Below are 57,671 nucleotides of genomic sequence, written 5' to 3' on the forward strand. Positions count from 1 at the left end.
AGCTCGACCGCCTTTTGACGCTCTGCCTGCTGGATTTGACGCACGGTGACAACTTCTTCTTCTGCTTTTACCGCCTGCGCACGGGCGTGGTCGGCCTGGGCTTTGGCTTCAGATTCGGCACGGGATTTTTCCGCAATGGCAATGGCACGATCCTGTTCAGCCAGTTCAATGGTTTTCTTTTGTTCGACTTGGGCTTTTTGAATCAGCTGTGCTTTTTGAATGTTTTCATTCTCTACATCACGGGCGGCCAAAATACGCTTGAGTTCGACCTCGCGTTCAGCCGCAATTTGGGCTTCCTCTGCTTCGCGTTTTTTGCCAGCTTCCTGAGCGGCAATTTCAGCCAGCTGTTCAGCACGTCGAATGGCAATTTCACGTTCCTGCTGTAGCTTGGCATATTCTTCTTCACGAATAATTTGCAGGCGAGCCTGTTCAGCTTCCAGATTCTTGGTTTTAATTGCCAGATCTGTATCTTGTTCAATATGGTTACGCTTGCGACGACGATCCTCAATAGTTTCAGTAAGCTTGGTCAGGCCTTCTGCATCAAAAGCATTTTGTGGATTGAAATATTTAAATCCGGTCTGATCCAGACCAGTTAGTGAAACAGTTTCAAGCTCCAGACCATTTTTATGTAAATCTTCAGACACCACCTGCTGAACTTTCTGTACGAAATCCACCCGCTTTTCATGTAGTTCTTCCATAGCCATTTCTGCGGCTACTGCGCGTAGTGAATCGACAAACTTGCCTTCCACCAGATTTTTTAGTTCATTTGGTGACATGGTTTTTTGACCGAGTGTTTGTGCTGCGGTGGCAATTGAATCAGCGGTAGGTTTGACCCGTACATAGAATTCGGCCATGACATCGACACGCATCCGGTCACGGGTGATTAGTGCCTGATCATCTGCACGACGCACCTCAAGGCGCAAGGTATTCATGTTTACCGGAATAATTTCATGCAGGACTGGAAGCACAATGGCACCTCCGCCTAAAATCACTTTTTCTCCACCCCAGCCGGTACGTACAAAGGAAATTTCCTTGCTTGAACGACGGTATAAGCGTGCAATGATGAGACCGAAGGTCACCAGTGCTACAAAAATAATTCCCGCAATAATTAAAATATTATATAAATCAAATTTTAACATTGTTATAAAGTCTCAATTGAGTTTTGGCTAAATAAAATTAAAGTTCAATGGCTTGAAAGCCATTTTTAGTTTTTTGGGTCAGAACCACATCCTGGCCTTGATTTAAAGTCTGATTACTTTCAGGTTCAACCAGCACATAATGGGTCTGCCCATACTGGTCCTGAACTCTGGCCTGTGCCGGAGAATTCACTCTAGCGTCTCCCAGGATAATGGTCGCGGTACGTCCGATCAGTTCATCGCTATGAATGGCGGAAGTTTCATCTTCAGGCAGAAGCTTGCTTGCCGCCTTGGCAAGAAAGCGTACTACGGGCATACACAGAAACAGGCAGGCTGGAGAAATCAGCCAGACACTGAAAAGTTGGCTGGTCAGGCGTTCAAATATGCCCTGAATCAATAAACCACTCAAACCATAACTGGTCAGAAAAATAATCAGCCAGATAAATAAAGGCAGACGTCCCAAATATAACCAGTCAAATACTTTGCTGAAAACACCGGGAGGGTGATCCGGACTTATTTCCGGATGCAGGGGGTCGTCAGGTAAAAACTGTTCAAACATATGCTGTGATCCGCCACCGAGCAACAGCAGAATGCACTCAAGTGCAGCAAACATCAGCATTAGGCTTAAACTGATGCTAAATACGATATTGGATGGATGTGTAAACAGTTCCCACATTTTTTATCTCTATAATTATGTTTTTAGGAAAAGTATCTGAAATTTTTTATCAGGCTTACGATAGCAGTAATTGTAGTTTTTGTATGCAAAAAAATAACAAAAAACCTGATAAACAGGGATTGAATATATAGATTATTTAATAATCAGTGAACTATTAAAATTAATAATAAACTATAAGCGAATCAGATTCTTGATAGAGAAATGGAATAATTCCATAGAAATTATGGCAAGTAACGCCTGTTGTCTGTATGTTTCTGGGAAAAATATAAAGATACTTCAACCAGAGTATCTTTATATTTTCTATTTAAATCTGCTAGAGCAGGGCGGTCTGAATTCGCACTTTCATATCGAGGGTCTGTTGCAGAATATACTGCTGCATCCATTTAACCTGTTCACCCATAGGATTGACCTTGACTGCGGTATTCAGGAAGTTCAGATCAGGCTGACTGAAAAGCTGTTGTTGCAGGGTTTGCTCCAGCATTTGACTACTACTCGTCAAAGGTAATGCCACCAGATAGAAGGCTTTAGGATAATTATAAAAGGCATATAGCAAGTTAAAGGCTTTTTGATCTCCTTTGAGATGGCTGACACCAATTTCGTAAGCTGCATTCTGGTTGCTATAGGTGATGCCCACTAGAAATTCCCAATGACCTTCATGTAAACGTAAAGCAAACTGCAATCCGATTTGGTCTGCGGTCAGTTCATGTTGCAGATAGATATTCAAGGGCTTGCCATCATCACTAAAAGGTTCTTGCAGAACTAAAATATGCTGCTGGTGCTGATAAATGTAGCCGGCAAGCTGAGCCTGTTCCAGGCGGTGTTTTACTGTGCTGAGATCAAAAGCGCTATAGGGCATAAATAACATATATGAAAGGGCAGAGTTGAGCTTACTCTAGTAATTTTTCAACTGTTTGAGAACCACTACTTTAGATTATTTTTCTATGATTTTATTGGTTTGTTGACAGAGTGCCCCTGGATAAATACTACAAAATATCCAAGCCTGCGTTATGCAAAACCTTGATTCATAAAAACTGATATTCATTATTGATGAATTTTTATATGAGCTTTTGATATATCAATATCATAAAACAAGCAATGGATAGGATAGGTAAATCACTATAATGAATATAAATTTTCAAAAGTGTCATAAGTACACGTTTTTCTAAGCTGGTGTTGTCCATGTCGTTAAATGAGGAAAGACTTACTCATCTCAAACAGCTCGAAGCTGAGAGTATTCATATCATCCGCGAAGTTGCTGCCGAGTTTGAAAATCCGGTCATGCTGTATTCAATCGGTAAAGATTCAGCAGTAATGCTGCATTTGGCACTGAAAGCGTTTTATCCTGCAAAACTTCCATTTCCATTGCTGCATGTAGATACAGGCTGGAAATTCAAAGACATGATCACGTTCCGTGACAACATGGCAAAAGAACATGGCTTTGATCTGATCGTGCATCAGAACAAGGAAGGCCGTGATGCGGGCGTAAATCCATTTGACTATGGTAGCTCAAAATATACCGACATCATGAAAACTCAAGGTCTGAAACAGGCGCTGGACAAATATCAGTTTGATGCAGCTTTCGGTGGGGCACGTCGTGATGAAGAAAAGTCACGCGCGAAGGAACGCGTGTATTCATTCCGTGATTCTAAACACCGTTGGGACCCGAAAAACCAGCGTCCAGAACTATGGAACCTTTACAACGGTAAAGTGAATAAAGGTGAAAGTATCCGTGTATTCCCCCTGTCTAACTGGACTGAACTAGACATCTGGCAATACATCTATCTTGAAAATATCAAACTTGTGCCACTGTATCTGGCGGCTGAACGCCCAGTGGTCGAGCGTAATGGCACGCTGATCATGGTGGATGATGAGCGTATGCGCCTGAATCCAGGCGAAGTACCACAAATGAAATCGGTTCGTTTCCGTACTCTAGGCTGTTACCCGCTTACGGGTGCTGTGGAATCTACAGCCAACACCTTGCCGGAAATTATCCAGGAAATGCTTTTAGCGACCACATCTGAACGTCAGGGCCGTATGATCGACCATGATGAAGCAGGTTCGATGGAAAAGAAAAAGCAGGAAGGTTATTTCTAGAGTCTCGTAATCTCCCCCTAACCCCTTCTTTAGAAAAGAGGGGGGAACTCCAGAAATTGATTGGAGGAAAGTCCTCCTTTATTAAAGGAGGATTTAGGTGGATTTAAAGATTAGCAACCGATTTCAACGTATTTGTGGAGCTTTGAGCAATGTCTCATCAATCTGATTTAATCAGCCAAGATATCTTGGGTTATTTGAAACAACATGAAAATAAAGACTTATTGCGTTTCCTGACGTGCGGTAACGTAGATGATGGTAAATCAACTTTAATTGGTCGTCTGCTTTACGATTCAAAACTGATTTATGAAGATCAGCTGCAGGCAGTTACCCGTGACTCGAAAAAAGTCGGTACCACTGGCGATGCACCTGATCTGGCGCTTCTTGTAGATGGTTTACAGGCCGAACGTGAGCAGGGCATTACTATTGATGTGGCTTACCGTTATTTCTCGACTGAAAAACGTAAGTTCATTATTGCTGATACACCGGGACACGAACAGTACACCCGTAACATGGCGACAGGTGCGTCGACAGCAGATCTTGCGATCATCCTGATTGATGCGCGTTACGGCGTGCAGACTCAAACCCGCCGTCACTCATTTATTGCGAGTCTTTTAGGAATTCATAATATCGTAGTGGCCGTGAACAAGATGGACTTGGTTGAATTTTCTGAAGCACGCTTCAATGAAATTCAGGCAGAGTACAACAAGTTCATTGAACAGTTGGGTGAACGTAAGCCTGAAAATATTATTTTCACGCCAATTTCTGCACTCAACGGTGATAACGTCGTTAACAAATCACCAAATACGCCGTGGTACCAAGGTCAAACCTTAATGGAGACTTTGGAGACTGTTGAAATTACGCGTAATACCAGCAAAGATGAATTCCGTTTTCCGGTTCAGTATGTGAACCGTCCGAACCTCGACTTCCGTGGTTTCTGCGGTACGATCGCTCTGGGCGAAATAAAAGTTGGTGATGAGATTGTTGCCCTGCCATCTGGCAAGAAATCAACAGTCAAAGAAATCGTCACTTTTGATGGTAATCTGGATCACGCTGTTGCGGGGCAAGCCATTACTTTAACTTTGAATGATGAAATTGATATTTCACGTGGTAACATTCTCGTTAAAGCGGGTGAGCAGCCTTTAATTTCACGTTCTGCGCGAGCCTCAGTGGTTTGGATGAATGATCAGCCGCTAGTCATTGGCAAACTTTATAACGTGAAGTTCGGTACTCAGACCATTCCAGCAAAAGTTGCGAAAATTCACTACCGTACCAATGTCAACACATTGGAAAAAATGGAAGTTGAGCAGCTGGAGTTGAATGCAATTGCTGATGTCACCATCGAATTTGATGCGCCAGTGGTATTCGACCGTTATCAGGATAGCCGTTACACCGGCTCATTCATCTTTATTGACCGTCTAAGCAACGTGACTGTTGGTGCGGGAATGGTTGAAGCGACAGTGGAGTGGACTGCGCACAACGAGCCTGTAACGGCTGAAACGCGTGCTGCGCGTTTAGGTCAGAAACCTGCTGCGGTAACTGTGTCTGCTAAAGCGCTTGAAAATGCTCAAGCTCTTGAAAGCCTGCTGATCCAGCAAGGTGTAGTTGCGATTGCGAAAGCAGGTCTTTCAGCTGATCAAGTTACGCTAGTGCGTGAAACCGGTGTAGTTGTAGTAACTGATGCAACTGAAGGTACAGATGTTACTTTTGCTCAGGAGTCTGCTGAAGAACTTGCTGAAAAGATTGTTGAATTGGTTCGTCTATAAGACTGGACTGGTTTTAGAGAAACCCGCTGTAAAGCGGGTTTTTTATTGCCTAAATTTTGTTTGCATGAAAATCATTCGATTAGTCAAAATGTGATCTTTCAATTTACTAGTCAATTAATACAATGCTCCATAAATGGGGGTATTTATGAAAAAATTATTATTACTGGTTGGTGTGTGTAGCTTTTGGAGCTGAAGCCAAACAGAGTAGTCAAAGTGTTGAAGCGATCAAGCAGAAAATTATTAAAGAGTCGATTGAGAGTTATCCGGGCAATTGTCCATGCCCTTACAATACTGCACGTAATGGCAGCCGTTGTGGGAAACGCAGTGCTTATAACCGCGCTGGTGGATATGCACCACTTTGTTATCCGGAAGATGTAAGTGAAAAGATGATAAAAAATTTTTTGAGTCGGAAATAATTAAGAGTTAATCTGTTAAAAAAGAGAAATTGAAATGTTGTACTTTAATTTAAATGGGGTAAAAGGTGAACAAAATAATAATCAACCATTTTTATAAGAATGGGATGGAAGAATATCACTCTCCATTGATGGATTATGCATATCAATTTGAAAGAAAATTAATTTATAACACTTTCTTCTTATCAAAAGCTTGAATGTTATAAACATGATATTAAACATGGTAAAAGAAAACTATTGAGGTTGAATGAATTAAGTGGAAGTTTATTTGAGTCCGAATCATCAAGTTTGACTTTTCTAAAAGAAATGAGAAATAAAATTATTCATGATGGTTTTCTAGATGCTTAAGTTGATCAAATAAAAGTTGAATTAGAACTAGAATTTTAATTAAATTCTCAATAAGATATATCTTAATTAAATTTAAGATATATCTTAACCATGCCTGTAAGTCCTCACTCTGTTATTTCAGAAGAACAAGAAAACTCTCCAAAACTTCGCAAACGTCTGTTTGAAGCAGGTGAAATGAAATTGCTGGTGCTGCATTTTATTGCCCAGGCACCCAGGTTTAGCTATGACATTATTAAAGAAGTGGCTGCTTTGGTCGGCGGAAACTACAAGCCGAGCACCGGCACGATCTGTCCAACCATTAGTTATTTGGAAGAGCAGCAATATACACAAGTGACTATGAGCGCTGATGAGCGCAAGCAATATCACATTACTGACGAAGGTCTTAAGCATCTGGAAAGCTATCAGGAAATCCTGCAAAAAGTTCTTCGCCGGTTTGAAACCCGTCGCCGGATTAAAGATGATGAGCGTTATATCGACATTAATACTGCGATGGAAAGTCTGAAAGCTGCATTGCGATACAAACTGTTTGATGATGAATTAAGCACTGAAGATATTCAAAAGATTGCAAAACAGATCGACCAAGCAGCAATAAACATCACACGTCTGTAATTCGATTCACGATTTAAAAATTAGGTAAAATGATGAAAAATATAGTTCCCAAATTTCATGCCAAACATCTGAACTGGCTCATGCCGCTGATTCTATCTGGCATTATGAGTGGCGCAATTTCCTGCTTTAATCTGCTACTGAATAAAGGCTGGAGTAATCAGTTTATCTCAGTGTGGCTGCATGCCTGGAGCATGTCATGGCTGATGGCATTTCCCTTAATTTTGGTGGTGCTGCCACTGGTGCGTAAATTCCTGATGCGGTTTGTGCAAATGCCGAATCAATCTGCCAAATAGGGGATTGATCTGCTTGCATCAGTTGGATAATTCATCCATTACTTGGGTCAGAATGGCTTTCATTTCAGTCAGACTTTTTACACCGGCTATACGGTGAATAATCTGGCCATTTTTAAAAATCAAGGTGGAAGGTAGGCCATAGACGTTATAGCGTAAAGTCAGAATCGGTGACTGGTCAACATTGATCTTGCCGAACTTGATGGTTGGTTTGTGCTCAGCATAATACGCTGCCAGTTGTTCAAATACAGGAAAGTTTTGAACACAGGGTTTGCACCAGTCTGCATAGAAGCGGATCACCGCAAGGCCTTCATACCATTCAAAATCGCTATAATTATCTTCGTTATAAAGGATGACTGCTGACATAAGTTGCCCTTATATGTTCCAGATCAAGGCCTGCACCAACTCATACCTAGTTCTGCATGGCCGGTATTTTGGTCAATCCCTGGACTGGTCATTTTAAAACCTTGTTTCTGGTAGAACTGAACTGCTGAGGTATTTTCAGCATACACATTTAAATGCAGTTGCTCACATTGCTGTTTCAGGAAATTCAGCAGACGTACGCCATAACCTTTGCCCTGCTGGGCGGGATCAATGAAAAGTGCGGCCAATACCTGCTCTGATCTTAGCAATGAGGCAAAACCCAGAACTGTATGATTTTCTTTGATTATATAATTTTCAGAAAGAGGCAGATATAGATCACGCATGGCAATCAGCTGTTGTTGCCAATATGGTGCGGGAATAAAGGCATGCGCCTGTAGGGAGGCATTTAGCCAGATGTCTAGAACTGGATTTATATCCTCTGTTTCAACTTTTTGAATAATAATAGTCATGGGCTGCTTAATATCAATTTATAAAATACCCCAAAGATTATACATAAGTCCATTAGCCTTCAATCCATAAGCGTTCTATGTTCAAATAAGTTTAAGAGAGATAAAACATCAACGTTAGGGAAACAATCCATGTCGCAACAAAACATGCAACACGTCATTATTACAGAACCGGGTGGGGTGGATAAACTCGCTTATGAAACAGTTGCTATTCCTGAACCCAAAGCTGACGAGGTGATGGTCAAGGTTCATGCTTTTGGAATTAACCGTCCGGATATCTTGCAGCGTCAGGGTTTGTACCCGATGCCAAAAGGCGTAACTCCTGTTCCAGGTCTGGAAGTGGCAGGTGAAGTGGTTGCGGTCGGAACTGATGTAAGCCAGTTTAAAGCCGGTGACAAGGTTTGTGGCCTGACCAATGGTGGTGGCTATGCAGAATATTGCATCGTACCTGAAAGTCAGACTTTAAATATTCCTGAAGGCGTGAGCTTTGTGCAGGCCGCCGCGATTCCTGAAACCTTCTTTACGGTGTGGGCAAATCTGTTCCAGATGGGTAAAGCCAAGGCAGGGGAGACGGTACTGGTGCATGGCGGAACCAGTGGGATTGGAACCACGGCACTCATGCTATGTAAATCCTTGGGTATTAAAACCTTTGCCACAGCAGGTAATGACGAGAAAATCCAGGCGATTTCACATCTGACCACAGGAATCAATTACAAGACTCAGGACTTTGAGCAGGTCATTAATGAAGCAACGGATAATGCAGGTGTAGATATGATTCTGGATATGGTCGGTGCGCCATATTTAGAGCGTAATTTGAATTTGCTCCGCCGTGATGGCCGTCTGGTATATATCGCATTTTTGGGTGGTGCCAAGGCTAAGGAATTGAAACTGGGTCAGATCATGATGAAACGTCTGACTATTACTGGTTCAACCATGCGTGCACGTAGCACGGCTGAAAAAGCTGAAATTGCACAAGGTTTGAAAACGCATGTGGCACCCTTATGGGCAAAAGGCGAATGTCTGCCAATGATTTATCAGACCTTTAAGTTTGACCAGATTCAGGAGGCGCATGCAGCCATGGATACCGGTGAACATATTGGAAAAATTGTGGTGGAAATCATCTAATTATTCTTGTGATTAGAATACTAAAAACAATAAAAGCCAACTTGTGTTGGCTTTTATTTTACATAAAAAATGACAACTAATTTAAATTAATTGATTGATATGGGGGTTTAAATTTTAAAAAATGGTAAAAATGTTAATTGTTCGACACAACCTGTCGAAACTGGGGAGTAAATTAACAATTAAAATTAACCTGACTAAATTGTTTGGTATTGAATGAAATATCACATAACAAGAGGAAGTATATGATGAAAATAGTGTCAGCTCCCTATACGCGTGAACATGGCTTTCGGGCATTAAAGCGGTTGCATAAAGTCATTATTCTTAATCAGTTCATCCGTTCAGATTTACATAAGCTGTATCAGGCTATGCTGCATCTGGAACGCTATATGGAACGGCTGAACCGGAAAAGTTCTAAATCTGCTTTTAAACGCCGTAAAAAAGCTTAAAAAGACTGTTCCTATTAGCCTTAAGTTGAAGTAATTAACTCTAATCTCATTTTTATTAAGCTGTATAATTTTCCCATAATTTAAAAATTCTAAGCAGAGTATGCATTGCGCTAAAAATAGCGAAAAGAGGGGATTTATGAAGGGCAATGCGTCAACGCATGAGCGCCTCGCAGAACGTTTGGCCAGTATTTTAACCAAACTTAATATAGGGCATCAGTTAAATGTGCAGGAGTTGGCACGAGAATTTCAGGTGAGCACCCGAACGATTGAGCGTGATTTTGATCGCCTTAATTCTTATTTGCCGCTGATACAGGATGAACATACAAAACGCTATTATCTTGAACCTTCCTATTTAGGACGTTTCAAGTTACAGGATATCCAGAATTTTGCCCAATTGTCCGGGATCAGTGATCTGTACCCGACGCTGGACATGTCTTTTATACGTGAACTGCTGGATGAGCGGGCAAATCAGGTGTTTTCGGCAAAAGGCTACTATTTTGAAGATGCCAAACAGTTTGCCGAACATTTCAAGCTGCTTGCAGGTGCGATCTATAAACGTCAGCAGATTGAGTTGCTCTATTCAGATCAAGTGCGAATTATCCAGCCTTATCGCTTGATTCATCATCATGGTATCTGGTACTTGGCTGGTGTGATTCAGGGCGAGTTGAAAACCTATCGCCTAAGCCAGTTGCAGCAGGTAAAACTGGTTTTCAAGGCTGAAAGTTTTGAGCATGATTCTGAAGTACTGAAAATGCTAACAGATGAAGACAGTATCTGGTTTGGACGGCAAAAACAGCAGGTTTTGGTCAAGGTACAGCCTGCAGTCACAGTATTTTTTAAAGAGCGCCGTTTATTTCCGGAACAGCAGATTGAGCAGGAGTTGGAGTCTGGAGAATTATTGATTAGTTGCCAGATTCGTCATGAAATGCAGTTACTGCCTTTGGTGCGTTACTGGTTACCTTATGTGAAAATCATTGAACCGATTCATTTTCAGCAAAAACTGGAACAGGATCTGCAAGGATATTTACGCTCTGCCGGATGATATTTTAAATGAAAGCAGGGCGCTGCATAATAGGTAATGAAACTTAAACAGGAAATTTAGACTTACTCATTTTTAGAATAACTAAATTACAGGCATAAAAAAACCAGCTTTCGCTGGGTTCTTTTATTTGCACCATTTTCTATAGTAGAAGAATGGTGCCCGAGGCCAGACTCGAACTGGCACGCTTTGTGGGCGGGGGATTTTAAATCCCCTGTGTCTACCGATTTCACCACTCGGGCTTTAACAAGATGGAGGCGGAGGTCGGAATCGAACCGGCGTCCACGGAGTTGCAGTCCGCTGCATGACCACTCTGCCACCCCGCCGCGTCTTGTTGATGCGTATATTATCAAGCTCAGAAAAAAAAACAATAGTGTATTCATTCGTATGCGCATAAAAACAGCATCTGGCGGAAAATATTTAGCATTATCATGTAGAATGTGCAAAATTGATTCATATCAACACTTGGGAGAAATGCTGTGGCATTAGTTCTAGACGGTCGTGCATTGGCGAAGCAAATAGAAGCTGACTTGTTTACTCGCGTAGAAGCGCTGAAAGCAAAATCAGGTCGTACTCCAATTCTTGCGACGATTTTGGTAGGTGACGATGGTGCATCTGCTACTTATGTTCGCATGAAAGGCAATGCTTGCCGCCGTGTTGGTATGGATTCACTTAAAGTGGAACTTCCTAAGGAGACCACTACTGAAGAATTACTTGCTGAAATTGAAAAACTAAATGCAAACCCAGATGTACATGGTATTTTGCTCCAACACCCGGTTCCTGCGCAAATTGATGAGCGTGCATGTTTTGATGCAATTTCGCTTGAAAAAGACGTAGATGGTGTCACTTGTCTGGGCTACGGCCGTATGGCAATGGGTGAAGCAGCTTATGGTTCTGCAACGCCTGCAGGCATCATGACCATCCTGAAAGAAAACAACATTGAAATTGCTGGTAAACATGCGGTAGTGGTTGGTCGCTCTGCAATTTTGGGTAAACCAATGGCAGCAATGCTGCTTGAAGCCAATGCAACTGTGACCATTTGCCACTCACGTACTCAAGATCTTGCAAGCTTCGTGAAGCAAGCAGATATCATTGTTGGTGCGGTAGGTAAGGCTGAGCTGATTCAGAAAGACTGGATCAAACCCGGTGCAGTAGTTGTAGATGCCGGTTTCCATCCACGTGATGGCGGTGGTGTGGGGGATATCCAGTTACAAGGTATTGAAGAAATAGCTTCTGCTTACACGCCAGTTCCAGGTGGTGTAGGTCCTATGACCATTACCACCTTGATTCGTCAAACGGTTGAAGCTGCTGAAAAAGCGCTAGGTTAATTTTAAATCCTCCCTAACCCTCCTTTTTCAAAGGAGGGAACTCTGATCACTATTTTTGGATGGAGTTTCCCCTCTTTTTTAAAGAGGGGTTAGGGGAGATTATTTAAAGATATAAATACCAATTAAAAAGAAATCCAATGAGCTGTACTTTCCAATTCCCCAAAGCCCCCGAGCATTTACTTCAAGTCTTACATGAGGTAATCCCTGGTTGTGAGTTGCTGGCACAGCAATTGCCTGAAACGCCAATTTCACTTTGGCTGATTCCACCAGTATTTCCGGCAGATAAGCTGGATGATGAAGTGATTCGTCGCATCTGGAATGATACGCCGTACTGGATCTTCTGCTGGGCATCAGGATTGGCGATGGCTCAATGGCTATTGGCAGAGCCGCATCATGTCAAAGATAAGGTGGTGCTGGATTTTGGTGCAGGGTCGGGTGTAGTAGCAATTGCCGCAAAAATGGCGGGCGCGAAACGTGTGATTTGTTGTGACATCGATCAGGTCAGTCTGGAGGCATGTCGGGCCAATGCTGAGCTGAATGATATCGAGCTTGAATATCTGGATGATCTATATAAAGCCGAGCAGGTGGATATTCTGTTAGCTGCAGATGTGCTTTATGATCAGTGCAACCGTTTCTTCTTGGACGAGTTTTTAAAATTTGCCCCTGAGGTATGGGTTGCAGATAGTCGGGTCAAAAACTTTAGCCATCCCCTATACGAAAAACTGGAGGAACGCAGCGCAACGACCTGGCCAGATTTAGATGAATCACCCGAGTTTCGTAATGTCAGTTTTTATAAAACCCTTTAAAGTTTAAAAATAAAAGGGCTGTTAGCCCTTTTATTGCCTCATTTTAAATAAGTATCAGTGATTAAGAGCAAGTATAACGAATTACACGCATGATCGTCGGACGGGCATCTAAGGCTTCGCGTGCACCGGGGTTATCGCTATTATATAAATCAGGTGTATTACTTAAGCTGATTTGCGTACGGCTGTTCCCTAATTGTCGGCCATATTGTTCTTGTTCCGCAGTGGGATTGGGAATTTCATTTATGCTTAGAATCTGGATATTGTAAGTTTTAGAGTTGCCTAAAACCTGTCTGCAAGCGGCTTGCAGGCGGTTTCCATCTTGGCTTGGTCGCCCTGCGAGTGTATAGCTCAGGGTCGCAGCATTTTCTGAACGCTCCAGGACTTCATAACCTGTCTGGCCATTAAATTGTTGTGGTGCTGTCTGGCATGCGCTGATGAGTAGACTGCTGAGACCTAATCCTAAAAAAATTGTGGTTTTATTCATAGTTATATTCCCTGATGTATTGTCCCGAGTATGCCATAGTTTGCCAGATCTGTTGATCTGGCGAATTGTGATCAATTGTTTAGACACCTAATAAAAAAGGCCGCTTACGCGACCTTCTTAAATTAAATCAGCACTTAAGCAGATTTAACAGCTTCAAGTAATTCAGCTTGACGTTTTTTCAACGCTTCAGGTAAACGATCACCTAATTTGTTAAATAATTCAGTGTGGCTTTCAAGCTCTTTGATCCATTGATCTTTGTCTTGAGAAGTTACCAGGTCAAACTGTTCTTTAGAGAAATCAGTACCGTTCCAGTTCAACTGTTCGTAAGTTGGAACACGGCCAATTGGAGTCTCAACAGCAGTTGCACGACCTTCACAACGGTCAATGATCCACTCAAGAACACGCATGTTTTGACCGAAACCAGGCCATACGAAGTTGCCTTCAGCATCACGACGGAACCAGTTCACGTTGTAGATACCTGGAAGCTTGTTGCCTGCAGCAGCAGCTTTCTCGCCCACTTTCTCACCCATTTCTAACCAATGCGTGAAGTAGTCAGCCATGTTGTAGCCAGCAAATGGCAGCATCGCGAATGGGTCACGACGAACAACACCTTGTTGACCAACAGCAGCGGCAGTGGTTTCAGAACCCATGGTTGCAGCTTTATACACGCCATCAACCCAATCAATAGCTTCTGAAATTAGCGGTACTGTGTCTGCACGGCGACCACCGAAGATGAACGCAGAAATTGGAACACCCGCTGGATTTTCCCAATCAGCATCGATAGAAGGGCATTGACCAGCAGCAACGGTGAAACGAGCGTTTGGATGCGCTGCTTTTTCTTCGCCAGTGTGTGGTTGACCTTTCCAGTTGGTCAGGTTAGCAGGTGCTTCTTTAGTCAGACCTTCCCACCAAACTTCGCCGTTGTCAGTCACAGCAACGTTGGTATAGATCACGTCTTTGTGCAGTGTAGCCATACAGTTCGGGTTGGTCTTGGTATTAGTACCAGGCGCTACACCGAAGAAACCAGCTTCAGGGTTGATTGCGTATAGACGACCGTCTTCACCTGGTTTGATCCAGGCAATATCGTCACCTACAGTTTCAATCTTCCAGCCTTCGTAGCCTGCTGGTGGAATCAGCATCGCGAAGTTTGTTTTACCACAAGCAGATGGGAATGCAGCTGCGATGTAGTGTTTTTCGCCTTGTGGATTTGTCACGCCAAGGATCAGCATGTGTTCAGCTAACCAGCCTTGTTGACGACCCATATAAGATGCAATACGTAAAGCTAGGCATTTTTTACCAAGCAATGCATTACCGCCGTAACCAGAACCGTAAGACCAGATTTCACGCGTTTCTGGATAATGCACGATCCATTTTTCAGGGTTGCAAGGCCAGGCAACGTCTTTTTGACCTTCTTCTAAAGGTGCACCAACTGTGTGTACACATGGAACAAATTCGCCATCAGTACCCAAAACGTCATAAACAGCTTTACCCATACGAGCCATTTTAGACATGCTGACTGCTACATAAGGAGAGTCAGTCAGTTCGATACCGATATGTGCAATATGAGAACCTAAAGGACCCATAGAGAAAGGTACAACGTACAAAGTACGGCCTTTCATAGAACCGTCGAACAAACCGTTCAGGCGAGCACGCATTTCAGCAGGCGCTTCCCAGTTATTGGTCGCACCAGCGTCTTCTTTGTTTTCTGAACAGATATAAGTACGACCTTCAACACGAGCAACGTCAGAAGGATCAGAATTTGCAAGATAAGAACCCGGATGTTTCTCCTGGTTAAGCGCTTGCATTGTGCCGTTAGCGATCATCAAGTCGATATAACGTTGATATTCTTCTGCGCTACCGTCACACCATTCAATTTTTGCTGGTTTTGTCAATTTAGCAATTTCTTCCACCCACGCAATAAGCTTAGGGTGACGAACGAATTCTGGTGCGTTCACTTGGGTCATGGTGAGGCCTATCTCAAATGTGTACAAAATGTTGTACAAAGTACAATCTGGTCAATAAAATACTGGCCAGATGAAATATGAAAAAAAAGTGGCTGTATTAAAGCATAAAATCGTAAAAAAAATAAGACCAAAGAAGTGTTGGATTTTATTTGGAATATTATGCTATTTTCGATTTAAATATAGAAAAAACAGTTAGATATAAATAAATTCAAAGACTTAATATTGTATTTATTAATTTTATGTATAGTATTTATTTTAATTATTTTATTTAAAATCAATAATATAAATAAAATGGTTTAATCTGGTTTGTCATTGATTAAATAAATGGTCACTATTTGAATTTTACATAAAGCCACTATTAATTGTGTATGAATTGGACAAAATGCCAATAGGTCTACATTAATCTGAACAAAAAATGTCTAATCAATCTAAACCCTTATCGATTATTTATAACCATAATTCTGGTTTTCGTTTACTCGATCAGCAAGAAAATTATAAGCAATTGATGGAAATTTTTTCAACGCATGGTTATCAGATTAAAAGCTATGAAATCAATGATTCACAGCAATTTAAAACAATTATGGCCGAAGTTTTGCTGCGCCATCAGCAGTCTGTCGAACCTGGGGTAGTGGTCGCAGCTGGTGGAGATGGAACATTGAACTCTGTCGCAAAACATTTACTTGAAACGCAGATTCCGGTAGGTATTTTGCCCTTAGGTACTTTTAATTATGTAGCAAGGTTGCTGGGTATTCCTTTGGACTTGGTTGAAGCCGCACAAGTCATTGCCACAGGTCAGATTAAATCTATTCATGTCGCTCGTATTAATCAGGAAATTTATCTGAATAATGCCAGTTTGGGACTCTATCCTTTATTTATAAAAAAGCGTGAAGATTACAACCGGATCTTTGGGCGGCTACCTATACATGCCTATACCTCTGCGCTAGATGTGCTGATTCGCGATCGCAAAGAATTAAAACTCAAAATCTGGGTAGATCAAAAAAAATACCCGGTTAAAACTCCCCTGATTTTTTTTGGTAATAATCCACTACAACTGGCCGAAATGAAAATGCGGATTGCTCAGGCTGCGGAACAGGGGAAGGTTGCCGGTGTCGTGGTCGCTAAAAGTGACAAAATGACGTTGTTTAAGCTGGTATATCAGCTCATCCGGGGCAAGATTGATGAAGCATCGGATGTGTATAGTTTTGCTGCGGATCAGGTACGGATTGAATCTAGACGTAACAAGCTGATGATTGCTATAGATGGAGAGACTGTAGAAATGACACCTCCTCTAAATATTTCAGTTTTAAAAAATGCTTTAAATGTAATGGTGCCGCATGATTCTACATCTTTCTGATCTGCATTTTGGTACAGAAAGACCGGAGTGTTTAAAAGCGATTCAACAATTTTGCCAGTCTCACCCATTGGAGGCGGTAGTGGTGAGTGGTGATCTGACGCAACGTGCGCGTTTTGGTCAGTTCTTTGACTGTAAGAAATTTCTGGATCAGCTCAATACACCTTATATGGTAATTCCAGGTAATCATGATATTCCGCTTTATCATTTGTGGAACCGGTTTTTCAATCCATTCACCCGCTACCAGATTTTTTTTGGCGAACTGGAGCCGGTGTTTGAAACAGAAAACTTTTACCTGATTGGCGTGAATTCAATCCGGCGCCGGTATCATACCAAAGGACATTTATCGCTTGAGCAGATTCAACGTATTGATATGAAGCTGGCCCAAGCACCGGTTTCCAAACTAAAAATCATTGTCAGCCATCAACCTTTTTATGTGCCTTCTCAAAACAAGCGCGGTTTCAAGGACAGCCCACTGATGGCTAAAATTGCGTTACAAGCCTGGGCGGAGCATGGCCTGTTTGGTGTGTTGCATGGACATCTGCATCAACCGGCGACTTATGATCTGAACCAGATATTTGAGCTAGGATTGGATCATCCGGTTTACGATGTACATGCGGGGACTTCTGCCTCAAATCGTCTGCATCAAAATGAACCTAATAGCTTTAACCTGATTGATGCCACAGGAAACATTTCTCAATATCTGTTCGATGAAATGACACAATCTTTTGTGTTTAAAGCTGATCTGCCCAAGAAATAGACGAAAATTAAGAATTCTTTAAAAAAAACCAATTTTTTTTCATTTTTGCCCTTGAAGCGTTTTATTCCATCTCCATAAAAGTGACATCAAAAATTTTTGATGATGACCCATGGAATAATTAAGTCGTCATCAGTGACCTTAAAAAAGACTTAGTCTGATGGAGTTATTTATGAGCAACATTCGTCCATTACATGATCGCGTTGTTATTCGTCGTGTTGAAGAAGAAACTAAAACAGCGGGAGGGATTTTACTTCCTGGTTCGGCTGCTGAAAAACCTGCTCAAGGGGAAGTTATTGCAGTTGGTAATGGTCAAATCACCGACAATGGTGTACGTGCACTAGATGTAAAAGTTGGCGACAAAGTATTGTTCGGTACGTATGCAGGTACTACTGTAAAAGTAGACGGTGAAGAGCTTTTAATCATGAAAGAATCTGACATTTTAGCAGTATTAGAAGCTTAATCTACGCTAAAAAGTTTTATTCGTTCCAAATCAGATTTTGTAAAGATACAATAATATTCGGAGTCAAATATGTCAGCTAAAGACGTAAAATTTGGTGATTCAGCTCGTTCAAAAATGATTGCTGGTGTAAACACCCTTGCAGATGCAGTAAAAGTTACGCTTGGTCCTAAAGGCCGTAATGTTGTCATCGACCGTTCTTTTGGTTCGCCGCACATCACTAAAGATGGTGTTACTGTAGCCAAAGAAATTACTTTAAAAGACAAGTTCGAGAACATGGGTGCTCAACTTGTTCGCGAAGTATCTTCTAAGACCAATGACATCGCAGGTGACGGTACAACGACTGCGACTGTTCTTGCTCAAGCAATCTTGAACGAAGGTATCAAGTCAGTAACTGCGGGTATGAACCCAATGGACTTGAAACGCGGTATCGATATTGCAGTACGTTCTGTTGTTGAAAACATCAAGGCAACTGCAAAACCAGCATCAGACTCTAAAGCTATTGAACAAGTAGGTTCGATCTCTGCTAACTCTGATACGACTGTAGGCCAGCTGATTGCGCAAGCGATGGAAAAAGTAGGTAAAGAAGGCGTGATCACGGTTGAAGAAGGTTCAGGCTTCGAGGATTCGCTGGATGTAGTTGAAGGGATGCAGTTCGATCGCGGTTATATCTCTCCGTACTTTGCAAACAAACAAGATACTTTGACAGCAGAACTTGAAAATCCGTTCATTCTTCTTGTTGATAAGAAAATCGGTAATATCCGTGAACTGATCACTGTACTTGAAGCTGTTGCAAAAACTGGCAAACCGCTGCTGATCATTGCTGAAGATGTTGAAGGTGAGGCACTGGCTACACTTGTGGTAAACAACATGCGCGGCATCATCAAGGTATGTGCAGTGAAAGCGCCTGGTTTTGGGGATCGCCGTAAAGCAATGCTTCAAGATATCGCGATCTTGACTGGCGGTACTGTAATTTCTGAAGAAATCGGCATGCAGCTTGATCAAACAACACTTGATCACTTGGGTACTGCACATAAAGTAACTGTATCTAAAGAAAATACTGTAATTGTTGATGGCGCTGGTGATGCAACTCAGATTTCTGAGCGTGTACAGCAAATCCGTGCACAGATTGAAGAGTCGACTTCAGAATATGACAAAGAAAAACTTCAAGAGCGTGTAGCGAAACTTGCTGGCGGGGTTGCTGTCATCAAAATCGGTGCTGCAACTGAAGTTGCAATGAAAGAGAAGAAAGATCGCGTAGACGATGCGCTTCACGCGACTCGTGCTGCAGTTGAAGAAGGTGTTGTTGCTGGTGGTGGTGTTGCTCTGGTACGTGCAGCTAAAGCACTTGAAGGTGTAACAGGCGCGAACGATGACCAGAATGTAGGTATCAACATTCTTCGCCGCGCGATCGAAGCACCGCTTCGTCAAATTGTATCTAACGCGGGTGATGAGCCTTCTGTAGTGATCAACGCTGTTAAAAATGGCGAAGGTAACTTTGGTTACAACGCTGCAACTGGCGAATACGGTGACATGCTAGAGATGGGTATTCTTGACCCAGCGAAAGTAACTCGTTCTGCACTTGAGCACGCTGCATCTGTAGCTGGCCTCATGTTAACAACTGAATGCATGATCACTGATATTCCAGAAGACAAACCTGCGATGCCTGATATGGGTGGTATGGGTGGTATGGGCGGTATGATGTAATTCATCAGCTGATCATTTCATAAAAAAATCCCCGCAATTGCGGGGATTTTTTGATTAAAAAATATGGTTTCCTTTAATAAGTAAAATTAAGTGATTGATTGAAATTGTTTTTTGCTTATGAACCAGGTCACAGTTTTATAGACAAAAGTATATTTTGCGGCTTTTTTATTGGTTTTTTATTGTAGATGGTTTATGATTTAATCAAATATTGATTTATTATTTTAAGTATGGAACAGAAAAAAAGGCATGTTTAGGAACTTGTTATGATCCTATAGATTCAGTGGTCATTAAAAAAAATGAGCTGAAAAGATTATATGCAAAAATAAGAGAATATGAAGATTTGCTTGAGATCTACAGGAAGGAGAAGCAACATTATATGAAGCTTCTACATAATAAATTATCTTAGAATTTCATCTATCAATGAAGTAACCAGTTTCTTTTGAGAATTACTTAATCTTCTGAATTTCAATAGAAAATCTAAATCCATTGACTCTAATGAATTACTATTAGGTGTATTTATTTGATCAATGTCTCCAAAACGTAACCATTGATTAGATACATTTAACCATAAGGCTAATATGGCTAACTTATCCTGATTAGGAATTGCTTTACCTAATAACCAGTTATTGGCTGACTGTACACTGATAGGTTGACCATTGTAACGGTTGTTAAATTCATTCGCCAAGTAAGTGGGACTAATAGGATGCTTTGCTTCCAGCAAAGCTTTATTTAAGCGTTCAGCAAATAGCTTTTTTTCTTGTTGATTACTCATAATCCAAAATAAATCATATACCTTTTTGTATTTTATGCTTTTTGTACAATTATTTGTTTATTAAATTGTAGCTTTAAAGTTAAATTAATCAAAAAACAAAAAATATATTAAATAAAAAACAAACTTGTGATCTCTATCCAAGGTATCACCTCCTTTTTGTAGCGGCCTCCTAAGATGAAAAGGACTATTGAGATACGAAAAGTTATTTATTAGATTAACTTAATTAGTAAAATTTCCACAAATTTATATCAACTTTCACTTTATATATATTTTTTTGCGTATCGTATTTTATAATTAACTAATTGAAATTAATAAATATTTATATTTTGTTAATACCTCTAGGTAATTATTGCTTTAAAATTAAATCAAATATTGATTGATATTATTGTTTCTTTTTGTTTATTATTGCTGCAGAACCGCTATGACAGCGGTTTGTAGTGGATGGCAGTCTCCAGAACAACCAGACATTCAAATCAGTTTTGCTGGTTTACATCAATCCTAGGGTAGACCAGTCTTTTTATAAAAATTGAAGGAAATTTATATGAAATTTCAAAAGACATTATTGGCAGCAACTTTAGCATTTGCAGCTTTCACTTCTACAAATGCAGCACTTAATAATTTACCTGATCCAGTGAAAGCAGATGCTTGGGTTTATCAGAATGCTGAAGGTGATGTGGTACTTAAGTTAGCCAATGGTAATGAGGGATATGAGTACTGGAACCTTGAATTTAATGAAGATACAAATAAATACGAATTTGGTTCGGTTGTAGCAAATGGTCAATTACCTGCAGGTTATGAATTAGCGTTAGGGGGTCAAGTAGACTCTCAAACCGATTCTGATGCTGGTGGTGTAGTTGATCATGGTATTACGCCTAACAATAATGATGAAGGTGTTCTGCATGTTTGGTCTCAATCTCAAAACCAAACAGGTACTGCTGCATATGAAGAGAAATTTGTAGAAGGTACATTCATTAGTGCTGATGGTAATGTTGTTATCGAAGTGGAAGCATATAATGCAGAAGGTGGCAACCAAGTAAATACTGGTACTGTTAATACTTTAGTAGCTGGCGCTTTACCAAATGAATTAACTGGTAAATCTAATACGCAGTTGGAAACTCACGGAGTTTTAGCCTATAACCTTGACTTTGCTGCTAATGGTAAAGTTACAGGTACTGGTGCTGCATTAACACATAATGGCTTGGGTCTAGCTTCTGTATCAGATTTTGATGGGCAGGCTTACGATAATATAGAGATTGATGCTACTAAAGGTACTGTGACAGCTTCCATCACAAAACCAAATGCTGATGTAGAAAAGTTCGAAACACGTTCATACCGAGATGACAAAGATAATACCTATTTTGAACTTGTAGGTAAGGGGCTGTATCAAGTAAATCAAGATGGGACTGTTTCTGCATCAAATGCAAAAATTAGCACACTTACACAATATGCGACAGGTGTAGCAGACGTTGCTACTGGTACAACTGAAAGTACGACGGTAACTAAGAGTGTTAATTCTAACGCAGTTGTTTATGGCGAATCTAAAAGTACTCAAGCAAGCGCAACAAATGTGCTTATAAGTAGCGCAGTTGCAGGTGGCATTTTTGAAGAAGGCGACCGTTTCGGTTTAGGTGATGTAGGTACAACTACAGAAGTATCTTCCCAATCAGTAACTACTGGTATTGTAAAATCTGAAGATGGTAAAAATACTTATGGTGTAGTTGTTTCTCAAAAAGAAACTGGTAAAGCAGATAAGTTCACAGAAGTAAATGCAGATGGTATCAACACTACAGGCGTAATTAATGCTGCTGACTTCCAGATCGGTGGTGTAAGTATCGTTCAAAATATTCAAACTTCTGTAGGTGAAGCAACTCAGGAAGTTGTGGCACAAGTTGAAACTCAATTAGCTGCAAATCAAACATTCGTAACCGAAGCTGTAGCTGCAGTTGATGCAGGTTTAACAGCAGCGGCAACAGACCGCCAGGCGATTCGTGCTGCAGCTGTAGAGGGGGATGCAGCAACTTTAGCCTCTGCAAATGCTTATACTGATAATGCAGTTGCAGGATTCAATAGCCGTGTTGGTCAATTGAACAGCCGTATTGATGATGTAGAGAAGACTTCTTACCGTGGTATCGCTATCGCGTTAGCGACTCAACAACAAATTCCTAACATCGGTGCTGGTCAGTACGCAGTGTTTGGCGGTGTAGGTCACTATGAAGGTGAATCTGCTGCTGCTCTAGGTGTTGCAAGTGTTCTTGCTGATGGTCGTACTTCTCTAAGCGCTGCACTTGGTTTCGGTGGTAGCGAAGTTGGTGGTCGTGTAGGTGTTTCATATGTGTTTGGCGGTAAATAATTTAAGCTTAGCCTGATTGAAACTAAAAAATCCCCGCAATTGCGGGGATTTTTTTATATGTTTACAAAATTAAGATGCAGATTTTTTAACTAATTTATAATTTAAATTACTGTCAATTTTTTTACCTGATTCTACATCACGTGCTTCAATAAAATTTTCACCCACAAAAAACTTACGATTGTCAGCATGGTTATCTAGAGTAATGATTGACGGATCTTGAGGGTCAAAACTGAAACTTCCTTTAGTCTCAAACTCATTCTTTCCAGTTTTACCCAAATATTCTTCATTGAGCTCATAGGTTTTATCCGGATGTAGGTCTAATTCAACTTTAATTCCTTCGCAGTCAGCACAAGGGAAAACACCTCCGTATTCACCCGCCCAGTCTAGTGAGGTTTGTGCGCTATCAGCACGAGCCATGTTGGTATCTGCAGTGTTTTTTTCCATGGTTGCCGGGCTTGATTCAGCATTATTATTCATCGGTTCATTATTATTTGGCTTTGAACATGCGCTTAAGGCTACTGCAAGCGTGACTGCTGTCGCTGCAATAAGTGGTAGTTTTTTCATTGTTCGGACCTTATTGATTTAGTTGCTATCACTTAGCTTAAAAGTAGTCTGTACAGATAACTAGGGCAATCCTGTTAATGTTTGATTCATTAGGTGAATGAGGCTGAAGTTACTCCTAGTTGAATAGAATTAAATAATTTTTATCAAAGTTCAAAGTAACTTTATGCTGTTTCGTTCTGGGATTCTGAACGCTATTATTAAGAAAATAATGATAATGATAATGATAAAGAGCAGAGGATAATGAAGTTAGAACGAGAAAATAATCTGATCGCAAAAATTTATGATGCTGCTTTATTGCCGAATCTATGGCTGGATGTAATCAAAGATATTGTGAACCATACTAAAAGCAAGAGCGCAATTTTTACCGGTCTGGATCAGCTTAATCCAGGTTATGATTTTGTGTATACGCATAATATCCCAAATGAAACTCTGGCCGCTTATCAAGATGACCGAATCAGAGTAGTTGATATGAAACTGCATATGCCATTATGGAATGGAAGCGAGATAGGAGAGGCATTAAGTCAAAGCTGTCAGCATTATGCCCAGCATCCGGGAACCGATCACTATGTATTCTATGAAAAATGTTTAAAACCGAGTGGTATCTGTCATCTGGCAGGAGTACTGCTGGATCGGGGGAATTATCGTTGGGCAGTATTGGGTATTCATCGTACACGTGAAGTGCAGCCTTTTGCACAGGTTGAGCTGGATTTTTTAAGGCGTATCAGTCTCCATTTACGTCGGGCTTTGCAAATTCATCGGCAAATCAATGTCATCCAGCAAGATAATTTAAGCTTGTATACGGTACTGGATAATTTCAAGACAGGAATTTTACTGCTGGACCAAAATTTGTGTTTAAGCTATTCCAATCCGGTTGCACAAAAGATGCTAGATCAAAGTTCATGTCTTGATTTAGATATGCATAATCGTCTGAAAGCCGCTTCTGGGCAGCAGACACGTCTCGATCAATTGCTGGAAAGTGCTTTACTCGAAGATGCGGCTATTCACACAGAAGCAGGCGGGGTTCTGGCGCTAAGTGATACTATGGGCGCGCAACTCATGCTTACAGTGGTGCCCTTTAAGAAATTAAGGAATATGCAACATCTACAGTCTGCCCAACATCAGGTTGCATTATTTATGACCCATAAAAGCCAGCATTATTCACTTTCAAGAGCTTATCTACAACAGTGCTATCAACTTTCTAAACGGGAATTTGATTTATGTGAGTTGTTGATTAATGGATATAAAATAGAAGATATTGCAGAGCAGTGTGGCATTACCCTTAGTTCGGTTCGGACTTATTTTAAAAATATCTATGAAAAAACCCATTGTTGTTCGCAAATCGAGCTGATGCATTTATTGATGGGCTGTACGATTCATTTTGAACATGTTGATTAAAATAGTTAAATTTAACTTTAAAATTTAATCGAGTTTAGCCAAATTATTTGGCCTACTCTGAGTAAAATGAGTGCTTATATCTACAGTTGAAAATATGATGATTATCATAATATTTGAGAGACATACTTGATTTTTGCCAGCCTGTTGCAGGGCTTTCAAGGTCTGAATCTTCCTTTATTTCGTACCATTTTAAAGCTAAGAGCATAAATCGTTTTATGATTTATTTATCAGTGGGGAATTAAATATTAGAACTATAAATTAATCTTTCATTTGAAAAATCTAATTATACAAATATAGATTAATTGGTTGTTTATTGATCTTTTTGCACTATCTATATTTGCTTAGGTTGTTAAAATTCGCGCAATTTTGAATAGAATTGGTGCGTGACGTGTTTGAGAAGTTAGCAGAACAAAGCCTGAATATACTGGGTTGGAAAATTGACAATCACTGGCCATTAGATTTAGATCAATGTGTCATGATTGCTGCGCCACATACCAGTAATTGGGATGCACTTTATGCGCGTCTGGCTTTGAAAGCATTAGGTGTGAATGTTCGCTTAACCATTAAAGACAGTTATATGAAGTTTCCATTGGGGCCTTTTGTTCGGGCTATGGGTGGAATCGGTATTGATCGCCGACCTAAACAGCCGGGGGAGCCTCGTCCGAGTATGGTTCAGGTGATGTCGGAATTATTCAAGACCCATCCGAAACTGGTCATGCTGGTCACGCCAGAAGCGACCCGAGCCAAGCAGGAACAGTGGAAGACGGGTTTTTATCATGTCGCCATCAATGCCGGTGTGCCAATTGCATTGGCCTATATGGACTATGCCAAGAAAAAAACTGGTGTAGGAAAAATTGTCTATCCGACGGGGGATTATGAAAAGGATATGGCAGAAATCATGGCATTTTATGCAGATATTGAACCAAAATTCCCTGAATGCTTCAGTGTAGATCAGCGCTATTATCAGAGTTAAAATTAGGTTGGAAAAAAGCAGGAAAATATTTCCTGCTTTTTTTTCGTCTAATCTTAAAATTGACAGGCTTAAGATGCATTTTCAGAAGCGGGTAAAATTCCTCCCAGGTTTTGGCAGGCATCTTTATACAAAGCATATTGTTGTTCCACTACCTCATGTAGCGGTAGATCAAACAGCTTTTCACCCTGATGATACTGTTTGATATAAGACTCGACTTTGGATTTGCTGCTGTACAACATCTGCTGATAATAGTCATTCATACTGCTATGTGGCATTTGTGCGGTATCTACCTTGGCACAGTGGAAATTTCGCAGTAATTGTTCGGATTTTTTCAAATCGCTGGACATACAACCTGCCAGCAGCAAGGTACTGAGCAATGTCGTGATAAATTTCATGAAAGTAGGCAAAAGGTTTTATGAGAACGCTCTATTGTAGAAGTAAAAACTGTTCCAAAAACCTTTTTAATCTACCAAATGGTTAAAAAATAGAATAATAGAATTTTAAAATCAATTGCATGCACTAACCGCCTAACCTTTGACCAGACCGCCATCTACAATCAGGTTTTGTCCTGTGACTGCACGTGAATAAGGTGACAGAAACATCAGAATTGCAGCGGCAAATTCTTCGGGAGTAATCACACGGCGTAAAGGGGTCGATTGAGCAATCAGGTCAAAGACAAAGTCAGGTGTGGCCTTACTGGCATCTGTGGTTTGTAACAGGCCGCCAGAAAGCATATTTACATTAATACCATACTGTCCCAAATCCTGTGCCGTAGTACGGGTAAACGCCAATAATGCGGCTTTGGCAGCAGTATAGTCATGATAAGGAACTACCGGATTTTGCACGAGGTTTGTACCAATATTCACAATCCGGCCAAATCCTGCCTGTTTCATATCATCCAGTGCGGCTTGGGTGGTATTTAAAGCTGCCTGTACTGCACCGCTGAACTGCTGTTGCAACATTTCCCAAGTGAGTGTTTCAACTTTAGGCCGTGCATCGCCATTAAATTGAAATTGAATCAACGCATTATTAACTATCGTATGAATTGCTTCCCCGAAATGATTTTTTGCCGCGGCAAATAAAGCGCATACCTGATCAGCTTGGGTAACATCTGCCTGATAAATAAATACCTGTGCAGGATATTGTTGGGCCAGCTGTTCAGCTTGCTGCCGACTGCTATGATAGTTGACGACCACGCGCGCACCCTCAGCGAGTAAAGCTCGGGTAATGGCTAAACCCAAACCACGTGCACCGCCAGTAACAAGAACGATCTGATCACGAATCTGCATAATGATGATCTGTATTGCGAAAGAATGGCCTTAAAATAGCATTTATCTTGATAGATTCAAGCTTTAGAGGGGAAACAGGGCGTGGCTTTTTCTTATGCCTAAATGAATTGAGATGCTAATAGAAAACAGCCAGTGCTAAAAAGTAAACTTAAGATAATACGTTTAAATAGTAATTCTGAAATTTTATAAAATAATTTTGCGCCTAGAATCGCCGGAAAGCTCACAAAAACAATCAGCAAGGCCATATAAGGTAAATGGCTTTGATTAATCAGGCCTTGCCATAGATACGTACCCAACGTGAAAAGCTGAATGGCAAAATTGAAATGCCGCAAAATATAGCGCTGCTGCGCTTTGGGTAATTGCTTTAGCATGACCCAGGCTGAAGGAATAGCGCCGCAAAAACCACCCAGTCCGCCTAAGATGCCACCCATGAAGCCTATACCACTATCCGCTAATTTTCCTGAATGCTGAATCATTTTAAGTTGTGGGCTAAGCAGCATCACCGGGCACCACAGCACCAGAAAAAATCCCAGAACCGTTTTGAAGGTATCTGCTTGAATGATCTGCAATAGATAAGTACCAAGCGGTACTCCGATCAGGCCGGCAATCAGATAAGGCAGTACCAACTGTCTGGATAAAAGGGGTTGCGTCTGTTCCTGACTCAGTGAAATCACATGACTCCAGACCGAAGCAAATACCAGCAGGGGCGCGGCCAGTTGCGGAGCTAATACCCAAACCCAGAAAGACATGGCAATCAGGGCAAAGGCAAAACCAGTCAGTCCCTGAACAAAACCTGCGACCATCGCACCAAAAATAAATAACAACCAGGTCATAAGGATCGGTACGAAATTAAAGTCAGTAGTATTAAAAAGATAACTGGAAAAACCAAGTACTTGCTTAGTGGTATTTATGCAAATCTCAGTGCAAATTGATATAAACGCCAGGGAATTTAGTTCTTGTCTGCATCGGAAATCAAGAAATCAGAGCATAAAATAAAACAAGAATCCAACAGGGAGTTTCTGAATTGTCAATTAAATTGCCCGATACTGAAAACTGTACAGCATAGAGGTAATAAACATGATGAAAATAGCAATATTGCTTTCTGTATTGGCAGTCTCATTAACCGGTTGTGTTTCGGATCCTCACGATGATTATCGTGGTCATAAAGATCGGGATAGGCATCATGATCGACCACATGGTGACCGGGACTGGAATAACAACAAAGATCGTCCTGACTGGAATAACAACAAAGACCGTCCTAACTGGAATAATCCCGGCCAAAACAATCGGAATCCGCCACCTCCATCTCCGACCCGTTAATTGCTCTGTTATCCGCTCATTAATTTTTAAACCCTATGATTTGACCAAAAGGATTTCTTATTACAGGAATCCTTTTAAATTTTGGTCTTACAGATGCGTTTTTTGATAGAGTCCTGCACGGACCATTCCGGCTTTGGTATTTTTAATTAAACGCCATGAGGCGGGTAATTTAAGAGATTGCAGATCGCGGTCCGCTTCTACATAAATATAAGCATTATCCTTGATCAGATGATTTGCCTGTTCAGACAAGGTTTCCCATAAATTCAGGCTATACGGCGGATCTAGAAAAACCAGATCAAATTGTGTCTGCAGCGTGGGCAAAACTTGTTGCGCAGTAGCTACTTTCAATTGGGCACGTGTCTTGGTGACTTTCAATAGTTCCAGATTCTGAGTTAAAAATTGAGCCTGAGTACGATCAGGTTCAATCATCACCACTGAGGCAGCGCCACGAGATAATGCCTCAAAAGCCAATGCCCCTGAACCGGCACACATATCCAGAACCTGGGCATTTTGCACCTCCCACATCAGCCAGTTAAATAGAGTTTCCCGGACACGGTCAGGCGTCGGGCGCAAACCCTCAATACTGGCAAAAGGTAGTTGACGACGTTTCCAGTCACCACCAATAATTCGAAGCTGGTTTTTCATCTTTAATCTCGTTCTACCGGTATCGGAGCATGAGGCGCTGCGGGAGATGCAGCAGTATTTGTAGAAGCCGGAGCAGGAGGAGCGGACTGGGTACTGGCTGGAGCTGCACTAGAGGCTGCATCCTGACTTAGCATACCTGCACCACTTGGTAATTCAGCTGGCTTGATTCCGGCTGTCATCAGGCCGCCACTTAATTGGTGTCCCTGTGGGCGTATTGGATTTTTATCTTTATGCAGTAACCAGTAATCGAAAATTGGCCGGGCCAAGGCAGTGGCCGCACTACCACCACGACCATTTTCCAGAATGACTGCGATTGCAATTTCGGGCTGTTCAGCAGGGGCAAAACCGACAAAAAGACCGTGATCCAACTGACGGTCGGTCAACAGGGATTCATTGTAGCGTTTGCCCTGAGCAATACTTTTAACCTGTGCTGTCCCGGTTTTACCCGCAATAGAGTATTGCAGGCCGCTTTTGATGCCTCGACCTGTACCCGACTGAATGACATCTACCATCGCCTCACGCATCTTGATCCAGTCTTCTTCCTGACCGTTAAAATCGATCTTGCCATGAGTACCATTATGTACCTTGAATGGTTTGGCACCGCGACTTTCACGCAGCACATGAGGAATAACTTTATTACCCTGGTTGGCGGTAATCGCAGTGGCCATAGCCAGCTGTAACGGTGTGGAGGTAAAAGCGCCCTGACCAATACTGACAGAAATGGTTTCACCACGTGACCATTTGGCATTACGGGTACGCATCTTCCATTCCGGGCTAGGATAAAGTCCGGAACTTTCACTTGGTAAATCGACCCCGGTTTTTTCGCCAAAGCCAAACTGACGCATCCAGGTGTTCATTTTTTCAATGCCCATGCGGTAGGACATGACATAGAAATAGGTATCACAGGACACAATTTGTGCTTTATGCATATTTACTGAGCCATGCCCGGTTTTTTTATGGTCACGGAAGCGGTGACTGTCACCAGGCAAGGTGAAATAGCCTGGATCCGAGATAGCGGTATTCCAGTCCACCAGGCCATAATGTAGTCCGCCCAGACCAAACATCGGCTTGATGGTAGAACCGGGTGGATAGGTACCCTGTACAGCACGATTATAGAGAGGCTGATCGAGGTTATCACGTAAACCGCTGTAGTCCTTGGTACTGATTCCGGTTACAAACAGATTCGGATTAAAACTTGGGCTGGATACTAGCGCCAGAATTTCTCCAGTCTTGGGATTCATCGCTACAATTGCGCCACGACGCCCAGCCAGCTGTTCTGAAGCTACTACCTGTAAGCCGTAATCGAGTGACAGGAACAGGTCATTACCGCGCACCGGATCCTTGCGGCCCAGATGACGTAGCACATTACCAAAGGCATCGGCCTCTACCGATTCATTTCCTGGCACACCATGCAGAAGCTCTTCATAGGATTTTTCCACCCCGATCTTTCCGATCAGGTTGGTTCCGGCGTACAGGTCCTTATCAATAGCCTTAAGTTCTTTGTCATTAATTCGACCTACATAACCAATCACATGCGCGAACAGATCACCATGCGGGTAGTAGCGGGTCATCTGGGTTTCAATATTCACGCCCGGAAACTGATATTTCACTTCACTAAAACGGGCAATATCATTTTCATTCAGATTGAGCTTGATCGAAACCCGTTCGGTCTTACGTGCTGTTTTAATACGGGTTTGAAAGCGTTCCAGGTCTTCTTCGGTCAGTTCCAGAATTGGTTTCAGGCGTTCGAGTGTCTGGTCAATGTCTTGTACATCGGCACGACTTAAAGTGGCAGTAAAGACTGGATAGTTGTCGGCCAACAATACGCCGTTACGGTCATAAATATAACCGCGTGCTGGGGGTAGGGGCTGCAAGCGAATCCGGTTCTCGTCCGAAGCCGTACTAAAGCTTTCAAAGTTGAACAGTTGCAAATAGGCATAGCGGCTGACCAGCAGCAGCATAAAGAAAATCACAATTCCCATGGAAATCAAGACTCGATTGCGATAGATGCGCTTTTCTTGTTGTGCATTTTTTAAAGGAAAGTGCTGCTTCATACGCGATCGACTTAAGACCTGAGAGTGATTGAAAAGAATCAAAGTGGAATATTCTAACGCAAGTACACTTGATTTGATAATGAAAAACTGACCTTGTCATCAGTTCTATAAGCTTTGACTTTGCAGACATTAAAATTGTAAAGTGCTGTATACAAGAGTTGTGATAATTCTGCTAGAGTAAAATCCAATAAAAATAGGACTATACCAAAAACTATAATTAAGGAAGATGGTGAAGGAATGAACAAGGTTTACCCTTTGTTAGCGTTTGCATTTTGGGCGAATGGGGCTTATGCACATGATCAAATCAATACTACTGCTGCTAAAATAGAACCTGAGCCGGCAAAAGCCTTTAATGTTGGCGTTGGTATTACCCAGGAATTGATACACTTAAATACTGAATGGGTTAATCCTTACGGGATTGCTTATGTGAAAGGTGGGGTTTTTCTGAATGATGACCATAAGATAGGAGCACAGGCTGGCTTTCGTTATCCGGCCTATCTCACTGGTAAAGACAATAATGGTTATTATGTCGGGGCTTATGCAGGGCATATTGATAGCAGGCGGATTGACAATGAGTACAAGACCCGCTTAGGTGCCGGTATTGACTTGGCTTATGTTTTGCTTAGTTCTGAACGGATCAGCAGTTTTAGTGTGGGGATCGGTGTGGGGGAGAAACTCGAAGACCGAACTGGTTTTGTTGTGGCTGAAACAGAACCCCGACTACAATTTTCCTATACTTTAAGTATCGGTTTATAGACAAAATATTCGACCTTATTAATATGTGTATTCTGTGAACAAAAAATTAAATATGGAAATTATGCATGCTTGAGTACATCAACGAGTTGTGGCAAGCCTTTGTAAATCGCCCAGATTTTTGGGCCGTGCTCAGCATTATTCCGGTGACTGCATTTGTAACCTGGGCTCACGTCTGGATGGCACTGAAAATGGTCTTTTATCCGATCAATTTTTGGGGTTTTCATTTAGGGCCCATTCCTATCGGCTGGCAGGGAATTGTGCCACGCAAAGCTGGGCGTATTTCAGGCATTATTACCGATAATACACTCTCAAAACTAGGTTCCATCCGTGAGTTCTTACAGGCGATGGATCCCGATGACATGGCACGGATCATTGGGGAGCAGGTTGGCTTTGAACTGGAACACCTGATTGATGAAGTCATGATGGATCGCAATGCGGTCCTTTGGGAAAACCTACCTTTTGCCATCAAGCGCAGAATTTATGCACAAGCACAGAAACAAATGCCGGCAATTTTACGTGAATTAGTGACTGAGCTGACCATGAACGTCGAGTCACTTGTGGATATGCGTGAAATGGTGGTCAGCCAGATGGAAGGTGACCGCCGACTTATGGTACGCATGTTCCTGAAAGTGGGTCAAAAAGAGATCAATTTCATCTGGCATATCAGTGCGCTCATCGGGATGTTCTTTGGTATTTTCCAGATGATTGTCTGGTTTGTGGTGCCTTGGCACTGGACCGTACCGTTCTGGGCTGCCATCTGGGGCTTTTTGACCAACTGGATTGCCATCTGGATGGTCTTCAACCCACTAGAACCACATCCGGTAAAATACCTGCAATTCTTTAGCCGTACCGCAGATCGCAAGTTTCCATGGATCAAACCGGTGATTCCTCGTATCGGCACCTATAACATACAAGGCGCATTTATGAAACGTCAGGATGAAGTCTCTGACGTCTTCGCAAGTGTAGTCACAGAAGATCTGATTACGTTAAAATCGATCATGACCGAGATGATGTATGGCGGCAGAAAAGATAAAACCCGCCGCATTATCAAACGTCATATTAATGAAATTATGGAAACACCCCTGGTCAGAACCTCTTTACAGCTGTCTTTAGGACCAAAAGAGTATGCAAAACTCAAGACGGACTTGATCGATCGCTCGATTGAAATTACGATGGTACCTGTATGCGACCCAGCATTTAATGCGAGCCGTGCACAGAAAATCTATCAAATGTTTAGAGACCGCATACGTGAGTTGACTCCGAAGGAGTTTCAGAATCTTTTACGTCCTGCATTTCAGGAAGATGAATGGATTCTGATTTTATTGGGTGGGGTAACCGGTTTTGTCGCGGGTTTAATCCATTTGTTTGTGGCTTTCTTATAATGAGATGCCGGGGGACACAATCGGGTGATTGTGGTCGTGGCGTCATACATATTGTTTAAATGAGGATGTTTATATATGCGCATTATCTTACTCGGACCACCTGGAGCAGGTAAAGGTACACAAGCTCAGTTGATCTGTAAGCGCTACAATATCCCACAAATTTCAACCGGTGATATGCTCCGTGCTGCAATTCGTGAAGGAACTGAATTAGGTCTACAAGCTAAAAGTGTCATGGACAATGGCGGTTTGGTTTCTGATGAGTTGATCATTGGTCTGGTCAAGGAACGTATTGCGCAACCTGACTGTGTAAACGGCTGCATCTTTGATGGTTTCCCGCGTACCATTCCTCAAGCAGAAGCCTTGGAAAAAGAAGGCATTGCAATTGATCACGTGATTGAAATTGATGTGCCAGATGAAGAAATCGTTCAACGTCTGTCAGGCCGTCGTCAGCATCCGGCGTCTGGTCGTGTTTATCACACCGTTTACAACCCGCCAAAAGTGGAAGGTAAAGATGATGAAACAGGTGAAGATCTGGTTCAGCGTCCTGATGACCAGGAAGAAACAATTCGTAAGCGTCTAGGTTCTTACCACACTGAAACTGAACAGCTGGTGGGTTTCTACCAAGGCCGTGCAGCATCTGGGGAAAATGCACCGACTTATGACAAGCTGAATGGCTTGCGTCCAATCGACGAAGTTCAAAAAGATCTTTTCGCGATTTTAGATCAATCAAAATAATCATTAACCGATTATTTTGACAATCGAAGAGCCCTAAGCCATATTAGGGCTCTTTTTTGTTGTGTATTTAAACAGGGTGCTTGCTGCTATGAAATTTGGCATATTGGTATTAATGGTTATATTGCTGGCAGTAGTGGTGGGTTTGTTCTATATCAGTTTTAAAATACTTAACAAGGTACGCCAGGAAGAACGGGCAGAAAATGCCGGAAAAGTACCGGCACGTCAGTTACATCCCAAATTACAGGCAGAACTTCAACAGAAGCACGAACAAGAGCAGGCTGAGCAAAATAATAAATAAATGCTTTGAGGTACTCTAAACGAAAAAAGCTGAGCTTAAGTTTCAGCTTCAATATTTTTCACCGGAATTGCACGATCTGCACCAAACTCAAACCGGTCCGGCCAGTTACATACATCTGCAACTACACATTCATGGCATTTCGGTTTACGTGCAACACAGCAATAACGGCCATGTAAAATCAGCCAGTGATGTGAATCAATAATAAATTCTTTTGGAATGACCTTCACTAAACGATGCTCGACCTCAAGCACATTTTTACCAACTGCCAGTCCAGTACGGTTACCGACCCGGAAAATATGTGTATCGACCGCCATGGTCGGCTGACCAAAGGCCGTATTCAGTACCACATTCGCCGTTTTACGACCTACACCCGGCAGGGCTTCCAGATCCGCACGATTATCCGGTACCACGCTGTTGTGCTTCTGAATCAGCATTTCACAGGCTTTAATCACATTGACTGCTTTTGAGTTATATAAACCAATGGTCTTGATATATTCCTTCAAACCATCGACACCTAGCGCATAAATTGCTTCCGGTGTATTGGCGACTGGAAACAGTTTGTCTGTGGCTTTGTTGACACTGACATCTGTGGCTTGGGCTGACAGCGTGACTGCGACCAGCAATTCAAAGGGATTAGCATAATTCAGCTCGGTTTTTGGATTGGGTCGCTGTTCACGCAGGCGTTCAAAAAAGGTCTGAATCTGTTTTTTGGTCATGTTTTTAACGGGCTTGGCCTTGGCAATTGTCATGTTATCCCTGTAAAGCCTGTAATTGCTGTGTCAATTCTTCTAACTGGGCGCGCTTTCGGGCATCTTCACGAACTGAGAGTTGTTTTTCCAGTTTTTTAATTTGGGTACGTAGTTTTGCCAGTTCAATCGTGGTCTTGGAATCAAGTGATACGGGGGCATTCTCTGGCTTGCTCGCGACTTCAATCACGGGGAGTTGCTCATTTAAAGCTGAGAAACGGGCAAACAGGGCAGTATCGATTTCTGCACGGACCACAGGTCCTTTACGATCGGTACGCCGTTTTTCTTCACGCTGGATGTGCGCATAGTAACGCTGACGCAGATCATCCTGTTCTGCAATGCGCTGTGCTTCAGTCGGTAAGGGTTGTTGATCTTCAACCAGATCGATGCAGTCTACTGGACAAGGCGGGATACAAAGCTCACAACCGGTACACAGGTCAGTAAGCACTGTATGCATCAGTTTACCTGAGCCAATAATTGCATCGACCGGGCAGGCACTAATACATTTGGTACAGCCAATACATTCATCTTCACGAATAACCGCTTTCATGCGCTGGGGACGACCATCGGCTTGAACTGGCCAGACGCTTTCTTCAGCCGGTAGTTTAGAGCGATTTAATAATACGGCCAGAGCATCGGCAACAGGCTGCCCGCCAGGTACACATTTGTTGGCATCTTCACCCTCAGCAATCGACTGGGCATAAGGTAAACATCCGTCACGGTGACCGCAGAGTCCACATTGGGTTTGAGGGAGTAAAGTATCAATCGATTGGACCAGAGAAATAGGCGAATTCATGTATAACCAGCATTACTCATGGCAAGCATGAGAGAGTAAGTGAAACAAAATATGTCGATTTATTAATTTTAACATGTTTTTTGGATACTGAGTGGTGCACGAATTGAGGTCATTTTATGCCTTATTTTTAGGCATAAAATGACAATTAGGTATTGATTCAATTGGTATTTAATAACCTAGAAAAAATATTCATAATCAATATAAATATTTGTTATCAAATTAATTTTAAAGTATTTTCAAAAAAAGTATTGTAGATTGGTTACAAAAGATATTTAATATTTTGCGCCAAAATTTAACATTGATTGTAAATTTGACCAATTTTGATCCATTTTCTGCTGAGGATTAAGCGTTGAAATACAACACACTTAATGAGTTCCTAGATTACGTAAAATCACGTGATGCACATCAACCAGAATTTCTTCAAGCTGTAGAAGAAGTGATGACCAGTTTGTGGCCGTTCATTGAAAAGAATCCACAATACGCAGCACATGGTTTGCTAGAGCGTCTAGTTGAGCCAGAACGTGCGATCCAGTTCCGAGTTTCTTGGGTAGATGACCAAGGTCAAACTCAGGTAAACCGTGCGTTCCGCGTACAGTACAACTCAGCGATCGGTCCATTCAAAGGTGGTATGCGTTTCCACCCTTCAGTGAATCTTTCAATCCTAAAATTTTTAGGCTTTGAGCAAACATTTAAAAATGCTTTAACCACACTTCCTATGGGTGGTGGTAAAGGCGGTTCTGATTTTGACCCTAAAGGCAAATCAGAAGGCGAAATCATGCGTTTCTGCCAAGCTTTAATGATCGAGCTGTATCGTCACCTTGGTGCGAACACAGATATCCCTGCAGGTGATATTGGTGTAGGCGGTCGTGAAGTGGGCTACATGGCCGGCATGATGAAAAAATTAAGTAACGACACTGCATGTGTATTCACTGGTAAAGGCTTAACTTTCGGTGGTTCATTGGCACGTCCGGAAGCAACGGGTTACGGTACTGTGTATTTCGCTGAGGAAATGCTCAAGTCTCGTGGCGAAAGCTTCAAGGATAAAGTCGTTGCGATTTCAGGTTCTGGTAACGTTGCGCAATATGCTGCTGAAAAAGCAATGTACCTTGGTGCGAAAGTAGTTTCACTTTCGGATTCTGCGGGTACAGTTTACGTTAAAGACGGTTTCACTGAGGCGCTTCTTGCTGAAGTTATGGAACTTAAGAATGTAAAACGTGGCCGTATTTCAGAGTTTGCCTCTAAACATGGTTTCGAATATCTTGAAGGCCAACGTCCTTGGGGTATTAAGTGTGATATCGCACTGCCATGTGCAACGCAAAATGAACTGGATGCAGACGATGCTGCTGCACTTCTTGCCAATGGCGTAATCTGTGTAGCTGAAGGTGCAAACATGCCTTCTACGCTTGAAGCGGTTGAGAAATTCGTTGAAGCGAAAATTCTTTATGCGCCAGGTAAAGCATCAAATGCAGGTGGTGTAGCAACTTCTGGTCTGGAAATGTCTCAAAACGCATTGCGTTTAGGTTGGACTTTCGAAGAAGTTGACGAGCGCTTACACGCGATCATGAAAGAAATTCACCGTAACTGCGTAAAATTCGGTACTAAGGAAGACGGTACTGTGAACTATGTGGACGGTGCAAACATTGCGGGCTTCGTAAAAGTTGCTGATGCTATGCTTGCTCAAGGCGTATTCTAAGTCTGACTTAGTCTAAGCTGAAAAAACCGAGGTATTTACCTCGGTTTTTTTATTTTTATTTTTTGCTTTAGAGGGTGGTTTTTACCACTTCACGCTCTACTGCCATATCAAATACATAGGCGTATTTAGACTGGTCTGCAGCCGGATTCTTAATTTCATAACGCTTTACCCGGATAATCTGACGCTCATCTGGTGAGTGCTGAAAGCCTTCAATCTGGTCATAGAATAAAGTCCAGTCTTTATCGACCTGAGTCTTTAAACCTTTATCATCATATTTAATTTCTTTCACCTGTAAACAGGTTTGTAGAGCTACCCCGGTACAGGTTTTGGTTTGTGGAGAAATTTCCAGAAAAATAGTTTCTGCCTGCCCTTGGTATTTGGTTTCCGGGGTCATTTTTCCAGTAAAAATATATTTTTTCCCATCGGCTGCAGTAATGCTTAATTTTGGCTGATTAGAATCACTGAGATCTAAGCTGAAAAGAATATCACGCTTTTGCAAAAGCTGGCTGACAAAACGTTCCTGCTCCATCAGTGCTGCATCACAAGCCATTTCGGTGCCTACGACTTCGCTGGTCGTGATGATATTGTTTTTGACTGACCATGTCGTTGCGAGTCCATTACAGCTCGTAACGGCGTTCAGCCGGCCTTGAGCATCAAAATGGAGTACGATGGGTCGTTCTAGTCCACGATCCAGTTCCCAGGTATAAGCAGACAGGATTTGCGCTGGTGTTTTTAATGTAGTCGATGGAGTGGAAATAGCTGTATCTCCTGAAGTCGCAGGAAGATGAGAGGATTGACACGCAATTAAAGCTAAAGGGAGCAGAGCAAGTGCAAAAATTCTTGATTTCATCAGTGTAATTCTATGTGCTAAATTTCAACGTGATTATAATCAGGAGATTAGCGAAAAATATTGATACAAATCGTAGCTTTTGCTAACAAAATGTATCCAAATCAGAAGCTAAACTTAAAAGCTCGGTATTATCGGCTAGTCGAAGCGGTAAATATCCATTCCTAATGCACCCATGCTAAAGCTGCTATGCACGACACTGAAGCGGTTTCCAGTACCCATAGCAAAGAATAAGGGCGCAAAGTGTTCCAAGGTTGGATGATTACGCTTGATATGGGGTAACGTTTGCCAGTCCAGTACGGCATCAAAATCACTATGAACCAGTTTATTCACTACGTAATTACGGAAAGTTGAGGCCCATTCAGGAACCTCATCGGTATTTCCCTGCCAAGACAGTTCCCGCAAATTATGAGTAATACTGCCTGATCCAATCAGAAATACCTGCTGTTCACGCAAAGGTGCCAAGGTCTGACCAATTCTGTAAATATCTTCAGCACTCATCGTGATTGGTAAAGAAATTTCAACCACTGGAATATCTGCTTCTGGATACATATGCAATAGAGGCATCCAGACACCATGATCTCGCGGGCGGGTACTATTGGCATGTGCAGAAAAACCGGCATTGGCCAATAAGCCTAGCACTTGCTCAGCCAGTTCGGGATTTCCAGGAGCCGGGTAGCGTAATTCATACAACTCAGGTGGAAAACCGCGGAAGTCATGCCAGGTTTCAGGACGGATGCCGGTATTCACCTCAAGCGCTTCGCTTTCCCAGTGTGCCGACATGACAATAATCGCAGTTGGACGTGGCAGATTCAGGCTTAAGCGACGCAATGCTGGGCCTACCTGCTCGGGATTGAGTGCTAGCATGGGCGAGCCATGAGAAATAAATAAGCCCGGCAAGGTCTGTAAGTTCATAAGTCAAACCACATTAGTTGAATGTTTTAATCATGCAATAAAAACAGGGATAAAGGCAGGGGTAATAATTCAACAAAACGTTGCATATACAGAACGCATTATTAAATTATCCCGCTCGATGATAGGGATGGTTATGATTGATGCTCATGGCACGATAGAGCTGCTCAATCAGCATGACACGTACCAGAGGATGCGGCAGGGTTAACTTCGACAAGGACCAGTGCCATGCCGCAGCTTTACGCACGGCTTCCGAGTGACCATCCGGTCCACCGATCGCAAGTGCCACATCATTGCCTTCCAGCATCCAGCTTTTCATGGTTTCAGCCAGTTTTTCAGTACTGAATTCACGTCCGCCTACTTCTAGCGCGATCAGGATTTCATTCTGCTTCAGTGCATTTAAAATGCTATCACCCTCAATATTGCGGTATTTCAGAATATCTGCTTCAGAATCATTTTTCCCGCGCTTGGCCATCGGCAGTTCAATAATCTGGGTCTGTACAAAAGGCTGAATACGTTTGAAATAATCTTCAAAACCAGTCAACACCCAAGCTGGCATTTTTTGACCAATGGTCAGAATACGGATTTTCATACAGGCAGATCAATAATTGGATACTTCATTATAACGATCAAACAACATGAATTTGAACCAGGAAACAAATTGAAATTGAAAGGGGGGATTTAGTGTTGCTTTAATGTCCGTAGTTCAAGTATCCGCTTGATAAAGGAATGGAATAATAATAAATGCGGAACAGTGTCATGATAAAAGGATGTTGTACTGTGCTCCTGTTACTGCTTGGTCTCATGGGTTCAAGCCTATGTATGGCCAGCTCAAGCAAAAGTGCTCAAGTCCCCCATCTGGAATTGTTTTTTAGCCAGATTATGAATGTGGATGAATACCGGAATTATAAAAATATTAAGGAGCTGAATCGGGTGTCTGCCTGGATCAAAGGGCAGATGCAGCGTCTGGGTGTCCCATGTCAGTATCAGGTTTATGTGGTCAATAACTTGAGTTACCGGAATGTCGTCTGTCAAATCAATACTCAAGCCAAAACCAAGATGGTAATGGGAGCACATTATGATGTTTTCAGTGCCCGATATGGGGCTGACAATAATGCATCAGGTGTAGCGGGTCTGCTGGAAACGGCAAGACTACTTGCTTTGCAAAAATCCAGACTCAAGCATGATATTGAATTTGCTTTCTATACCTTGGAAGAGCCACCCTTTTTTAAGACAGAACACATGGGCAGTTATATACATGCCAAATCATTAAAAGTGCAAAAACAGAAAATTAAAGGCGTGGTGATTCTGGATTCGATTGGCTATTTTGATGAACATCAGGTACAGAGTTATCCAGTCGGATTAAAATGGATTTATCCACGAAATGGCAACTTTATTGCATCAATTGGACATTTGGCCTCAACCGGCCTGACCGGCGATTATTGTGATGCTATGCAACGGCTTAACAGGTTGGATTGTCAGCGTTTTGTCAGTCCAAGTTTTGCTCAGGATATGAGTTTCTCGGGCTATCTGAATTATACCAAATTCAATTATTCAACTATGCTGATCACCGATACTGCGAATTATCGCAATCCTTATTACAACACCGAACTGGACACCTTAGACAAGCTGGACTTGAACAAGATGACGTATGTGATTGATGGGCTGGTTGCTATGGCGCTACAGCCATAATTGAGTTAAGTGGCTTTTTACCCAATAAAAAAACCCTGCCGGAGCAGGGTTTTTAGGAATCAGCAGGTCTTAATGACGTGCTGCTTTCGCTTCTTCTTTGGTTTTCACAATTGGCGGTTTAACCAATGCTTTTGGCAAGGAGGTCAATGCCAGCGGTAAAATCTCATCAATTGATTTTACTGCTTTGATCTCTAAACCTTCTTTGACATTTTCTGGGATTTCCGCCAGGTCACGTACGTTTTCCTGTGGAATGAATACCAGCTTGATGCCACCACGATGGGCTGCCAGAAGTTTCTCTTTCAAGCCACCGATACGTAGTGCACGACCGCCCAGACTGGTTTCACCTGTCATCGCGATATCCGGACGAATCGGAATACCGGTGAAGGCAGATACCAGTGCAGTGGTGAGTGCCAAACCTGCCGATGGACCATCTTTTGGTGTCGCACCTTCAGGTAAATGCACATGCACATCAGTTTCTTCAAAGCGAGAGGCTTCGATGCCGAGTTCATCTGCACGGGTACGCACAACAGTCATGGCAGTGGTAATCGATTCTTTCATGACATCGCCAAGAGAACCGGTAGTAATAAACTTACCTTTACCCGGAACTGCAGCAACCTCAATAGTCAGTAACTCACCACCGACAGAAGTCCAAGCCAGACCGTTCACACGACCGATTTGTGCTTCTTCTTCCGCCATACCATAGTCAAATTTGTGTGGACCCAGGTATTCTGGAAGATTAACTGCTGTTACATCTACCTCAAGATTTTTAGCTTTCTTGCTGACTGCTTCTTTTACCACTTTACGTGCAATTTTTGACACTTCACGTTCAAGATTACGAACCCCGGCTTCACGGGTGTAATGGCGCACGATATCACGAATGGCTTCTTCGTGAACTGTAAGCTCTTTAGAACGTAAGCCATTGTTCTTGATTGCTTTAGGAACCAGATAGCGCTCAGCAATATTCACTTTTTCTTCTTCGGTATAACCCGGAAGACGAATCACTTCCATACGGTCCAGCAGCGCCTCAGGAATGTTCATGCTGTTCGCAGTACAGATAAACATCACTTCTGACAGGTCAAGATCGAGATCAAGGTAATGATCACTGAACTTGCTGTTTTGTGATGGATCTAGTACTTCAAGCATCGCAGAAGCAGGATCACCACGGTAGTCTTGTGCCATCTTGTCGATTTCATCAAGCAGGAACAACGGGTTCTTCACACCTACTTTAATTAAAGACTGCACGATTTTACCTGGCATCGCACCGATATAGGTACGACGGTGACCACGAATCTCGGCTTCATCACGTACACCACCCAACGCCATACGGACAAACTCACGACCGGTCGCCTTGGCAATGGATTCGCCCAGTGATGTTTTACCGACACCTGGAGGACCAACCAGACATAGAATCGGACCGCGCAATTTTTTCACACGTGACTGAACAGCAAGATATTCCACAATACGATCTTTGACATCGTCCAGACCATAATGGTCTGCATCCAGAATTTCCTGCGCCTTGTTCAGGTTAATGCTGACTTTGCTGGCCTTATTCCATGGTGTATCCAGAATGACTTCAAGATAGTTGCGTACCACGGCAGCTTCACTTGAAGCAGGCTGCATTGCTTTCAGCTTGCGGAACTCGTTTTCTGCTTTCTTGCGTACATGCTCAGGCAAATCTGCTTCAGCAAGACGTTTTTCAATTTCGGCGACATCATCTTCTGCACCGCCGTTCATATCAGAAAGCTCGCGCTGAATGACTTTCATTTTTTCATTCAGGAAGTATTCGCGCTGGTTCTTTTCCATCTGACGTTTAACAGAGTCATGCAAGGTTTGCTCGATCTGCTGTTCTTCAGACTGTTGCAATAGATAAGTCATTAATTCAGTTAAATGCGCTTCGAACTCGTCCTGTTCCAGGAACTTTTGTTTCACTTCAATATTCAATGGAACACGGGTTGCAACGAAGAACAATAACTGTAATAAATCTTCAATTTTGTTGGCTGCAGTGATCAGTTCACGTGCATTACGTAACTTCGCTTCTGCATATTGAGCGAAAAGCGCACGTAATTCTTGCAAGCGCACAGCTTGCGTGTCTTTATCCATCGTAACTGTCATTGGGCTGAGTTCATGCTCTGCTGTCAGATACTCGTTTTCGTCAATGATCGTTTTCAGCTTGGCACGATGCAGTCCTTCAATCAGGACTTTAATACAGTTTTCATCATTTTCGTGATTCACAACTTGCACAATCTTCGCGACAGTACCGTATTGATATAAATTGTCGTGATCAATTTCTTCTGTAAGCGAATCTTTTTGTGCAACCACAAATACTAGATTGTCACTGTTACGAGCCACATCAACTGCATTGATCGATTTTTCACGACCGACAAACAGCGCAATTTGCATGTGCGGATAAACCACCACATCACGCAGCGCCAAAAGGGGTAGTACACTTGGAACCTGCGGCTCTAAGGTTTCTGGATTCATGATAATTTCAGACATGGGCACTCCTAATGAGTGACAACGGTGTTGCCATGCTTTTAATAGTGATGGGTAATTTTAAAAATACAAGGGCAGTTGAGATTAAATTGTATGAAAAATGACTAATTATGTGATTTTGAAGTAGTTATCAAGAGCAAAATTGAAAAATTAACGTTTGAACTTGATAGAAACTGTCGGAGTGATTAAAGCATCTAGGGGCTGATCCCATTTTTCCCGTTTTAAAGGTTGGCTAACCAGTTGAAAGTCATACGCAAGTCCCAGACGGAAAGGGTGTTTGGGTGCAGAAGCTAGGGTGCGATCATAAAAACCGCCGCCCATACCAATCCGGGTGCCTGAAGTATCACAGGCCAATAATGGCATGAGCAACAGATCCAGTTTGGAAACATGCACACCATGGGTGCTCATGGGCTCTCGCATACCCAGCCGATGGTGGGCAAAGCGCCTGTTATGGTATTGATGCAGGCTGATCCGGATCCAGACTAGATGCTGATTCATGTCACAAATTGCAGGGAGATAAACCTGCTTGCCCAGCTGAAAGCAGCGTTCAATAATCGCCTGAGTCTGAATTTCCCCAAACGCATGCAGATACAGCCCAATACGTTGGGCATGAATAAATTGTGGACTACGGATCAGACGGTTCAAGACTTTTTGTGCGGCCTGCCTTTGCTCAAATTTAGAGAGATGACGACGCGTTTTACGAAGGTATCTTCTTAATTCCTGAATGGTCATAGGGCGCAAAAGCATATGCAACAAAATTGTGCTCTAGTCTAAGTGGGAATTCTGGAAAAGTAAAAAATAATTCTGAATTGTAATGTCCTATTGCATTTTATCTCCCGATATAAATCGTGCCAGGTTTAAAGTCTAATTAAAGAAATTTTATGACCTGTTTTTAAAAGGTGATGAGGCGAGTAGTATACGCTCTTTGATTCTCATCGCTTTTTATGTAATTAACAGGGTGATAGCAAGCTGCAGCAGTGAATAATTAGAAAAATGTTGAAAAGCTTTAGATCAATAAACATACAGCTTCAGAATAGATTTGTCCCGTTTTTGGTGAAATAGTATAGATACGGAATCATATGACTATTCTCGGCTGAGAAATGATACACATTGGACATTGGACTTAGGTAGGCACGTAAGACCTAACTCAATGGAGAACATGATGAATATTGTGAAGAACACTATCTGCCTCTGGTACGATAACGATGCTGAAACTGCTGCGCGATTTTATGCGGACACCTTTCCAGATTCCTCGATTGACGCGATCAACCTTGCTCCTGGAGATTATCCCTCTGGGAAAGAAGGTGATGTCATTACGGTCGAATTTACAGTAATGGGCGTTGCCTGCATCGGGTTGAACGGTGGTCCTGGTTTTCAGCATAATGAAACATTTTCATTTCAGGTGGCGACTGAAGACCAGGAGGAAACAGATCGCTACTGGAATGCCATTGTGGGCAATGGCGGTCAGGAAAGTGAGTGTGGCTGGTGCAAGGACAAGTGGGGCATTTCCTGGCAGATTACGCCAGCGGTCCTGATCAATGCCTGTAACAGTTCTGACCGTGCTGCAGCCAAACGTGCATTTGAGGCCATGATGGACATGAAGAAAATTGATGTTGCCGTGATTGAAGCCGCTTTTCGTGGTTGAGTGACAGAGATTATCCGCAATTTCAGTGAATACTACTGGGCAGCCTTATTTACTTCAATATTTGAAACCTCTCCTTTTATATTTCCTTTTGATCATCTCCTGTTTGCCTATAATGCATCTTGGGTTAAAACCCCCTTAAGTCCGGCATGGAGTACCTCCAATTTTATTACTAGTCCAAGATATAAGCTGAATGGTTCCCTTAAAGGTTTATTAATAGATAGGTTTTATATATCAATTGTAAAAGTTGAAGGGATGCAGATCATGCAATATGAGTTACAGAATAATTTTTGCACTGAATTGAAAACAGACTGAACCAAAAACAGTCATCTAATCAAATTTCCCTCTCATTGGGACATCTTAAATAATATTAAAATATTGAAATTAATATAAAAATAAAACTGGCATAAGTTCTGCATATCTGTATTTAAACTTGGATACAAGATTGGATACAGAATGCTTCCTCACAAAATGATCGACTGGACAGTCCTGAAATGGCGTGCGGCCGATCAGCCAAAACAGTTCTCACCGAAAAATCCCACTCAACTCAATGCACAATTCGAGCGTAATGGACCTGCCTGTATTTTGGTTGCGACTGGCACATATCTGAAAGAAAAAATTGATGCATTCAGGAAAGCTGTATATGCGGATAGTGTGCATCTGCACCTGCATTACAGATCAGTGAACTTGGTAGGTAGCGAGTCTATGTCCATGAGCTGAATCAATAAAAAATGAAACAGAGCCATTCAGCAGATTCAAAAAAATAGATAAAATAACAGGGGATTCATATGTTTAAGACTGTACTGATTGCAAACCGCGGCGAAATTGCTGTTCGCGCCATTCGCACATTAAAAAAAATGGGTGTAACCAGTGTCGCCGTTTATTCAGAAACAGATCGTTATGCGCAGCATGTACTTGATGCAGATGTTGCCGTATCTCTGCAAGGGACTAAACCTAGCGATACCTATTTGAGTATCGAAAAGCTGATTGCTGCAGCCAAAAATACCGGGGCCGAAGCAATTTTCCCGGGTTATGGTTTTCTGTCAGAAAGTGCTGATTTTGCCCGTGCCTGCGAAGAAAATGGCATTGCTTTCATGGGACCCACAGCTGCGCAGATTTTAGAGTTTGGTTTAAAACATCGTGCCCGTGAACTTGCTGCAGCTGCCAATGTACCCATGACTCCCGGTACAGGTCTGCTAAATAGTCTGGACGAAGCTTTGGCAGAAGCTGAAAAAATTGGTTATCCAATTATGCTGAAAAGCACAGCAGGCGGTGGCGGAATTGGCTTGACCCGTTGTGATGATGCAGAAGCACTTCGAGAGGCTTATGAAAGTGTAAAACGTCTGGGTGAGCAGTTCTTTAAAGATGCCGGGGTGTTTCTGGAACGCTTTGTGGATAAAGCCCGTCATGTCGAAGTTCAGATTTTTGGAGATGGACAGGGACAGGTAGTGGCTTTGGGTGAGCGTGACTGTTCATTACAGCGCCGTAATCAGAAGGTCGTAGAAGAAACACCAGCGGCTCATTTACCTGATGCAACCCGTCAAAAACTGCATCAGGCGGCAGTTGAACTGGGCAAATCGGTGAAATATCGCAGTGCCGGTACGGTTGAGTTTATTTACGATGCAGCACGTGACGAGTTTTATTTCCTTGAAGTGAATACCCGTTTGCAGGTGGAACATCCTGTCACTGAAATGGTGACCGGTTTAGACCTGATCGAATGCATGTTGAAAATCGCAGCAGGCGATACTTTGGATTGGAAGCATCTAAGCAGTATTCAGCCTCGGGGTGCAGCGATTGAAGTACGCATATATGCCGAAGATCCAGTCAAGAATTTCCAGCCGAGTCCAGGGATTTTGACCGATGTTTTTTTTCCGGAAAATGTCCGGGTTGATACCTGGGTGAGTACCGGAACTGAAATTTCCCAATATTTTGATCCGATGGTTGCCAAGATTATTGTGCATGCTGAAGATCGTGATACTGCCATTCGTACGCTTAAATCAGTTTTAGCTGAAACTCGCCTGAATGGTATTAGTACCAATCTGGATTATGTGCATACTGTTATTTCAGATCCACGTTTTAAACAGATGCAGATCTGGACACGCATGCTGGATGATTTCAAATATGTGCCGAATGTGATTGAGGTGATTCAGCCGGGTACACAAAGTTCGATTCAGGATTATCCGGGTCGTGTCGGGTATTGGGATATTGGTGTACCGCCTTCAGGCCCAATGGATGATTATGCCTTCCGGCTGGCCAATAAAATTGTCGGGAATGCCGAGGCCGCCGCCGGGTTCGAATTTACCCTGCAAGGTCCAACCCTCAAGTTTCATGCAGACAATGTCATTGCTTTAACTGGCGCCCCTTGTCCGGTAAGTCTGGATGATGAAGCAGTAAATTTCTGGCAGCCTATTCAGATAAAAGTAGGACAAACCTTAAAAATTGGACAGGTTGAATCCGGATGCCGGACTTATCTGGCTGTGCGAAATGGTCTGAATGTACCGGAATATCTGGGTAGCCGTTCTACCTTTGCTTTAGGTAATTTTGGTGGACATGCAGGCCGAGTATTACGGGCTGGTGACATGATTAAGATGGTGAATCCTGAGCTGCCGGCCGATGGTCTACCTTTGGCGATTGCAGAACCTGAAGCTTTGGCAACAGCTCTGATTCCAGGTTATGGCAAGGAATGGAAAATTGGTGTGCTCTATGGTCCGCATGGAGCACCTGATTTCTTTAAAGCTGAATATATTGAGGAGTTTTTTGCATCAAGCTGGAAAGTGCATTTTAACTCGAACCGGTTGGGTATCCGTTTAACCGGACCGACGCCAAGCTGGGCGCGTGAAAATGGTGGTGAAGCGGGGCTGCATCCATCCAATGTGCATGACTGTGAATATGCCATTGGTGCAATCAACTTTACCGGTGACTTCCCTGTAATCCTTGCCAAAGATGGTCCGAGCCTGGGTGGCTTTGTCTGTCCGGTGACCATTGCCAAAGCAGAACTCTGGAAAATTGGTCAACTGAAAGCCGATGACACGATTAGCTTCTATCCAATCTCGATAGAGCAGGCCAATGCGCTGGAGCGGCAGCAAATTCAAACCCTCCAAAACTTTGCCAAGGCAGAGATGACCCACGAGGCTGAAGTTGTTGCAGTTCAGGCAGAAAGTATCCTGGCATTGCGTGAAGCTACACCAGATGCACCAAAAGCTGTATATCGTCAGGCAGGAGACAGTTATATCTTGCTGGAATATGGCGATAACGTACTGGATTTGGCCCTGCGCCTGCGCGTACACTGCTTGATGCAACTGATTCGTGAAGCTGATCTTGACGGTATCCTGGAATTATCGCCTGGTGTGCGATCCTTGCAGATTAAATATGATGGTCTGCAGTGTAGCCAGCAGCAACTGATTCACTTCCTGCTTGGTCTTGAAGAACAGATGGGCGATTTGCGTGACATTAAAATTCCTTCAAGAATTATCCATTTACCCATGGCCTTTGAGGACTCGGCGACTCTGGGTGCGGTTGAGCGTTATCAGGAAAGCGTCTGTGCCAAAGCCCCGTGGCTTCCGAATAATGTTGATTTTATTCAGCGGATTAATGGTCTACATACTCGCCAGCAAGTTAAAGACATTATTTTTGATGCCAATTATCTGATTTTGGGGCTAGGTGATGTATATCTGACTGCACCTTGTGCAGTGCCCATTGATCCGCGCCACCGTTTACTGAGTTCTAAATATAATCCGGCCCGTACTTTTACCGCCGAAGGCACAGTCGGGATTGGCGGCATGTATATGTGTATTTATGGCATGGACTCACCGGGTGGCTATCAGTTGATTGGCCGTACCGTGCCGATCTGGAACAAGTTTAAAAAGAACAAGCAGTTTGGCGATCAGCAATGGTTCTTACGCTTTTTTGACCAGATTAAATATTATGAGGTCACTGAGGCCGAACTGGATCAGTTCCGTGCTGATTTCGCCCATGGTCTGGCAGAAATCAAAATTGAGGAATGCGAGTTTGACTTTGCAGCATATCAGGATTTCCTAGCTGCAGAACAGGACAGTATTGTGGCTTTTAAAGCACAGCAACAGGCCGCTTTTAGCACCGAAGTTGAACGCTGGAAAGACGATTTTGATGCACCTGTAGAAATAGAAGTGCTGCAGGATGATACCGATTACAGCCAGTATGTCCCTCTCAACGCCTCTATGACCGGCAATATCTGGAAGATTTTTGTAGAAGCCGGGCAGATTGTGAAAAAAGGTGACACGGTGGCCATCATCGAGGCCATGAAAATGGAGCTGCCGGTCTATGCTGACGATGATGGCATTGTCAAAGCCATTATCTGCCGTTCTGGTCAGACCGTGCATAGTGGTGAGCCACTGGTCTATATGGAGTAATGGATTGAGCCATGACTATTGTTCGCAATCCAAGTACTAAAGCGACAGGAAAAAGCTCAGACAATCTGTCTGAGCTGGTTTTCCAGAAAATTAAAAATGACATTTTTGACTTTAAGCTGATGCCGGGAGAGCGCTTTACCGAATCGGAAATTGCTGAAAGCTATGCCGTAAGCCGTACACCCATCCGGCAAGCTTTGTATCGCTTGCAGCAGGAAGGTTATGTGGATGTTCAGTTTAGAAGTGGCTGGCAGGTCCGGCCCCTAGACTTTAAAGTTTATGAAGAACTGTATGATCTGCGGATTTTATTGGAAGGTTATGCAGTCGAACAACTTTGTCAGATGCCCAAAGACCAGTTGCAGGTTGCTCTGGCTGTTTTGATTCAAACCTGGTGTATTCAACCAGAACAATATATCTATGATCTCAGGCGGTTATCTGTAGAAGATGAAGCATTTCATTGTCATTTGGTATTTGCAGCCGGCAATGCAGAAATGGCAAAAATACATAGTGAGATCAGCGAAAAAATTCGGATCATACGCCGGCTGGATTTTTCCAAGGATTATCGGGTTACAGCCACCTATGCTGAACATCAACAGATTTTAAAGGCGCTGCTTGCTCAAGATGCAGTCTCCTGCCTTTCTATATTAGAGGCTCATATTCGACTCAGCCGTAATGAGGTAAAAAAAATTACTCTGGAAATGTTGTCGTGTTGTCCTGCGTAAGTGAGTCAGAATAAATTTATGTTTACAGCAAGAAAAACATCAGACCTGACTCAAAGTTGATAACCAATTCATAACCAGAAAAAACAAGAATCAGCTAGTGGCATCTCTTGTAGTTTTTTAAAGTTAAGTCGAGGATAATAATAACAAAGAGATAAAAATGCTTATTCAGCACATACGACTTTTAGTTGCTGGTACCGCCTGTGCATCTTTCCTGACTATGACAGGATGTACGATGCCTTCCAAAACGCCCATTACTGATAGTTATGGTTCCGATCCAGATTTACCTAAACCACAATCAAGCTTGCTGCCTACGGTCAATATTGCGCCTGCCAAAGGCTGGCCTGTGGGTGAAATGCCTATACCTGCGACAGGTTTAAAAGTTCAGGCATTTGCCAAAGGACTGCGACATCCACGCTGGTTGTATGTATTGCCGAATGGTGATGTGCTGGTGGCTGAAACGGATGCACCGCCCAAGCCTGATGATAGTAAAGGGATCAAAGGAAAAATCATGAAGTGGGTAATGCAGCGCGCCGGCTCATCGCATCCTAGTGCCAACCGCATCACACTACTTCGGGACAGTAACGGAGATGGGGTTGCTGAACAAAAAACCGTATTCTTGCAAAATCTCAATTCTCCATTTGGTATGGTGCTGATTGGCAATACATTGTATGTAGCCAATACTGATGCCTTGATGCGCTTTCCTTATCAGAACGGGATGACTCAAATCACAGCAGCCGGTAACAAGGTGCTCGATTTACCGGCAGGCCGTTTAAACCATCACTGGACCAAAAATGTTATTGCCAATCCTGCAGGCAATAAACTTTATATCACAGTGGGTTCCAACAGTAATGTGGCTGAAAATGGCTTAGAGCAGGAGCAGGGCCGGGCACTCATTATGGAGTTTGATTTGAATAGTGCCCAAGCTCGACCTTATGCAACCGGACTACGTAATCCGAATGGCATGGACTGGCAACCCCAGAGCGGCGCACTCTGGACGGTGGTAAATGAACGTGATGAGCTCGGCAATGATCTGGTTCCTGATTATTTGACCTCTGTCAAAGAGGGCGCTTTTTATGGCTGGCCTTATAGTTATTATGGTCAGCATGTTGATACACGGGTCAAACCGCAAAACCCTGCCTTAGTTGGGCGAGCAATTCCACCGGATTATGCATTAGGCAATCATACTGCCTCATTGGGCTTGGCTTTCTATAGGGCAGATCTGATGCCTCAATATCGTGATGGGGCACTGATTGGTCAGCATGGCTCGTGGAACCGCAAACCACATAGCGGCTATAAAGTGATTTTTGTTCCCTTTCAAAATGGCCAACCAGTCGGACAGCCTCAGGATGTTTTGACCGGATTTCTAAGTGATCAAGGGAAAGCATATGGACGTCCTGTTGGTGTAGCAGTGGATTCTTCAGGAGCCATTTTAGTGGCAGATGATGTCGGAGACGTGATCTGGCGGGTATCACCCTTGAGTACAAGACCCAAAAAATAAATCTATAAATATAAATAGGCTAAGTGCCTTATTTGGATATGGGCCTGTTGCATAGAAAAAATTGAAGCAAAAACTTTTTTTATTAAAACGTCAACATTCGGGTTGAAAAGATACAAGAGCTGAGTGGATGTAAGATAACTTTTAAGCTTCTTTTAAGCTTCTTTTAAGCTGGCTGAATTAGGCTCTCAAGATATTTTTAAACGTGATTTCGTATGTACAGAGATTCTGCTTATCACATTAAAAATATCTGAATATAAGTAGCAGTTCTAGGTATCCGTAAATACTGGACTTAAAAGCTCAAGACATTGCAAAAAGAGGATTTTAAAAAGTGAAATCAATTATTGCATTTATTTTTCCGTGGTCATTGTTTATGACTCTTCATCGGCCAGCCGAATCGGTAGTATGTTTGCTACTTCAGATTTCGATTTTTGGCTGGATTCCTGCTGCAATCTGGGCCATATATATTTTATATCGGGATAAAATAGCTTAAGAAATTATTTTTGAATAAAATAAAGTGAAAAGGACTTTTGAGGCATTTCATGCATACAAGATGACTGCGTTAATACAAGGGGGGCGTGATCGAAATAAATGCTGAAATGAGAAGAGAAGATTTAGAAAGAATTTTATATGAATTATAAATAATATATTTTCACTAAGAAAATAAGCACTCCGGAGATGCCGCTGCATGTGTCGTTACCCTGAACCCGATGAGTTCAAGGAGGATGTGACGTATACTTGCTGGGTTTCCCATACGAAGATGGGCATACACTCTAAATATACAGACCACACCCATAAGTGTTAGTATCGGCAGGGGAATAGACCCGCTGGCGAACACCCCAGAGTTAAGTTAATTATAAACAATAATGCCGGTGTGGCAACTCCATGCTGTTCATGAACTGTAAACAGTTCATTCGAATGTCTGAAGTTTAAGCGGAATATGTGATTATTCAGTAAGTTCTTCAACTTCTTCTAAAATGGTTTGTAACAAACGTTCGCAATGTCCGTATTGTTGCAGGGACCGGTTCATGCTCAGAACTTCCTGCATCAACTCAAGTGCTACCATAATAATCAGTTTACTAGGTTCCATGCGTGGAGCTTTACGACGAAATTCATCATACTTTTCATTTAATAACTGTGCCGCACGCTGTAATTCTTCCTGCTTGTCAGGGGGCGAGGCTAAACGGAAACTATGCCCCAATACTCTGAGATCGATTGCAATTTGTTCACTCATGATGAAGCTTCCTCAATGACTTCAGTCGGATGGGCCAGTTGTTGAATTTCCTGTGCGTGATGATCCTGCGCAGTGCCAAGAATGGCCAGACGTTGAATAATTGCTTCAACCTTGGCTTTGGCATTTTCATTTTTTTGGGTTAAACGTTCAGCTTCCTGAGTCAAACGCTGGATTTCCTGCTGAGAATGACGCTGTTCAATCAGCATCTTTTCTTTAAGTACCCGCAGATCATTACGTTCAGCCAGAATTTCCTGAAAACGGTTTTTCAGATCAGTGCAGCTTTTTTCAAGTCTGCCATAACGGTCTGCCAGTGCAGTTGCATCATTATTAAGCAGTTGAAACTGGGCCCGAGAGTCCGTCAATTGTTCTGTCAGGTTTTCATTTTCTTGTTGTTTTTGCGCAATTACGCTGTTCTTTTGTTCAATTTGCAGTTGATGTTGCATTGATGAAGAGTCTTGCTCTTCGCGCAAGCTGGAATTTTCACTTTCAAGCCGTGCAAGTCGCGTTTTTAACACGCCGATCTGCACTTGTAGACGCTGTAATTCTTCTAACATATCGAGGTCGCACAGTGTTGCAAACAAAGGTAATATATAAGCAGTATAAAGATTGGATAAACGAATGCAAGACGATATTTCAGGTTGGACCGAATGGCACCGCAATTTTTCTTCAATTGAGGAGATTTCCAGCCCTAGCGAACTGCATGGTTTGCTGACGGGCATTGTTTGTGTCACTCAGGCCCCAAGCAGTGAAGAGTGGTTACAGATTTTAGAAACATTGGACGTATCTGAACTGGATGCCGAAGCATTAGAGCTGTTGACAGGCGAAGCCGAAGACATCTTCCATGCCTTGTCTGAAGATGAGCTGGATTATTTACCTTTGTTACCTGATGATGAGCATACGCTTTCAGAACGTGTGCAGGCACTAGCGGACTGGTGTGCAGGTGTAGTCTTAGGTTTTGGACTGGCATCCGGGCATATCCGCCAGGATGAAGTTGAACTGATTGAACATTTGCAGGATGTAGCCGCGGTAGAATTTGAAGATTCGGATGATGATGCTGAAGGTGAAGAAAGCTATCAGGAATTGTATGAATTTGTGCGCCTGATTCCGGTCAGTTTGTCTTTAGGACGTAAAAAAGTAGGAGTTGAAGAAACGCCACTCCTGCAGCAATTTGGTCAAAAAAATCAGCCTAACGATGCCGCTCCTACAGAGCCGCAAAGTGTTGTCGAGATTTTCTCGCCTAAACGTCCAAGTTGATGAAATGCTGAGGTGAACTAACTCATACTTGAAATCAGGCATATATTTTGCTGTTTACAGTAAAGTTGATGGTCTGGTTTCAAGATCATATTCTAAATAAAAGTACTAAACGATAAGAAGTAAGGTGTAATGAAGAAATTGACACAGGCAGTTTTTGAGGAACGTCGCGCAATCCTCGCAGGGGAAATCGGTTTACGCAGTATTGCTATTATCGCGACCAGTCCGGTAGCCATGCGTAACCGTGATGCAGATTATAAATACCGCGCAGACAGTAGCTTCTTATATTTAACCGGATTTGCAGAACCTGAAGCTGTTGCTGTGATTGAAACCTTTGACACTGAAGAAGAAGGCTATAGCTACAGTTTGTTCTGCCGGGAACGTAACCGGGAAATGGAAATCTGGAATGGCTATCGTGCAGGTATTGATGGAGCCATTCAGGATTATGAGGCAGATGAAGCCTATGCGATTGATCTGCTCGATGAAGAAATTCTGGAAAAACTGCAAAATAAGGATCGGTTATTTTATCGCATCGGGCAGCATGCAGAATTTGATGCGCGTGTCGCGAAATGGATTGCAACTGCAAGTGGTGAAAGCCGTCGTGGGACTTCTGCGCCAGCACAAGTCATTCAGCTGGATCGTATTGTCGATGAAATGCGTCTGCATAAAGATGCAAATGAAATTGAACTGATGCAGATTGCCTCCGATATTTCTGCTGATGCGCATACTCAAGCAATGCTGGTAGTACGGCCGGGCATGATGGAATATGCACTGGAAGCCGAGCTAAATTATGTTTTTGGCAAAAATGGCGGTGTTCCAGCCTATAATAGTATTGTCGGTGGCGGTGAAAATGCATGCATCCTGCATTATGTAGAAAATGACAAAGAACTCAAAGATGGCGATTTAGTCCTGATTGATGCTGCGGCTGAATATCAGTTCTATGCTTCAGACATTACCCGTACCTTTCCAGTGAATGGTAAATTTAGCCCGGAACAGAAAGCTTTATATAATGTAGTGCTGGATGCTCAAATTGCTGCAATTAATGCTGTGCAAATTGGTAACTCGTATAAAGAACCACATAATGTTGCAGTACGCATTTTGGTACAGGGTTTGCTTGATCTTGGCTTGATGCAGGGGAATATTGACGACATCATAGAAAAAGAAGCTTTCCGCCAGTTCTACATGCATGGTACCGGACACTGGCTCGGTATGGATGTACATGATGTCGGTGCTTATAAGGTTGATGGTGAATGGCGTGCGTATGAAGAAGGCATGGTCGTAACAGTTGAGCCGGGGCTTTACATCGCGCCCGATGATGAAACCGTAGACCCGAAATGGCGCGGTATTGGCATCCGGATTGAAGATGATGTTGTTGCTACCGAAAATGGTCCACTGGTTTTAACCGCGAAAGTGGTCAAAACGGTAGAAGAGATTGAAGCATTGATGGCAAAAGTTCAAGCTGCCTGATCTGAGAAAACTCAAAAAAGCCGGTCGAAAAGACCGGCTTTTTTATGACACTTATATGCTGTGCAAAGTAGGCGTCTTAAAATATTTCGTAATGATCAACAAGCAATATAACTTACGTTTATATTGAACAAGTCAAATAAAACAAACCTAATTAAAATTTACAGCTTAAAAATTGACAGGAAGTCAACACAGAAAATCCGTTTTTAGCATCAAAGCTACATATTATATCTGCTGATATTCTCATAATTTCTCTGATACTTAAATAAACTTAAATAAAAGCAGGAGAAGACTTATGAGATTAAATACGATTGACTGGATTGCTTATGCCTTGACAATTATTGGTGGCATCAATTGGGGTTTAATTGGTGCATTCGATTTTAATTTGGTCGCTGCGATCTTTGGTGATATGAGCGCCTTATCTCGAATTATTTATGTCCTGGTTGGTTTGTCGGCATTATACCTGATCTATACAGGAACGAAGCTTGGCAAAACAGTACACCATACAGATCATCATACCAAGGTTGTGCGTTAACCAGCTAAAGCAGATCTAGATGATTTGCATGGCTATAAGGCCAATTTTGAATAATCTAAAATCCGGCTTTAATTACGATACCAGAATAAAAAACGGAGCTTAGGCTCCGTTTTTTATTACTATCTTGTTAGATTTTTATTCCGTAAACAGAGATTTTCCTATACTTTTATAAGCATAAAATTCTTGAATGATCAGAAAATTAATAACGATAATTTATTGTTAAGTTGGGTACTTATGTAGGACCAAGGAGTAAACGTGCAAAAGAAGAATATTGGTATTATCTTTGGCGGTAAGTCTACAGAACATGAAGTTTCACTTCAGTCAGCAAGAAATATTGTTGATGCGATCGATCGAGAAAAATTTGATATTACCTTGATTGGGATTGATAAAAATGGGATTTGGCATCTGAATGAAAGTACCCATTTTTTATTAAATTCGGATAATCCGTCTTTAATCGCATTGCATCAATCCGGTAGAAATCTTGCCTTTATTCCGGATTAGAGTGAAAAGCAAGTCATTGAATTTAAAGAACAGGCTTTATTCCAGCTGGATGTTATTTTTCCAATTGTGTATGGAACGCTGGGCGAAGATGGCTCTATTCCTGACCAATATGGTGAAATTTTAGTAAATGAAATAAATACCTTACCAGGATTTACCAACATCAGTATGTATCCGAAGCTTTGGGAAGCAAGTGGATGACATACACTAATTTAATTACTCGTTTAATTGAGCTGGCTATTGAATATCATTAGAATTAGATAAAATTACAGCATTCAGTCTTCTAAATAGTTACTGGAAAGGCTGATGTTATTTTAGTCTGAGTGTTATCTGAAAATAAAAAACTGATTTTAGAGAAATATTAATCATAAAAAAGTCTATAACTATTGAATTTGTACCAATAGATATTGTCTTTTTTTTCATGGAAAATGTGATGATTTACCTTTTTACTAATATGAGAAGATGGAAGGTACTTAAAAATTTTTATATTATTTTAATTGATATTTAAACTATAGTACTAACATTAATTTTATGGTTGTATGTTAAGAAAATAAAGTGAGGACATTAATATACAACTATAATAAAGATAGTTAATAAAATGATCAGTGCTCAGTCTTATCTTAAGGGCTCTTAATTAGTAATACGCTGTTTAATGAATCTATATTAAATCAAATATTAAGAAGAAATTATTTGCCATCTAGAATAGTTTGATTGTATTAAATATGGGAACTAGGTTTAAGTATAGTGTACTTACTCAATTACTAGCCTCAATATTTTGTATTTCAGGTGAAATGTTTTATCTGGGATTTGATTAATATAAACCATACCAGCTCCAGGAATATTGAAATTTATAAGATTAAGGACGTACCTCAATATGAAAATACCAAAAATAATTCATCAAATTCATACAAAAGGAATAAATTTTCTATCAGAAGAAGATAGAACGGCAAGGGCTGTTCTTCTGAAAAATAATCCTGATTGGGAATACCGTTTTTATGATTATAATGACATGGTAGATTTTGTTAAAAATCATTATTCTTCCAGATATTTAAATGCGTTTCTTAAAATAAATCCATTATATGGCGCTGCACAAACTGATTATTTTCG

The 57,671-nt window shown here is 42.2% G+C and carries 57 protein-coding genes, 2 tRNA genes, 1 other RNA gene and 2 pseudogenes (2 of these 62 cut by a window edge); 36 read left to right on the forward strand and 26 right to left on the reverse strand.

Features of this window, described 5'->3' with window-relative positions:
- The 3 genes from H9629_RS01785 to H9629_RS01795 all read right to left on the reverse strand — a co-directional run.
- A protein-coding gene (locus H9629_RS01785; RefSeq protein WP_064095630.1) for a flotillin family protein crosses the window boundary here: on the reverse strand, window positions 1–1,139 show its 5' portion. It extends 568 nt beyond the left edge of the window; the window shows 1,139 of its 1,707 coding nt (coding positions 1–1,139); its start codon is at window positions 1,137–1,139; the stop codon falls past the left edge of the window.
- A 37-nt stretch (window positions 1,140–1,176) separates the two neighbouring features.
- The gene (locus H9629_RS01790; RefSeq protein WP_064095629.1) at window positions 1,177–1,812 is read right to left on the reverse strand and encodes a YqiJ family protein; all 636 of its coding nucleotides are present in this window, start codon (window positions 1,810–1,812) and stop codon (window positions 1,177–1,179) included.
- A 313-nt stretch (window positions 1,813–2,125) separates the two neighbouring features.
- Entirely contained in the window at window positions 2,126–2,668 is a 543-nt protein-coding gene (locus H9629_RS01795; protein WP_064101560.1) for a hypothetical protein, read from the reverse strand.
- A gap of 323 nt (window positions 2,669–2,991) precedes the next feature.
- Here H9629_RS01795 and cysD point away from each other — a divergent pair, with 323 nt between their 5' ends.
- The 5 genes and pseudogenes from cysD to H9629_RS01815 all read left to right on the forward strand — a co-directional run bounded on the left by cysD (window position 2,992) and on the right by H9629_RS01815 (window position 7,332).
- A complete protein-coding gene (gene cysD / locus H9629_RS01800; RefSeq protein ID WP_064095628.1) occupies window positions 2,992–3,906 on the forward strand; it encodes a sulfate adenylyltransferase subunit CysD in 915 nt (304 codons plus the stop codon).
- A 149-nt stretch (window positions 3,907–4,055) separates the two neighbouring features.
- Window positions 4,056–5,669, forward strand: coding sequence for a sulfate adenylyltransferase subunit CysN (gene cysN / locus H9629_RS01805; protein ID WP_064101484.1), 1,614 nt, complete (start codon window positions 4,056–4,058; stop codon window positions 5,667–5,669).
- A 145-nt stretch (window positions 5,670–5,814) separates the two neighbouring features.
- A pseudogene (locus tag H9629_RS15305) lies at window positions 5,815–6,085 on the forward strand (hypothetical protein).
- Between the two features lie 435 nt (window positions 6,086–6,520).
- The gene (locus H9629_RS01810) at window positions 6,521–7,039 is read left to right on the forward strand and encodes a PadR family transcriptional regulator (protein WP_064101483.1); all 519 of its coding nucleotides are present in this window, start codon (window positions 6,521–6,523) and stop codon (window positions 7,037–7,039) included.
- Window positions 7,040–7,071: 32 nt separating this feature from the next.
- A complete protein-coding gene (locus H9629_RS01815; RefSeq protein ID WP_064101482.1) occupies window positions 7,072–7,332 on the forward strand; it encodes a DUF2798 domain-containing protein in 261 nt (86 codons plus the stop codon).
- Window positions 7,333–7,350: 18 nt separating this feature from the next.
- On the opposite strand, the gene H9629_RS01820 is transcribed toward H9629_RS01815, so the two are convergent.
- Together H9629_RS01820 and H9629_RS01825 are read right to left on the reverse strand one after the other, a co-directional pair.
- Window positions 7,351–7,695, reverse strand: a complete 345-nt coding sequence (locus H9629_RS01820; RefSeq protein WP_064095623.1) for a thioredoxin family protein — start codon at window positions 7,693–7,695, stop codon at window positions 7,351–7,353.
- A 23-nt stretch (window positions 7,696–7,718) separates the two neighbouring features.
- Window positions 7,719–8,162, reverse strand: coding sequence for an N-acetyltransferase (locus H9629_RS01825; protein WP_064101481.1), 444 nt, complete (start codon window positions 8,160–8,162; stop codon window positions 7,719–7,721).
- Window positions 8,163–8,291: 129 nt separating this feature from the next.
- On the opposite strand from H9629_RS01825, the gene H9629_RS01830 reads away from it, so the two are divergent.
- From H9629_RS01830 to H9629_RS01840, 3 genes are all read left to right on the forward strand, one after another.
- Window positions 8,292–9,284 carry an NAD(P)H-quinone oxidoreductase gene (locus H9629_RS01830; RefSeq protein WP_064101480.1) on the forward strand — a complete coding sequence of 331 codons (993 nt, stop codon included), beginning with the start codon at window positions 8,292–8,294 and terminating at the stop codon, window positions 9,282–9,284.
- A gap of 245 nt (window positions 9,285–9,529) precedes the next feature.
- Window positions 9,530–9,730 carry a hypothetical protein gene (locus tag H9629_RS01835; RefSeq protein WP_064095620.1) on the forward strand — a complete coding sequence of 67 codons (201 nt, stop codon included), beginning with the start codon at window positions 9,530–9,532 and terminating at the stop codon, window positions 9,728–9,730.
- Window positions 9,731–9,866: 136 nt separating this feature from the next.
- On the forward strand, window positions 9,867–10,772 hold the full coding sequence (locus tag H9629_RS01840; RefSeq protein WP_064095619.1) for a helix-turn-helix transcriptional regulator: 906 nt from the start codon (window positions 9,867–9,869) through the stop codon (window positions 10,770–10,772).
- A gap of 153 nt (window positions 10,773–10,925) precedes the next feature.
- Here the strand turns inward: H9629_RS01840 and H9629_RS01845 are convergent.
- Together H9629_RS01845 and H9629_RS01850 are read right to left on the reverse strand one after the other, a co-directional pair.
- Window positions 10,926–11,011: transfer RNA gene (locus H9629_RS01845), tRNA-Leu, on the reverse strand.
- A gap of 10 nt (window positions 11,012–11,021) precedes the next feature.
- A tRNA-Cys gene (locus H9629_RS01850) sits at window positions 11,022–11,095 on the reverse strand.
- A 153-nt stretch (window positions 11,096–11,248) separates the two neighbouring features.
- Here H9629_RS01850 and folD point away from each other — a divergent pair.
- Together folD and H9629_RS01860 are read left to right on the forward strand one after the other, a co-directional pair.
- The gene (gene folD, locus H9629_RS01855; protein ID WP_064095618.1) at window positions 11,249–12,097 is read left to right on the forward strand and encodes a bifunctional methylenetetrahydrofolate dehydrogenase/methenyltetrahydrofolate cyclohydrolase FolD; all 849 of its coding nucleotides are present in this window, start codon (window positions 11,249–11,251) and stop codon (window positions 12,095–12,097) included.
- 137 nt (window positions 12,098–12,234) lie between these two features.
- The gene (locus H9629_RS01860; RefSeq protein ID WP_064095617.1) at window positions 12,235–12,903 is read left to right on the forward strand and encodes a class I SAM-dependent methyltransferase; all 669 of its coding nucleotides are present in this window, start codon (window positions 12,235–12,237) and stop codon (window positions 12,901–12,903) included.
- 61 nt (window positions 12,904–12,964) lie between these two features.
- On the opposite strand, the gene H9629_RS01865 is transcribed toward H9629_RS01860, so the two are convergent.
- Both H9629_RS01865 and H9629_RS01870 read right to left on the reverse strand, forming a co-directional pair.
- Complete coding sequence (locus tag H9629_RS01865) at window positions 12,965–13,387, reverse strand: hypothetical protein (RefSeq protein ID WP_064095616.1); 423 nt, start codon at window positions 13,385–13,387, stop codon at window positions 12,965–12,967.
- Window positions 13,388–13,521: 134 nt separating this feature from the next.
- Window positions 13,522–15,351, reverse strand: a complete 1,830-nt coding sequence (locus H9629_RS01870) for a phosphoenolpyruvate carboxykinase (GTP) (protein ID WP_064095615.1) — start codon at window positions 15,349–15,351, stop codon at window positions 13,522–13,524.
- Window positions 15,352–15,766: 415 nt separating this feature from the next.
- Between H9629_RS01870 and H9629_RS01875 the strand changes: the two genes are divergently transcribed.
- The 4 genes from H9629_RS01875 to groL all read left to right on the forward strand — a co-directional run bounded on the left by H9629_RS01875 (window position 15,767) and on the right by groL (window position 19,626).
- Window positions 15,767–16,705, forward strand: coding sequence for a diacylglycerol/lipid kinase family protein (locus tag H9629_RS01875; RefSeq protein ID WP_064095614.1), 939 nt, complete (start codon window positions 15,767–15,769; stop codon window positions 16,703–16,705).
- Entirely contained in the window at window positions 16,686–17,462 is a 777-nt protein-coding gene (locus H9629_RS01880) for a metallophosphoesterase family protein (protein WP_191730443.1), read from the forward strand. The genes H9629_RS01875 and H9629_RS01880 overlap by 20 nt, the downstream gene beginning before the upstream one ends.
- A gap of 169 nt (window positions 17,463–17,631) precedes the next feature.
- A complete protein-coding gene (locus H9629_RS01885; protein ID WP_064095612.1) occupies window positions 17,632–17,922 on the forward strand; it encodes a co-chaperone GroES in 291 nt (96 codons plus the stop codon).
- A 69-nt stretch (window positions 17,923–17,991) separates the two neighbouring features.
- Window positions 17,992–19,626 carry a chaperonin GroEL gene (gene groL, locus H9629_RS01890; protein WP_064095611.1) on the forward strand — a complete coding sequence of 545 codons (1,635 nt, stop codon included), beginning with the start codon at window positions 17,992–17,994 and terminating at the stop codon, window positions 19,624–19,626.
- 397 nt (window positions 19,627–20,023) lie between these two features.
- On the opposite strand, the gene H9629_RS01895 is transcribed toward groL, so the two are convergent.
- Window positions 20,024–20,398 (reverse strand): hypothetical protein, encoded by a 375-nt coding sequence (locus tag H9629_RS01895; RefSeq protein ID WP_064095609.1) that lies wholly within the window; start codon window positions 20,396–20,398, stop codon window positions 20,024–20,026.
- Window positions 20,399–20,939: 541 nt separating this feature from the next.
- On the opposite strand from H9629_RS01895, the gene H9629_RS01900 reads away from it, so the two are divergent.
- Window positions 20,940–22,748 (forward strand): YadA-like family protein, encoded by a 1,809-nt coding sequence (locus tag H9629_RS01900; RefSeq protein WP_064095608.1) that lies wholly within the window; start codon window positions 20,940–20,942, stop codon window positions 22,746–22,748.
- A 69-nt stretch (window positions 22,749–22,817) separates the two neighbouring features.
- On the opposite strand, the gene H9629_RS01905 is transcribed toward H9629_RS01900, so the two are convergent.
- Entirely contained in the window at window positions 22,818–23,312 is a 495-nt protein-coding gene (locus H9629_RS01905) for a copper resistance protein NlpE (protein ID WP_064095607.1), read from the reverse strand.
- Between the two features lie 240 nt (window positions 23,313–23,552).
- Between H9629_RS01905 and H9629_RS01910 the strand changes: the two genes are divergently transcribed.
- Together H9629_RS01910 and H9629_RS01915 are read left to right on the forward strand one after the other, a co-directional pair.
- Complete coding sequence (locus tag H9629_RS01910) at window positions 23,553–24,707, forward strand: helix-turn-helix transcriptional regulator (protein ID WP_064095606.1); 1,155 nt, start codon at window positions 23,553–23,555, stop codon at window positions 24,705–24,707.
- 388 nt (window positions 24,708–25,095) lie between these two features.
- Window positions 25,096–25,680, forward strand: coding sequence for a 1-acyl-sn-glycerol-3-phosphate acyltransferase (locus tag H9629_RS01915; RefSeq protein ID WP_064095807.1), 585 nt, complete (start codon window positions 25,096–25,098; stop codon window positions 25,678–25,680).
- 68 nt (window positions 25,681–25,748) lie between these two features.
- Here H9629_RS01915 and H9629_RS01920 read toward each other — a convergent pair whose 3' ends face one another.
- The 3 genes from H9629_RS01920 to H9629_RS01930 all read right to left on the reverse strand — a co-directional run bounded on the left by H9629_RS01920 (window position 25,749) and on the right by H9629_RS01930 (window position 27,802).
- On the reverse strand, window positions 25,749–26,075 hold the full coding sequence (locus H9629_RS01920) for a hypothetical protein (RefSeq protein WP_064101474.1): 327 nt from the start codon (window positions 26,073–26,075) through the stop codon (window positions 25,749–25,751).
- Between the two features lie 132 nt (window positions 26,076–26,207).
- Window positions 26,208–26,969, reverse strand: coding sequence for a 3-oxoacyl-ACP reductase (locus tag H9629_RS01925; protein ID WP_191730444.1), 762 nt, complete (start codon window positions 26,967–26,969; stop codon window positions 26,208–26,210).
- Between the two features lie 98 nt (window positions 26,970–27,067).
- Window positions 27,068–27,802 carry a sulfite exporter TauE/SafE family protein gene (locus tag H9629_RS01930; RefSeq protein WP_191730445.1) on the reverse strand — a complete coding sequence of 245 codons (735 nt, stop codon included), beginning with the start codon at window positions 27,800–27,802 and terminating at the stop codon, window positions 27,068–27,070.
- A 244-nt stretch (window positions 27,803–28,046) separates the two neighbouring features.
- On the opposite strand from H9629_RS01930, the gene H9629_RS01935 reads away from it, so the two are divergent.
- A complete protein-coding gene (locus H9629_RS01935) occupies window positions 28,047–28,289 on the forward strand; it encodes a hypothetical protein (protein WP_191730446.1) in 243 nt (80 codons plus the stop codon).
- A gap of 87 nt (window positions 28,290–28,376) precedes the next feature.
- On the opposite strand, the gene rsmD is transcribed toward H9629_RS01935, so the two are convergent.
- Both rsmD and mrdA read right to left on the reverse strand, forming a co-directional pair.
- Window positions 28,377–28,934, reverse strand: coding sequence for a 16S rRNA (guanine(966)-N(2))-methyltransferase RsmD (gene rsmD / locus H9629_RS01940; protein WP_064095601.1), 558 nt, complete (start codon window positions 28,932–28,934; stop codon window positions 28,377–28,379).
- A gap of 2 nt (window positions 28,935–28,936) precedes the next feature.
- Entirely contained in the window at window positions 28,937–30,988 is a 2,052-nt protein-coding gene (gene mrdA / locus H9629_RS01945; protein ID WP_064101472.1) for a penicillin-binding protein 2, read from the reverse strand.
- Between the two features lie 237 nt (window positions 30,989–31,225).
- Here mrdA and H9629_RS01950 point away from each other — a divergent pair, with 237 nt between their 5' ends.
- From H9629_RS01950 to H9629_RS01965, 4 genes are all read left to right on the forward strand, one after another.
- Window positions 31,226–31,744: a hypothetical protein gene (locus tag H9629_RS01950; RefSeq protein WP_064101471.1), complete on the forward strand. Its 519-nt coding sequence runs from the start codon at window positions 31,226–31,228 to the stop codon at window positions 31,742–31,744.
- Between the two features lie 65 nt (window positions 31,745–31,809).
- Window positions 31,810–33,126, forward strand: a complete 1,317-nt coding sequence (locus H9629_RS01955; protein ID WP_064101470.1) for a hypothetical protein — start codon at window positions 31,810–31,812, stop codon at window positions 33,124–33,126.
- A gap of 75 nt (window positions 33,127–33,201) precedes the next feature.
- Entirely contained in the window at window positions 33,202–33,861 is a 660-nt protein-coding gene (adk, locus tag H9629_RS01960) for an adenylate kinase (protein WP_064095597.1), read from the forward strand.
- 88 nt (window positions 33,862–33,949) lie between these two features.
- Entirely contained in the window at window positions 33,950–34,159 is a 210-nt protein-coding gene (locus H9629_RS01965; protein ID WP_064101469.1) for a hypothetical protein, read from the forward strand.
- Window positions 34,160–34,194: 35 nt separating this feature from the next.
- On the opposite strand, the gene nth is transcribed toward H9629_RS01965, so the two are convergent.
- Both nth and H9629_RS01975 read right to left on the reverse strand, forming a co-directional pair.
- Window positions 34,195–34,908 carry an endonuclease III gene (nth, locus tag H9629_RS01970; RefSeq protein ID WP_064101468.1) on the reverse strand — a complete coding sequence of 238 codons (714 nt, stop codon included), beginning with the start codon at window positions 34,906–34,908 and terminating at the stop codon, window positions 34,195–34,197.
- Window position 34,909: 1 nt separating this feature from the next.
- Window positions 34,910–35,701 (reverse strand): RnfABCDGE type electron transport complex subunit B, encoded by a 792-nt coding sequence (locus tag H9629_RS01975; RefSeq protein ID WP_191730447.1) that lies wholly within the window; start codon window positions 35,699–35,701, stop codon window positions 34,910–34,912.
- Window positions 35,702–36,050: 349 nt separating this feature from the next.
- On the opposite strand from H9629_RS01975, the gene gdhA reads away from it, so the two are divergent.
- Window positions 36,051–37,394, forward strand: a complete 1,344-nt coding sequence (gene gdhA, locus H9629_RS01980; protein WP_064101466.1) for an NADP-specific glutamate dehydrogenase — start codon at window positions 36,051–36,053, stop codon at window positions 37,392–37,394.
- A 67-nt stretch (window positions 37,395–37,461) separates the two neighbouring features.
- Here gdhA and H9629_RS01985 read toward each other — a convergent pair whose 3' ends face one another.
- From H9629_RS01985 to rlmH, 3 genes are all read right to left on the reverse strand, one after another.
- Window positions 37,462–38,244, reverse strand: coding sequence for an META and DUF4377 domain-containing protein (locus H9629_RS01985; RefSeq protein WP_064101465.1), 783 nt, complete (start codon window positions 38,242–38,244; stop codon window positions 37,462–37,464).
- A 135-nt stretch (window positions 38,245–38,379) separates the two neighbouring features.
- Window positions 38,380–39,156 carry a dioxygenase family protein gene (locus H9629_RS01990; RefSeq protein WP_064101464.1) on the reverse strand — a complete coding sequence of 259 codons (777 nt, stop codon included), beginning with the start codon at window positions 39,154–39,156 and terminating at the stop codon, window positions 38,380–38,382.
- A gap of 106 nt (window positions 39,157–39,262) precedes the next feature.
- Window positions 39,263–39,745, reverse strand: coding sequence for a 23S rRNA (pseudouridine(1915)-N(3))-methyltransferase RlmH (gene rlmH, locus H9629_RS01995; protein WP_064095590.1), 483 nt, complete (start codon window positions 39,743–39,745; stop codon window positions 39,263–39,265).
- Window positions 39,746–39,912: 167 nt separating this feature from the next.
- On the opposite strand from rlmH, the gene H9629_RS02000 reads away from it, so the two are divergent.
- Window positions 39,913–40,845 (forward strand): M28 family peptidase, encoded by a 933-nt coding sequence (locus tag H9629_RS02000; RefSeq protein WP_081408783.1) that lies wholly within the window; start codon window positions 39,913–39,915, stop codon window positions 40,843–40,845.
- Between the two features lie 69 nt (window positions 40,846–40,914).
- On the opposite strand, the gene lon is transcribed toward H9629_RS02000, so the two are convergent.
- A complete protein-coding gene (gene lon / locus H9629_RS02005) occupies window positions 40,915–43,341 on the reverse strand; it encodes an endopeptidase La (RefSeq protein WP_064095588.1) in 2,427 nt (808 codons plus the stop codon).
- A 147-nt stretch (window positions 43,342–43,488) separates the two neighbouring features.
- Window positions 43,489–44,070, reverse strand: a complete 582-nt coding sequence (locus H9629_RS02010) for a 5-formyltetrahydrofolate cyclo-ligase (RefSeq protein ID WP_064101462.1) — start codon at window positions 44,068–44,070, stop codon at window positions 43,489–43,491.
- Between the two features lie 430 nt (window positions 44,071–44,500).
- Here H9629_RS02010 and H9629_RS02015 point away from each other — a divergent pair, with 430 nt between their 5' ends.
- The 6 genes from H9629_RS02015 to H9629_RS15525 all read left to right on the forward strand — a co-directional run bounded on the left by H9629_RS02015 (window position 44,501) and on the right by H9629_RS15525 (window position 52,075).
- Window positions 44,501–44,983 (forward strand): VOC family protein, encoded by a 483-nt coding sequence (locus tag H9629_RS02015; protein ID WP_171255252.1) that lies wholly within the window; start codon window positions 44,501–44,503, stop codon window positions 44,981–44,983.
- 453 nt (window positions 44,984–45,436) lie between these two features.
- Window positions 45,437–45,700, forward strand: a complete 264-nt coding sequence (locus H9629_RS02020) for a hypothetical protein (protein ID WP_064101460.1) — start codon at window positions 45,437–45,439, stop codon at window positions 45,698–45,700.
- A gap of 68 nt (window positions 45,701–45,768) precedes the next feature.
- Window positions 45,769–49,368, forward strand: a complete 3,600-nt coding sequence (uca, locus tag H9629_RS02025; protein WP_064101459.1) for an urea carboxylase — start codon at window positions 45,769–45,771, stop codon at window positions 49,366–49,368.
- A gap of 11 nt (window positions 49,369–49,379) precedes the next feature.
- On the forward strand, window positions 49,380–50,087 hold the full coding sequence (locus H9629_RS02030) for a GntR family transcriptional regulator (protein ID WP_064101458.1): 708 nt from the start codon (window positions 49,380–49,382) through the stop codon (window positions 50,085–50,087).
- A gap of 217 nt (window positions 50,088–50,304) precedes the next feature.
- Entirely contained in the window at window positions 50,305–51,585 is a 1,281-nt protein-coding gene (locus H9629_RS02035) for a PQQ-dependent sugar dehydrogenase (protein WP_225215702.1), read from the forward strand.
- Window positions 51,586–51,913: 328 nt separating this feature from the next.
- Window positions 51,914–52,075: a YqaE/Pmp3 family membrane protein gene (locus H9629_RS15525; RefSeq protein WP_155858348.1), complete on the forward strand. Its 162-nt coding sequence runs from the start codon at window positions 51,914–51,916 to the stop codon at window positions 52,073–52,075.
- A gap of 172 nt (window positions 52,076–52,247) precedes the next feature.
- Here the strand turns inward: H9629_RS15525 and ssrS are convergent.
- The 3 genes from ssrS to H9629_RS02055 all read right to left on the reverse strand — a co-directional run bounded on the left by ssrS (window position 52,248) and on the right by H9629_RS02055 (window position 53,370).
- Window positions 52,248–52,431, reverse strand: a non-coding RNA gene (ssrS, locus tag H9629_RS02045) — 6S RNA.
- Window positions 52,432–52,528: 97 nt separating this feature from the next.
- Window positions 52,529–52,816, reverse strand: coding sequence for a cell division protein ZapA (locus tag H9629_RS02050; protein ID WP_064101456.1), 288 nt, complete (start codon window positions 52,814–52,816; stop codon window positions 52,529–52,531).
- Window positions 52,813–53,370: a hypothetical protein gene (locus tag H9629_RS02055; protein ID WP_064095580.1), complete on the reverse strand. Its 558-nt coding sequence runs from the start codon at window positions 53,368–53,370 to the stop codon at window positions 52,813–52,815. The genes H9629_RS02050 and H9629_RS02055 overlap by 4 nt, the downstream gene beginning before the upstream one ends.
- A gap of 64 nt (window positions 53,371–53,434) precedes the next feature.
- On the opposite strand from H9629_RS02055, the gene H9629_RS02060 reads away from it, so the two are divergent.
- The 6 genes and pseudogenes from H9629_RS02060 to H9629_RS02080 form a co-directional block, all read left to right on the forward strand.
- A complete protein-coding gene (locus tag H9629_RS02060; RefSeq protein ID WP_064095579.1) occupies window positions 53,435–54,070 on the forward strand; it encodes a UPF0149 family protein in 636 nt (211 codons plus the stop codon).
- Between the two features lie 129 nt (window positions 54,071–54,199).
- Window positions 54,200–55,534, forward strand: coding sequence for a Xaa-Pro aminopeptidase (pepP, locus tag H9629_RS02065; RefSeq protein ID WP_064095578.1), 1,335 nt, complete (start codon window positions 54,200–54,202; stop codon window positions 55,532–55,534).
- Window positions 55,535–55,826: 292 nt separating this feature from the next.
- Window positions 55,827–56,066, forward strand: coding sequence for a DUF378 domain-containing protein (locus tag H9629_RS02070; protein WP_064095577.1), 240 nt, complete (start codon window positions 55,827–55,829; stop codon window positions 56,064–56,066).
- Window positions 56,067–56,321: 255 nt separating this feature from the next.
- Window positions 56,322–56,666: pseudogene (locus H9629_RS02075) on the forward strand (D-alanine--D-alanine ligase A); the annotation flags it as partial.
- Window positions 56,664–56,765, forward strand: coding sequence for a hypothetical protein (locus tag H9629_RS15560; protein WP_404793535.1), 102 nt, complete (start codon window positions 56,664–56,666; stop codon window positions 56,763–56,765). The pseudogene H9629_RS02075 and the gene H9629_RS15560, both read left to right, overlap by 3 nt.
- 673 nt (window positions 56,766–57,438) lie before the next feature.
- On the forward strand, window positions 57,439–57,671 hold the 5' portion of the coding sequence (locus H9629_RS02080; RefSeq protein ID WP_191730448.1) for a glycosyltransferase family 32 protein. The gene runs 571 nt beyond the window's last position; the window shows 233 of its 804 coding nt (coding positions 1–233); it begins with the start codon at window positions 57,439–57,441; the stop codon falls past the right edge of the window.

The organism is Acinetobacter pecorum, from assembly GCF_014837015.1.
In the GTDB taxonomy this organism is placed as follows: domain Bacteria; phylum Pseudomonadota; class Gammaproteobacteria; order Pseudomonadales; family Moraxellaceae; genus Acinetobacter; species Acinetobacter pecorum.

Coding starts and splice junctions, on each gene's coding strand:
- H9629_RS01935 (WP_191730446.1), top strand. CDS start 28,047: ATGATGAAAATAGCAATATTGCTTTCTGTATTGGCAGTCTCATTAACC.
- H9629_RS02050 (WP_064101456.1), bottom strand. CDS start 52,816: ATGAGTGAACAAATTGCAATCGATCTCAGAGTATTGGGGCATAGTTTC.
- uca (WP_064101459.1), top strand. CDS start 45,769: ATGTTTAAGACTGTACTGATTGCAAACCGCGGCGAAATTGCTGTTCGC.
- H9629_RS01815 (WP_064101482.1), top strand. CDS start 7,072: ATGAAAAATATAGTTCCCAAATTTCATGCCAAACATCTGAACTGGCTC.
- cysN (WP_064101484.1), top strand. CDS start 4,056: ATGTCTCATCAATCTGATTTAATCAGCCAAGATATCTTGGGTTATTTG.
- H9629_RS02055 (WP_064095580.1), bottom strand. CDS start 53,370: ATGTTAGAAGAATTACAGCGTCTACAAGTGCAGATCGGCGTGTTAAAA.
- cysD (WP_064095628.1), top strand. CDS start 2,992: ATGTCGTTAAATGAGGAAAGACTTACTCATCTCAAACAGCTCGAAGCT.
- H9629_RS01985 (WP_064101465.1), bottom strand. CDS start 38,244: ATGAAATCAAGAATTTTTGCACTTGCTCTGCTCCCTTTAGCTTTAATT.
- mrdA (WP_064101472.1), bottom strand. CDS start 30,988: ATGAAGCAGCACTTTCCTTTAAAAAATGCACAACAAGAAAAGCGCATC.
- lon (WP_064095588.1), bottom strand. CDS start 43,341: ATGTCTGAAATTATCATGAATCCAGAAACCTTAGAGCCGCAGGTTCCA.
- H9629_RS01955 (WP_064101470.1), top strand. CDS start 31,810: ATGCTTGAGTACATCAACGAGTTGTGGCAAGCCTTTGTAAATCGCCCA.
- groL (WP_064095611.1), top strand. CDS start 17,992: ATGTCAGCTAAAGACGTAAAATTTGGTGATTCAGCTCGTTCAAAAATG.
- H9629_RS01870 (WP_064095615.1), bottom strand. CDS start 15,351: ATGACCCAAGTGAACGCACCAGAATTCGTTCGTCACCCTAAGCTTATT.
- H9629_RS02000 (WP_081408783.1), top strand. CDS start 39,913: ATGATAAAAGGATGTTGTACTGTGCTCCTGTTACTGCTTGGTCTCATG.
- H9629_RS02060 (WP_064095579.1), top strand. CDS start 53,435: ATGCAAGACGATATTTCAGGTTGGACCGAATGGCACCGCAATTTTTCT.
- H9629_RS01795 (WP_064101560.1), bottom strand. CDS start 2,668: ATGCCCTATAGCGCTTTTGATCTCAGCACAGTAAAACACCGCCTGGAA.
- pepP (WP_064095578.1), top strand. CDS start 54,200: ATGAAGAAATTGACACAGGCAGTTTTTGAGGAACGTCGCGCAATCCTC.
- H9629_RS01930 (WP_191730445.1), bottom strand. CDS start 27,802: ATGACCTGGTTGTTATTTATTTTTGGTGCGATGGTCGCAGGTTTTGTT.
- adk (WP_064095597.1), top strand. CDS start 33,202: ATGCGCATTATCTTACTCGGACCACCTGGAGCAGGTAAAGGTACACAA.
- H9629_RS02015 (WP_171255252.1), top strand. CDS start 44,501: ATGAATATTGTGAAGAACACTATCTGCCTCTGGTACGATAACGATGCT.
- H9629_RS01835 (WP_064095620.1), top strand. CDS start 9,530: ATGAAAATAGTGTCAGCTCCCTATACGCGTGAACATGGCTTTCGGGCA.
- rsmD (WP_064095601.1), bottom strand. CDS start 28,934: ATGAAAAACCAGCTTCGAATTATTGGTGGTGACTGGAAACGTCGTCAA.
- H9629_RS01860 (WP_064095617.1), top strand. CDS start 12,235: ATGAGCTGTACTTTCCAATTCCCCAAAGCCCCCGAGCATTTACTTCAA.
- H9629_RS01950 (WP_064101471.1), top strand. CDS start 31,226: ATGAACAAGGTTTACCCTTTGTTAGCGTTTGCATTTTGGGCGAATGGG.
- H9629_RS01910 (WP_064095606.1), top strand. CDS start 23,553: ATGAAGTTAGAACGAGAAAATAATCTGATCGCAAAAATTTATGATGCT.
- H9629_RS01825 (WP_064101481.1), bottom strand. CDS start 8,162: ATGACTATTATTATTCAAAAAGTTGAAACAGAGGATATAAATCCAGTT.
- H9629_RS01790 (WP_064095629.1), bottom strand. CDS start 1,812: ATGTGGGAACTGTTTACACATCCATCCAATATCGTATTTAGCATCAGT.
- H9629_RS01830 (WP_064101480.1), top strand. CDS start 8,292: ATGTCGCAACAAAACATGCAACACGTCATTATTACAGAACCGGGTGGG.
- H9629_RS01885 (WP_064095612.1), top strand. CDS start 17,632: ATGAGCAACATTCGTCCATTACATGATCGCGTTGTTATTCGTCGTGTT.
- H9629_RS01965 (WP_064101469.1), top strand. CDS start 33,950: ATGAAATTTGGCATATTGGTATTAATGGTTATATTGCTGGCAGTAGTG.
- H9629_RS01990 (WP_064101464.1), bottom strand. CDS start 39,156: ATGAACTTACAGACCTTGCCGGGCTTATTTATTTCTCATGGCTCGCCC.
- H9629_RS02070 (WP_064095577.1), top strand. CDS start 55,827: ATGAGATTAAATACGATTGACTGGATTGCTTATGCCTTGACAATTATT.
- H9629_RS02020 (WP_064101460.1), top strand. CDS start 45,437: ATGCTTCCTCACAAAATGATCGACTGGACAGTCCTGAAATGGCGTGCG.
- H9629_RS02010 (WP_064101462.1), bottom strand. CDS start 44,070: ATGACCATTCAGGAATTAAGAAGATACCTTCGTAAAACGCGTCGTCAT.
- nth (WP_064101468.1), bottom strand. CDS start 34,908: ATGACAATTGCCAAGGCCAAGCCCGTTAAAAACATGACCAAAAAACAG.
- H9629_RS01925 (WP_191730444.1), bottom strand. CDS start 26,969: ATGCAGATTCGTGATCAGATCGTTCTTGTTACTGGCGGTGCACGTGGT.
- rlmH (WP_064095590.1), bottom strand. CDS start 39,745: ATGAAAATCCGTATTCTGACCATTGGTCAAAAAATGCCAGCTTGGGTG.
- H9629_RS01820 (WP_064095623.1), bottom strand. CDS start 7,695: ATGTCAGCAGTCATCCTTTATAACGAAGATAATTATAGCGATTTTGAA.
- H9629_RS02030 (WP_064101458.1), top strand. CDS start 49,380: ATGACTATTGTTCGCAATCCAAGTACTAAAGCGACAGGAAAAAGCTCA.
- H9629_RS01905 (WP_064095607.1), bottom strand. CDS start 23,312: ATGAAAAAACTACCACTTATTGCAGCGACAGCAGTCACGCTTGCAGTA.
- H9629_RS01895 (WP_064095609.1), bottom strand. CDS start 20,398: ATGAGTAATCAACAAGAAAAAAAGCTATTTGCTGAACGCTTAAATAAA.
- H9629_RS02035 (WP_225215702.1), top strand. CDS start 50,305: ATGACAGGATGTACGATGCCTTCCAAAACGCCCATTACTGATAGTTAT.
- H9629_RS01880 (WP_191730443.1), top strand. CDS start 16,686: ATGATTCTACATCTTTCTGATCTGCATTTTGGTACAGAAAGACCGGAG.
- H9629_RS01865 (WP_064095616.1), bottom strand. CDS start 13,387: ATGAATAAAACCACAATTTTTTTAGGATTAGGTCTCAGCAGTCTACTC.
- H9629_RS01920 (WP_064101474.1), bottom strand. CDS start 26,075: ATGAAATTTATCACGACATTGCTCAGTACCTTGCTGCTGGCAGGTTGT.
- H9629_RS01875 (WP_064095614.1), top strand. CDS start 15,767: ATGTCTAATCAATCTAAACCCTTATCGATTATTTATAACCATAATTCT.
- H9629_RS01810 (WP_064101483.1), top strand. CDS start 6,521: ATGCCTGTAAGTCCTCACTCTGTTATTTCAGAAGAACAAGAAAACTCT.
- H9629_RS01840 (WP_064095619.1), top strand. CDS start 9,867: ATGAAGGGCAATGCGTCAACGCATGAGCGCCTCGCAGAACGTTTGGCC.
- H9629_RS01900 (WP_064095608.1), top strand. CDS start 20,940: ATGAAATTTCAAAAGACATTATTGGCAGCAACTTTAGCATTTGCAGCT.
- H9629_RS01975 (WP_191730447.1), bottom strand. CDS start 35,701: ATGAATTCGCCTATTTCTCTGGTCCAATCGATTGATACTTTACTCCCT.